The following is a 57,671-nucleotide window of genomic DNA, read 5'->3' as shown; positions in this document are numbered from 1 at the left end:
CGTTACGCTGTATAATGGCCGACCATTAGATATTAGTGAGCTAGATGGAGCGGCTGCCATTGTAGAAGCGTGGTTCCCTGGGACAGAAGGTGGAAATGCGCTAAGTGACATTTTATATGGAGATGTAAACCCAAGTGGGCGTTTAAGCATGAGTTTTCCTGAAAATGTGGGGCAAGTGCCAGTTTACTACAATGGAGATAATACAGGTCGTCCTTATGAAGAGAATCCGGACGAAAAATATGTTTCTAAATACTTGGATGTTTCAAATTATGCACGTTATCCATTTGGCTATGGATTAAGCTACAGCGAGGTTGTTTACAGTAATTTGCAATTAGATAAAGAGACCATATCGGAGAATGAAGCAGTGACAATTACGGTGGAAGTGGAGAATAGAGGAGTTTATCCTGTCACAGAAACGGTCCAGCTTTATATACGTGATCTAGTTGGAGAGGTTGTGCGTCCTGTTAAGGAATTAAAGGACTTTAAGCAAGTTCAGTTAAAAAATGGAGAAAAGCAAGTGGTTACCTTTAAAATTTCCGAAGAGCAGCTTCGATATACTCATAGAAATATGCAATTTTTAAGTGATGACGGCGATTTTGAAGTAATGGTTGGTCCAAATAGCATAGAACTTCAATCAAAAAGTTTTGAATTAAAAAAGATAAGAGGATAGGTATGAAGATATGAATACGCAAACAGTTACATTGAATGGGAATAATACGACATTTTCATTTCTTCCTAGCGGGGATATATATGAGATTCGTCATAAAGATATAATGGTTAACCAACTCATAGGGAATTTATTAGATGGCAGTGCAAACCAAATCTATTTGCGTGTGTTTAAAAAGGGGACAATTCTTTCGACACCATTACTTGGTATTCAATCGGATAGTAAGCTGGCAGTAGGTGAGCGTGCATTAATTTGGAGTGGCACCTTTGAAGGAGTATCCTATGAAGTTAAATTTATAGTAACCTCGCATGACGTATGGTTCTGGGAAGTTTCTTTACAAGGGAATCAAACAGTAGATTTATTATATGGACAGGATATTGGCATCGCGGCAAAAGGAGCCGTTCAATCGAATGAGGCTTATGTATCTCAATATATCGATCATTACATCGATACACAGCATGGATATACAATCTGCTCTAGGCAAAATCAGCCGCAAGACGGTAAATTCCCGTATTTACAACAAGGATGTTTGCAAAAAACAATTGGATTTAGTACAGATGGATATCAATTCTTTGGAATGTCTTATAAAGAAACAAATATTCCTGAGGCATTACAGAGGGAAAGCCTGTCAACAGAGGTTTATCAGTATGAAATGGCTTATGCGGCCCTACAAACAGATAAACGAAATGTACAAGAGAAGCAATCGGTTGTTTTTTATGGTTCTATTTTGGAAAATCATCCAACAGCTGTAGAGAAACCCTTTTTCACTACTCAACAAATAGAAGAAATTTGGGTAGAAGCAAACAAATTGGAACAGGTTACAAAACCAGTAAATAAAATGACGCGTATTGTTAATCAAGTTATCAAAACAGAAAGCCTGACTCCTGAGGAAATAGATGAGTTATTTGGGATTCAACTAGAAAAAGAGATAGTAGATCAAAAGCTTTTGTCCTTTTTCACAGATAATCAACATCATGTTGTATTAAAGGAAAAGGAAGTTCAAATGGAAAGGCCGCATGGTCATATCCTTTTAAGCGGAACTGACTTAGTAGTAGATAAACCGGTAATGGCTACAACGGTCTATATGTATGGGATTTTTAATTCCCAAATTGTTTTAGGGAACACTTCCATGAACAAAATGATGAGCAATAATAGAAATTCACTTAATATAATGAAGAAATCTGGTCAGCGGATTTATATGAAAATAAATAATCAGTGGCAGTTATTAGCTATGCCATCTGCATTTGAAATGGGCTTTAATGTTGCTAAATGGTATTACAAGCTTGCGGATGACTTGATTATAGTGACAAATTATACCTCTGTTGAAGACCATGAGATTAAGCTGAGCATCGAAAGTAAAAGAGGGAAAAAATATGATTTTGTCATTAGTAATCATATTTTAATGAATGATGGAGAGGATTCGGTACCATTTAAATGGGAACAATCAAATCAAGTCATCACATTTAATGGCACACCAAGTTCAACTGTCGATCAAGGCTATCCAGAGCTAACTTATCATATCCATGTTGAACAACCCTTTACGTTGAAGGATGAAACGGTTTTTGTTTCCCTTAAGGAAGGATCTGACTTCCCGCTAGTTATGTTAGAATTGCTGCAAGAACATACCGTAAACCTTACTATTCAGGGGAATTTGCATAGAGGAAATTATCAGCATCATCAAAAGAGCGAAGGTATAGAGACGGAAAGCTATGAACGCTATCTGGATGGATTATTAAATGGTTTTCAGATGAAGCATGAGAATCCACTCATTCAAGAAGAAGTAGAGAGAATGAATCTGCTTAGTAGATGGTATTCTCATAATATGCTAGTCCATTATCTGTCTCCACACGGGTTAGAGCAATATGGCGGTGCTGCATGGGGAACAAGGGACGTTTCGCAGGGACCAGTGGAATATTTCTTTGCCGTTAATCGCCCTGAAATTGTTCGTGAGATATTGAAAAAAGTATATGCAAACCAATTCGAAAATGATGGGAATTGGCCGCAGTGGTTTATGTTTGATCGATTTGAAAAGATTAAGGCAGATGAAAGTCATGGTGATGTTATTGTATGGCCGTTAAAGGTAGTTGGAGATTATTTAACATTTACAGGAGATACGAGCATATTAGCGGAGTCTATTCCATTTACAAATCGAGATACATTTGCAAAAACGGAAGAGTTTTATCCGTTAATGGAGCATGTTAAGAAGCAAATCCACTATATAGAGACAAATTTTCTGCCGAATACGTTTTTGTCTTGTTATGGAGATGGAGATTGGGACGATACATTACAGCCATATGATAGCAGGTTAAAGAAGAATATGGCTAGCAGCTGGACTGTAGCACTTACCTACCAGACAATTCGTAACTTAGCGAGAGCGTTAGAGAGCTATGATAATCTGTATGCAGCATACCTTTTTGATTTGGCTAAAAATATCAAAGCGGACTTTAACCGCTTTATATTAAGTACAGATACTATTCCAGGATTTGTCTATATGGAGGATTCGGATCATGTGGAATTAATGATACATCCAGATGATGAAAAAACAAATATTCAATACCGATTATTACCCATGACGAGAAGTATGATTGCAGAATTAATCACACCGGAGATAGCCGAGCATCATTATCAAATTATAAAAGAAAATTTATATTTTCCGGATGGAGTGCGATTAATGAATCGGCCTGCATCTTATAAAGGCGGCGTAAGCACTAACTTTAAACGTGCGGAACAGGCGGCTAACTTTGGAAGAGAAATTGGTTTGCAATATGTACACGCTCATATTCGTTTTACGGAAGCAATGGCGAAGTTAGGGAAAGCGGAAGAAACGTGGAAAGGGTTAAATACGATTAATCCAATTGGTCTCAAAGATCGTGTGGAAAATGCAGCTATTCGTCAGAGTAATGTTTATTTCAGCAGTTCTGATGGCGATTTCAAAACGAGGTATGAAGCACAAGAGAATTTTGGTAAACTTAAAAATGGCGGTGTTCCTGTAAAAGGCGGCTGGCGTATATACTCTAGCGGGCCAGGAATTTATATTAATCAGTTAATAAGCAACGTATTAGGGATTCGCCAAACAGCTGCAGAGGTTATTATTGATCCAGTTCTGCCACAAAGCTTAAATGGCTTAACTGTAACATTTCAATTATTAGATAAGCCTGTAGAGATTAAGTATACACTTGGGTCTAAAGATAAGAAGGCGATCTTTAATGGAAATGTTCTAGAGAACAGACTTGAAGATAATCTTTATCGGCAGGGTGGAATATGCTTAAATAAGGAAGCAATGAAGAAAGTATTACAACAAGAAAATATATTAGAAGTGTACTGCTAATAGGAAGGGGTGAAGGCAATGGTAGGGATTAAAGATATAGCTAAGGCAGCTGGTGTTTCTATTTCTACCGTATCCTATGCACTAAATGGCAGTCCAAAGGTAACGGAAGCCACTCGTGCAAGAATAACTGCTATTGCAAATGAGCTCAATTATATTCCTAATATGGCAGCGAGAACATTGAAAAAGCAGGAAACAAAAATTATAGCTGTCTATCTTGCAGATTATGGCGGGAGTTTCTATGGAGAGCTATTAGAAGGAATTAAACGGGGTCTTGCCTATTACAACTATGACATGATTGTTTGTAGTGGGCAGAAGTCCCATTTATTTCTTCCAGAAAGAATGGTGGATGGGGGAATTATCCTAGACTGGAGCTTTAGCACAGAAGAAATTATTCAATTTGCCAATCGAGGGCACTCTTTAGTTGTGCTGGATCGAGAAATCAGTTGTCCTAATGTTAGAAAAGTGCTATTGGATAATAAAGGCGGAGCAACGCTTGCGGTGGAAAAAATAATTTCAAGTAATCTGGGAAAAGTTTATTTGGTAACAGGTCCAGAAGAAGCGTTTGACAGCCGGCAAAGGCTGGAGGCTAGTGAACGCGAATTAGCTCGCTATGGCGTCGAGTATGAGGTTATTCCCTCTGCATTTACGGAGGAATCGGGTTATGCAGCAGCAGAAATTATCCATTCGAAGATGACATGCTCACCTATTACCATTTTTTCTTTTAATGATGAAATGGCTGTAGGAATTTATAAATATTTTAAAGATAAAGATAGAAAGATAGGCACAGATATTTCTCTTATTGGCTTTGATAATATAGAAATTGGCTCTTTTCTTAATCCGTCATTAGCGACAATTTCTTATTCCAAACATCGTTGGGGAATGGTTGCCGCGGAAAAAGTGGTTCAGTTGATAAATAATGAAGAAGTCGAGGATGAATGGATAATTACCAGTTTTGTAGAAGGGAAATCATTTATTTCTAATAAAAAGTAGGGGTGGAAAAATGGCTGTCTCTAAAGTGAATTTTCGTTCTGAAGTTTTAGGAAAAGCAACTTCTATGAATATTTATCTTCCTGATAAAGGGAATAGCGCCCTTATTCCTGTTATCTATCTGTTACATGGCTGGTCTGATGATGACGAAGCTTGGTTAACAGCTACATCACTTGAAAGGTATGCTTCAGAGTATGAATTTGCGATTGTGATGCCTCAAGTAGATTTAAGTTACTATGCAGATATGGTGAATGGAAATCGCTATTGGACGTTTTTATCGGAAGAATTGCCTGCATTAGTTAGAAAGTGGTTTCGTATTTCCGATCAGAAAGAGGCTAGCTTTGTTGCTGGACTATCCATGGGCGGCTATGGCGCAACAAAATTGGCTCTAACTTTTCCTGATCGCTTCAACAGCTTTGCCTCCTTATCCGGAGCGATGGATGTCGTAGAATTGTGGAAGAGGGATAGAGATAGAGACAAAGCATTTGCAGATATTTTTGGATCTATTCAGCAGCTGGCTGGCAGTGAAAATGACTTATTCCATCTTTTGGAGAAGCTAAAAGAAGATAGCCATGTGAAAATGCTGCAAATCTGTGGTACAGAAGACTTCCTTTATCAGGACAACTTAAAGTTTAGAGAGAAAGCACAAAAGAAAATAAGAGATTATCATTATATTGAAATGCCGGGAGACCATAACTGGGCATTTTGGGATAAAACAATCCAGATTGTATTAAAATGGTTTGACGAGAACTATAAAGAAGCGAATAATTAATAGAAGGGACTGTCCATTTAGGGATAGTCCCTTTGCTGTTTGCATGAAAGAAGGATGACCCCTGAGGACACAAATTATAAATCTCCCAAAATTCTTGTCCCATGCGCTTCTTTCATTCCTAACTCTGAAGAAAGCAACGGAAGGTTAGCAGATGTTATTCCGCCGCCAGGAATAATAATAATTTTTTCAGAAGCATATTCTATATAACTTTTTAGTGCGGGAAGATTGTTCTCTATTCTTGTTGATAGAGGGCCACCATGTGTTAAAATACGGTGCACGCCATGGGATGCGAGCCAATCAATTGCTTGCCATTTTAGCTGTGGAGCAATTTCGTCAAAGGCCATATGAAAGGTAATCTCCATCCCAGCAGCAGCGTCTAAGCATTTCTCCAGCGCTTCTTCATCAATCCAGTTAGCTTTATCCAAGCAGCCGATTACTGCACCGTTTATACCAAGCTCTTTAAAAAGGCGGATATCTTGGCACATAATATCTATCTCATGCTCGTTATACATAAAGTTTCCGCCTCTTGGGCGAATGATAGCCATCACCTTTGTATCGGTATTTCTACAATAGGAAATCGTTTTTGCGGCAACGCCATAGCTTACTGTTGTTCCTCCAACAGAAAGGTTATCGCATAACTCAATTCGATCGGCCCCTTTTTGGATGGCGCTCGGAACAAGTGTAAAGTTTTCTACACAGACTTCTTTTATCATTATCATCACCTACCAATCTAATTAAGATAGTATCATATATGGACATGAAAGAAAGTTATAATAAATGGCTATTGTTTTCTCTTTACTAATATGTTAAAGTATTTGGAAAATACGAGGTGATGGAAATGGTTAAACGCATACTTAGTATCTTTCTTTCACAATTACATCATCATAAACAGTAGTCTTGCTATTTCGATTTAAAAATCGTACATAGGAAGGCTATTTCTCATGAAACCGCATTTGATTAAGTTTTACTACTTAAATCAAGGGCGGTTTTTTATTTTTAAACAGGAGGCTAAAAAAATGAAGAAGATGAATTATCAAAATGTAAAGGGAACACTCGATTATTTGCCAGAAGAGGAGGGAATCAGAAGAGCGATCCGCAGAACGATGGAAGATGTATTTATTCAGTATGGCTGTAAGCCGATAGAGACACCGATCTTAAATTATCAAAGCTTGCTTGCTTCTAAATATGCTGGCGGGGCAGAAATATTAGAAGAAATGTATACACTTTCTGATCGGGGAAAAAGAGAGCTGGCGCTGCGCTATGATTTAACGATCCCCTTTGCGAAGGTTGTTGCGATGAACCCAACATTAAAAATGCCTTTTAAACGCTACGAGATTGGCAAAGTTTTTCGAGATGGACCGATAAAGACAGGCCGATACCGAGAGTTCACACAATGTGATGTGGATATTGTAGGTGTTCAATCGCAAGTGGCCGAAGCAGAGCTCATGATGATGGCATTGGATGTTTTCAAAAAATTAAAGATGGATGTGACGATTCAATATAATAATCGCAAATTATTAGTTGGATTTCTCCGTCAGTTGAATATTACTGGTCAAATGGTAAACCGCGTAATTTTGATATTAGACAAAATCGAGAAAATTAGTAAGGATAAAATTAAGGAAGAGCTGAGAGAAGTTGGATTAGAACAAGGTGCGATAGACGCTATCGAAGCATTTTTACAAAAGGACTTGGACGGTATTGTGGAGCAGTATCGACAGTTGGCAGAAAAAGAGGAGATTATCAAACAGGGACTGGAAGAATGGAATGAATTACAAGTATATTTAAAACGGCTAGAACTTGAGCCATATTGCGTATTCAATCCATTTCTTGCGAGAGGCCTTGAAATTTATACAGGAACGATATATGAAATTTTTTTAACAGATAAAAGCGTAAAGTCAAGCATTGGTAGTGGCGGAAGATATGATAATGCGATAGGAGGGCTAGTTGGTTCTGAAGAAACTTATGCAACAGTGGGCATTTCTTTTGGGCTGGATGTCATTTTAGCCGCTCTTTCATTAGAAAATCACTTTTCAGAAGCGGAAAGGCTAGACTACTACATTATTCCCGTTGGTCGCCCGATAGAAGCTATATTAACAGCAAAAGCGCTTCGAGACCAAGGTTTTAAAGTGGAATTAGAATTAGGAAAGAAAAAACTGGCAAAAGCTTTAGAGAAAGCAAATAAAGAAGGGGTCAAAAAGGTCATTATGATAGGAGAAAAGGAGGTAGATGGAAATACGTATAAAGTGAGAGATATGGAAACGGGAGAGGAATGGCTAGAGATTTTTCAATATTAAGTAGGATGGGCAGTAGATGGGAGACATTTACTGCCTTTGTCTATGTTTGTCAGGATTGGAAGCAGTGTCAAAGCCCATTTCAAGAAAAGGGAAAGTGAAAAGGTAACAGAGAAGTAGCGTCAGAGCCCATTTCAAGAAAAGGGAAGGTGAAAAGGTAACAGAGAAGCAGAGTCAGAGCCCATTTCAAGAAAAGGGAAAGTGAAAAGGTAACAGAGAAGCAGAGTCAGAGCCCATTTCAAGAAAAGGGAAAGTGAAAAGGTAACAGAGAAGCAGAGTCAGAGCCCATTTCAAGAAAAGGGAAAGTGAAAAGGTAACAGAGAAGTAGCGTCAGAGCCCGTTTCAAGAAAAGGGAAAGTGAAAAGGTAACAGAGAAGCAGAGTCAGAGCCCGTTTCAAGAAAAGGGAAAGTGAAAAGGTAACAGAGAAGTAGCGTCAGAGCCCGTTTCAAGAAAAGGGAAAGTGAAAAGGTAACAGAGAAGTAGCGTCAGAGCCCGTTTCAAGAAAAGTGAAGGTGAAAAGGTAACAGAGAAGCAGTGTCAAAGCCCATTTCAAGAAAATCTAAGACAAAAGGTAACAAAAAAACCTATTCATATTCTTTTTCATATAAGTTAAAAAAATCCTTTTCCGGTAGCATAGAAAAGCAAATTCTCTAGAAAACTTCATAACAGATTATTTACACACAAGAGAAGCATACTACAAAAGAAATAACATTTATATAGTAGATATTCATTGTAATGTTACTTAAATGATGATAACATAAAGTTATGTAACATTATTGGGAGGCAAACCGATGGAATATGTCGATCCTATAAAAGAAATTGAGAGTATTAATGCGATTAAAGAAGTATTAAGAAAACAATCTCAAAGAGACTTGCTCCTTTTTGTATTAGGTATTAATACAGGAATAAGAGTTAGTGATTTACTCGCATTAAAAGTTCGGGATGTAAGAGATGCGTCGGGAATTAAGGAGTTTTTGTATCTTCGTGATTCAGATGAAGTGAAGGCATACTATTTAAATAGTAAAGTGCATATTGAATTGGAGAAATATTTGCAAGAACATGAATTTGAAGAGGATGAATTTCTTTTTAAGTCTCAGAAGAATAATCAACCGATTACTCGTCAACAGGCCTATCGGATTATAAACAAAGCGGCAAAATTAGTTGGAATTTCTGGGAAGATTGGAATGCATACCTTGAGAAAAACATTCGGCTACCATGCCTACCGAAAGGGGATAGCTATTTCTTTATTGATGCATGTATACAATCACACTTCCCGTTCGGAAACTTTAAAATATATAGGCATTGAAAAGCACGAAAAGAGATTAGTTAAAGTGGATGTTAATCTTTAATAAAAAACTCCACCAAGTTTGGTGGAGTATAAATGGCCTATAGATAATCATCATCGTTACTAGCGTTCGTATCGATGTCAACATTCGTTAATTCGTTAACGATGTCCTCATGTACTTGCACTTGCAATGTTTCTTGATCTTTCATAAATTTGAAAACACCATTATTAAAATCCGTACCGTGTTCTTTAAAGAAAATCCCTTCATACATTACCTGCTTTGTATGATTGAAAATTAGACGATATCCATTTTGTTCTTTTACTAAATATGCACGTACACCTTTTTCATATTGACCTTCAGGATTTTTCAAAAAACGGGCGACCGAAATGATATGAAGATCAACAAATGGGATTTCACGTAATAACGAATTAATAATCGAACCTTTTGCGATCTGCTCCCAACGACTTTGCGCTGTTTGACCGAGAACAATTTGGGTGATGTTTTTTTCTCTAGCTACTTCTGCGATTACCTTAGAGATTGGTCTTGATTCCTTGTCTTTAATGATAAACGCATCCGCACTATGACGTTCAGCTAACTCTTTCCATCTAGTAATATAGTTTGACTTTTCTGCATCCAGCTCATCAAACGGTTTGGAATCCACCGTAAGAATATAGAGTGGACAATCAAGCATATTAGCTAATTTACAGCCTCGTTGTATAAGACGTTCACCGTTAGGACCGTAATAAACGCAGACGAGAATACTTTCATCCATGCGTTCTTTTCCATTTATCATGATTTTTTTCACCTCAGGTATAGATGTGAATGATTTACACCATTAATAATAAACTATGTATGACTATAACGTATGCTACTATATGAGTCAATGCATTTCCTTAAATTATCCAAATGAACAAATACATTTATATTCTTTTACTAATAGTAAGGTTAGACATCGTTTTCATTATAAATACCTTTTTGACTTAAGTTCATCAAAATAGAACCAATTTAAAGGAGGGAAATAAAAATGACTTGGGTACATTTTATGATATTGTTTCCATTTATGTTTGCCTTAATTGTGCCTTTTATTTATAAAAGGCTGACGCCACGAATCCATACTGGCTGGTTTGTACTGTTTGTGCCATTTCTTATTTTTATCTATCTGTTGACGTACATTCCAAAAGTAGCAAAAGGAGAGGTGTTTACTTCTACAGTTAAATGGATACCAGCCTATGGCATTAACTTTATAACCTACTTAGATGGGCTTAGCTTAGTTTTTGGATTGCTGATTGCTGGGATAGGAAGTTTAGTCATTTTATATTCTATTTTCTATTTATCAAAGCATCGCGAAGCATTGCATAACTTCTATGTATATTTATTGTTATTTATGGGAGCGATGCTTGGGCTAGTATTGTCTGATAATTATTATGTTTTGTATGTTTTCTGGGAAATTACGAGTGTGTCGTCCTTTCTGTTAATTGCTTATTGGTATGAAAGGGACCGTTCTAGATATGGCGCGCAGAAGGCAATGTTGATTACTGTTTTTGGCGGACTTGCGATGCTGGCGGGTTTGATTATGCTTTCTATTATGGCAGATACAACCAGCATAAGAGAAACGCTGCTTCAACTTGATTTAATTCAAGGTCATGCTTTATTTATACCAGCAATGATTCTCATTTTACTAGGGGCATTTACGAAGTCTGCCCAATTTCCGTTTAGTATTTGGCTTCCAGATGCCATGGAAGCACCGACTCCAATCAGTGCTTATTTACATTCGGCAACGATGGTTAAAGCAGGAATTTATTTAGTTGCTCGTCTAACTCCTATTTTTGGCGGGACGATGGAGTGGTTCTGGATTGTTGTAGGAATAGGCATTTTTACTTTATTATATGGCTCCTTTAATGCCGTGAAGCAGACAGATTTAAAAGCATTATTAGCGTATTCAACCATTAGTCAATTAGGATTAATTATGAGTCTGCTTGGCTTGGGTTCTGCTGCAATGTATAAAGGGGTAGCTGTAGAAGAAGCAGGGCTGTATGCAACAGCGATTTTTGCAGCGATTTTTCACTTAGTAAATCATTCCACCTTTAAGGGCTCTTTATTTATGGTCGTAGGAATAATTGACCATGAAACCGGTACTCGGGATTTGCGGAGACTTGGCGGGCTTATTCACTTAATGCCAGTTTCCTTTACCCTTACAGTAATTGGTGGTTTTTCGATGGCTGGTCTTCCACCATTTAATGGTTTCCTAAGTAAAGAAATGTTCTTTACCGCTGTTGTGCAAGCGTCGGAAATGGAAATATTTAATCTTCAGCATATTGGAATTTTTATTCCTATTATAGCTTGGATTGCTAGTGTATTAACGTTTGTTTATTGCATGGTATTAATTTTTAAAACATTTAGAGGGAAAAATAAAGCACCAAAACTGGATAAAGTGGTGCATGAGGCGCCAATTGGCTTGTTGCTCTCACCTATCATTCTAGGTGCGCTTGTTATTCTTTTCTTCTTTATTCCAAATGTTGTCTCGAAATTTTTGTTAAAACCAGCATTTACAGCTGTGCTGCCAACACTTGCGTATACAGTTGAGTCCAAAAAATTAGCGCTTTCCATGGATTTAATACAGAGCTTTGGATGACGATTGGTGTGGTGGTATTAGGTACGGTACTATATTTGTTTTTACGAAAATGGTATAAGATTTATCGTCTGTATCCACAAGCCATTACATTAAGTAATTTATATAATCTAGGCTTGGAATATCTAGAAATATTATCTAAGTCTATTACTAATTTTTATATGACTGGCTTTTTACGTGATTATCTAGTCTATATATTTGGCTTTATCATTTTAATCATCGGGGATCCTTGTTCCTTTTTAATGGTTTTACATTTGATATGTCACATGATTCACCAATTACTATTTTTGATATGGGAATAGTCATTGCAATGATTGTAAGTTCTGTCACCGTGCTGTTATCCAAATCGAGAATTACCTCTATTGTGGCGGTTGGAGCGTTAGGATTTCTTGTTTCGTTTTTCTTTGTTCTTTTTAGAGCTCCAGATCTAGCACTTACGCAATTAGTAGTTGAAACGGTAACGACTGTATTATTCTTGCTATGCTTCTATCATTTGCCGCAATTAAAGAAAGAAATAAGCAGGGTACCTTTTAAAGTGGTTAATGCCATTATTTCGATTGGCGTAGGGTTAGTTGTTACACTGATTGCTTTATCAGCAAATGGAACCCATCTGTTTGCTTCTATTTCAAGCTATTATGAAAACTCCTATAAACTAGCCGGAGCAAAAAATATCGTTAATGCCATTTTGGTAGATTTCCGAGGTATTGACACGATGTTAGAGATTCTTGTGCTTACAGTAGCAGGTTTGGGCGTTTATACATTAATAAAGGTACGACTAGTGGGAGGGGATAAGAATGAAGGAACCAAATGATATTATCATCCGAAGTGTTGCAAAGGTTGCTGTCGTCATTATCCTCACCTTTGCAATCAACCTTTTTGTCTCTGGACACCATTTTCCAGGAGGTGGATTTATTGGCGGTCTTACCTTTGCGGCTGCGATTATATTGCTTTTTCTTACCTTTGATATTGAATCCGTCCGAAAGAACCTTCCTGTTGACTTTAAAGTATTAGCGGGAGTGGGCGTGTTAATCGCTGTTTTGACAGGGGTAGGGGGAATGGTGTTTGGGGAAGCATTTTTAACCCAAGCCTTTGGATACTTTGATCTGCCGATTTTTGGAAAAACGGAGTTGGCGACTGCAGTCATTTTCGATGTGGGTGTGGCTCTTGCCGTTATCGGTACCGCCATAACAATTATTATGACAATAGGGGATGATCGATAATGGAGACGCTAATGTCTATTCTTGTAGGTATCTTATTCTCTATCGGAATCTACCTTATTTTAACAAAGACATTATTACGAATTATTTTAGGGACATCAATTCTTGGTCACGGTGTAAACTTGCTTATTATTACAATGGGTGGATTGAATAAAGGAGGTCCTCCGCTCTTAGGGATAACCGATCATACTTTTGCAGATTCTTTGCCGCAGGCATTGCTGCTTACAGCCATTGTCATAAACTTTGCAACAACAGCTTTATTTTTAGTACTAAGCTACAGAGCATATAAAGTATTAGGCACCGATGATACAGATTTATTAAGGGGTAATGAGGATGAATAATATTGTCATTTTGCCGATCATCCTTCCTATCGTATTTGCGATGATCATGGTTATTTTTCGAGATAAAGTTATCCTTCATCGGATATTAAGCTTAGTAGCAGTTATTTCTGTTTTTATTGTGGCTTACGTTTTAATCGGTCAAATTAAAACAGATGGGATCCAGTCCATTCAATTAGGAGGATGGGACGCACCATTTGGTGTAAGTATGGTAGCTGATATGTTTGCGGCAATTCTTGTTCTCGTTACGAGTATTATTGGGTTTTGCTGTTTGTTATACGCATTTCATTCGATTGGGGAACAATTGGAGAAGTATTATTTTTATCCATTATTCTTGGTTTTGATAACAGGTGTAAACGGTTCTTTCCTTACAGGGGATATATTTAACCTATTTGTTTGTTTTGAAGTAATGCTTGTTGCTTCATATGTACTCATTTCATTAGGAGGAACAAGGGTTCAGTTAAGAGAATCAATTAAATATATACTGATAAATATTATTTCATCCTTTCTGTTTCTCGTTGCGATTGCTTATTTATACGCTATTACTGGAACGTTAAATTTTGCCCATTTATCTGTCCGTATTGCAGAAGTTGGTCAAGGCGGGCTCATGACAACGGTAGCGATTTTATTCCTAATTGTATTTAGCTTAAAAGCTGGATTGTTTTTATTCTTCTGGCTTCCAGGTTCATATAGTGCACCACCAACAGCGATTTCTGCTATCTTTGCTGCACTTTTAACAAAAGTAGGAATGTATGCGATTATTCGAGTATTTACCTTGATTTTTTATCATGAAGTTCACATTACCCATTTATTAATCGGAATTCTCGCAGCTATTACGATGACTCTTGGAGCAATTGGAGCCGTAGCCTATAGAGATATCTATAAAGTGATGACCTATAATGTGGTCATTGGTGTTGGGTTTATTTTGGCGGGTGTTGCTACGTACTCAACAGTGGGGATGACTGGTTCCATCTACTATTTCATGCATGATATGGTGATCAAAGCACTTATCTTTTTGCTGGGAGGTACAATTATTCATCTGACTGGAACAAGTAAATTAGATGAGATGAGTGGATTGATTCGTTTACACCCGCAGTTAGGCTGGATGTTCTTTGTAGCAGCTTTATCCTTATCAGGAATTCCTCCGTTAAGTGGATTTTTAGGGAAAATATTTATTACAGAAGGTACCTTTAATGCAGGATATTACTGGTTAGGTGCATTTGGACTAATCAGCAGCTTGTTTGTCCTTTATTCTATTATGAAAGTATTTATGGCTGTGTTTTGGGGCTATACCGATTTAACATTAGAACAAGAAAAAGGAACCACGAAAGGATTAATGCTGCCGATGGCTTTCCTTACTTTCTTAACCATTGCATTAGGAATAGGGACAGAAGGGATTCATGAATATGTAGATTTGGCAGTTGAAGGCTTGATGGACCCCAATTATTATGTCAAAGCTGTTTTAAGCAATAATTAAGGGAATTTAAGTAGTAAATAGACAAAAAAGGGGTGGTATCCATGCCTATGCAAATATTGATCAACTTATTAATCGGTATCATCTGGATGTTTTTACAGGACACATGGAATGTCTTAACGTTTTTTACTGGTTACTTGTTCGGTATACTTGTTTTATTTATCTTGCGTCGCTATTTGTCAACTAAATTTTATTTAGAAACATTTTTTGCGGTCGTAAAGCTATTTTTTGTTTTTATTGAGCAGCTGTTTACCTCAAGTGTTGTTGTGATTAGGCAAATAACAAGGCCAAGATTAAATATTTCCCCAGGAATATTTTCGTTAGAAACGGAATTAGAAGGGGAATTGGAAGTCTCCTTACTAGCTCTATTAATGAATTTAACTCCTGGTTCTGTTGTAGTAGAGGTTACTTCCGATAATAAAAAGTTCTTTATTCATGCGATGGATATCCCTGCACAAAAGGAATCCATCTTTCGTTCAAAGGAAAAATTCGAAAAGGCAATAAAGAGGGTGACTCGCTATGATTGATCAATTATTAGTTGGATCGTTAATTTTACTGATCATATCTATTCTTGCAACAATATATCGTCTTATTAAAGGACCGTCAGCTCCTGACAGAATACAAGCATTAGACAGTTTAGGAATCAATCTAATTGCAGGAGTAGCGATTTTTTCCGTTCTGCTTCGGAATACAGGTTTTTTTGAGGTGATTTTATTAATTGGGATTTTGTCGTTTATTGGAACGATTGCTTTTGCCCGATATATGGAAAGAGGTGTAGTCATTGAGCGAAAACAATCTGATTGAACTCATATCTGTTCTACTTATATTCTGTGGCGCCATTTTTTGTTTTCTGAGTTCCCTTGGATTAATAAGACTGCCAGATGTATACACAAGATCTCATGCTGCATCCAAAGGCTCTACTATGGGAGTACTTTTTACCCTTGTTGGCACATTTGTCTTTTTTATTATAGAAGGTGTTTTTAGCATTCGCCTGTTCTTGGGAATTTTCTTTGTTTTTTTAACTTCTCCTGTCGCATCCCATGTTATCGTTCGCTCCGCTTATCGCTCAAAAGTTAAGCTTGCGGATATAACGGTACAAGATGATCTGAATGCTGAAATGGATAAAGAAGGGATAGAAACAGTGGAAGTACTTCATAAATAAAGGGAAGAAAAAGATATAGAAGGCCAGCGATTTTTAATTGACGAATTTTTGTGGATTCTATATAGTAAGAAAAGATATACCCGTACTGAAACGGGAGAGGTTCATAGCAAATACCCTCTATAAAAAACTATGGATACATGCAATTCACGCCATGTCCATAAAGGATATGGCTTTTTTGTTTGATTCAGCTAGTTTTTCTGCGTAAGGTAAATGCCTCTCTTTTTAGCAGGGTTGGGAAACACCAAACAAGGAGGACTTTTTCATGTCAGGAAGAAAGAACGAAGAAGGATTAACAGATTTAACTTTGTTAGGAAATCAAAATACTCAATATAAAAGTGATTATGCACCAGAGGTATTAGAATCAGTAGATAATCTTCATTCTGATAGAGATTATTTTGTGAAATTTAATTGTCCCGAATTTACGAGTCTTTGCCCAATAACAGGGCAGCCTGACTTTGCGACAATGTATATTTCTTATATACCCAATAAGAAAATAGTGGAAAGCAAGTCTTTAAAGTTGTATTTATTTAGTTTTCGCAATCATGGGGATTTTCACGAAGATTGTGTCAATATTATTATGAATGATTTAATAAAACTGTTAGATCCAAGATATATAGAAGTATGGGGGAAATTCACTCCACGAGGCGGGATTTCCATCGACCCATGGTGTAATTATGGAAAACCGGGCACCAAATTTGAAGAGATGGCAGCACATCGATTAATGAACCATGATATGTACCCAGAAAAGGTAGATAATCGATAAGAAAAAACCAGTCAGCGACTCGTTATGTAGAGTAGTTGACTGGTTTTTCTTTTGATTAATAAAATTATGGCAATATATTTCCAGCGGCACGATAAATGCTGTACCATTCTTCTCTTGTTAAATAAACGTCACTTGCTTTTATGCAATCAATTAAACGTTCCACATTCATTGTACCGATTACTGGCTGCATATTGGCAGGGTGACGCAATAACCAGGCAATCGCAATGGTTGTGTTACTTACTTGATACTTGCCTGCAATTTCATCAATTTGTTGATTTAATTCAGGGAATTTATCGTTGCCAAGAAAAACGCCTTCAAAGAAACCAAATTGGAATGGAGACCAAGGCTGAATCGTTATATCATGTAGTCGACAGAAGTCTAAAATGCTGCCATCACGGTTAATGGCTGAGTCATTTTCCATATTGACATTAATCCCATTAGAAATCATATTCGCATTCGTAATACTTAATTGCAATTGGTTAGCCACAATTGGCTGTTTCACATACTTTTGTAATAATTGAATCTGCATCGGATTTTGGTTCGAAACACCAAAGTGGCGAACTTTACCTGTTTGTTCCAGAATGTCGAATGCTTCTGCGACTTCTTCTGGCTCCACTAAGGCGTCTGGGCGATGGAGGAGAAGGGAGTCTAAATATTCAGTGTTCAATCTTTGTAAAATACCGTCTACTGATTGCAAAATATGTTCTTTAGAGAAATCGAACATTCCTGTTCTGATCCCGCATTTAGATTGTAAGATTATATTTTCACGAACACTTGGCGACATATTTATCGCTTCAGCAAAAATTTCTTCACAAGCTCCTTTTCCATAAATATCTGCGTGATCAAAGAAGTTAGCACCGTGTTCTAACGCAGTTTGAACAAATCGTTCTGCTTCCTTCTTTTCTAATGAATTAATACGCATACAACCAACTGCAACTACTGGTACTTCTAAGTTACTGCTACCTAGTTTGATTGTTCTCATGTTCTTCTTCCTCCTCCTATAAGAAAACGCTTTAAAAATATGTTGCTATCAGATCTAAACAAGCATTACTATTGTGCCATAGAAAGGAGATAAACGCCAAATGTAACGCTTTCAAATAAAAGAAGGAAATAAATATCTTCTTTTTGCGAAAAAGAGGATTGCTTATTTCCTTCTCTATATTCGGGCTCTTAACTTTTAATCTTCCATTGTGGAGAGATCTCCAGTAGGGAGGCCAAGTTCCCATGCTTTTAAGACACGTCTCATAATTTTTCCGCTGCGAGTTTTAGGAAGTTTTTCACAGAATTCGATTTCTCTTGGAGCAGCATGAGCAGCCAAGCCGGTTTTTACAAATAATCGTATTTGTTCTTTTAATTCATCTGTTTGCTCATAGCCATCAACCAATGCAATAAAGGCTTTGATAATTTCCCCTCGAATTGGATCTGGTTTACCGATGACACCAGCTTCTGCCACTGCTGGAAATTCGATTAATTTACTTTCCACTTCAAATGGTCCAACTCTCTCTCCAGCAGTCATAATAACATCATCGACTCGCCCTTGGAACCAGAAATATCCCTCTTCATCCATATAAGCAGAGTCTCCTGAAACATACCATTCATCATGTTGGAAATAGCTATTAAATTTTTCTTGGTTGTTCCATATTGTATGCATCATCGAAGGCCAGCCTTTTTTTATGGCTAAATTCCCCATTTGGTTTGGCGGCAGAATGTTGCCATTGTCATCTAAAATTACTGCTTCAATTCCCGGTAATGGTTTCCCCATTGAACCTAATTTAATATCCATACATGGTAAATTGCATATTAGCTGAGCACCAGTTTCCGTCATCCACCAAGTGTCATGGATACGATGTCCAAATACATCGTATCCCCATCGAATTACCTCGGGATTCAGTGGTTCGCCAACACTTAATATATGACGCAAAGAAGAGAGTGTATATTTTTCTGTTACCTCCTCTCCTGCTGCCATTAGCATTCTAAAGGAGGTAGGAGCACTATACCAAACAGTCACTCCAAAGGTTTCAATCGTTTTATACCAAATATCAGGACTAAATCGGCCTCCTGCCACAACATTTGTCGAGCCAGTAAGCCATGGTCCAAAGATTCCGTAGGAGGTACCTGTAACCCAGCCTGGATCAGCTGTGCACCAATATACATCCTCCTCTTGTAAATCTAATACCCACTTTGCCGTTTGATAATGTTGAATCATGGCATTGTGAACATGAAGCACACCTTTTGGTTTCCCCGTTGAACCAGAGGTGTAGTGAAGGATTAAACCATCCTTGCGATCGACCCATTCTATGTCTAATTCTGTAGATGCTGTTTGAAAGTAATGAAGGAAATCCTTTGTTTTATCGTTTTCTTGGATGTCTTCACCGACAATAAAAATAGTTTCGAGAGCAGGTAATTCTGTATGTGGAATTCTATTTACTAGTTCAGGTGTGGTAATAATTACTTTTGCTTCACTATCATAGAGACGGTCTTTCACCGCATCTTCCATAAAGGCTTCGAATAATGGGCCGACAATAGCACCTAGTTTGATTGCACCAAGTAAAGCAAAATATAATTCTGGGGAGCGAGGCATAAAAATAAACACTCGATCTCCTTTGTTTACATTTCCGATCTCCTTTAATACATTTCCAGCTTTATTGGAGAATTTTTTTAAATCTTTAAATGTGTATGTTTCTTTTCTAGATGGATGAAAATAATGGAGGGCTACTTTATTGGCGCGGTAGTTTTCAGCGTGACGGTCAATTGCTTCATAGGCCAAATTAATTTTTCCAGTTTGATGCCATGAAAAATCCTTTTCTGCTTGGTCCCATTTGAAATGTTGGTACTGTTCCTCGTAGTTTTCAAGGTTATGTTTGCCTTTTACAGGTGGAAACGCTTCCAATTTCATTAATACATCCCCCTCATTTCAATATTTTTACAACACCATTATAATGGGTAAACACTATATATACAATTTTAATGTTGTAATTAAATAAATATTCCTACGTTTTAGAAAAATAGGGAGAATGTACGGGATAAAAGATTACTATAAAACTCCATCTTATTAGATATAGTAAATTATCAATAAAATTAGTAAATAAACAAATAAGGATATAACTTGGAACTTAAGAACAGAGTAAAACCTTTTATTAAATTTTTGAGAAGGAAGAGGCTTCTCCTTCCATTCTTCTAAATAATCATTCCTTTTTAGAATAACATGATGAAACCGTCTGAAACTGAATGTTACTCCGTCGAAAAAACCACCCTTAGCAATATACATAAATAGAAAAATAACAATATAAAGGAAGGTTAAATAAAAGACGGAATTAATATAATGAACAAGAGAATATTCCGATGAAGAGATAAAAAAAAGTATAAATGTAAGAAAGAGATTTATAAGAAATATAAACCATTTTTTATTTTGCATAAAGTTTCACCTTTTTTAATTAAGTTTGTAATCACGAATAAACGTATTTTACCTTAACTCTAATAGAAAGTACATTGTTAGAAAAAAGGATAGAAATTCAATACTTCAGAACAGTAGTATTTTGTTTACCTTTTACACTAAAAATTAAAATAATCCACTGGTATGTGAAACAGCACTCACTAAAAAATTCTAGCATAATAAAATAATCTGCTAATATATGGAGAAAAAGTATATTGGCATATGGATATATTTTACAATATCGGGGCCTTTTGAAGTATTTTTCCCCATCTTTTTTATAATAATTTTTAGAATTTTACCAAAAAAGGAAGCGTTATCTTTATTGTTTTAATGCAGAATAGTGCCGTTTCGTCATAGTAATATTTGAAATTATCTCTATATTTAGTCTTTACAACTCTACTAGAATAATAGTATACTCACTTTAGCTTCTTTTTTAGATGTAATTTACAGAATAATATAACAATGGGGGGTCTTTTTTTAATGAAGCGCAAATTTACTTGGCTGCTTTCACTGACATTAGTGTTAAGTGTATTTTTAGCAGCATGTTCTGGCGACGACAAAGGGTCTAAAGGTTCAGATAAGTCTGCAGAAAATAAAGATGTGAAACAAGAATTAAACTTAATTAATGGAGATGCGATTCCATCTATGGATCCATCAAAAGCAACAGATGAATACGGTTTCCAATTCTTGGGGGCTACTATGGAAGGTCTTTATCGTTTAGGTAAAGATGCTAAGGTAGAAAATGGTATTGCAGAATCTCACAAAGTATCTGATGATGGTTTAACTTGGACATTCAAGTTACGTCAAGATGCTAAATGGTCAAATGGAGATCCTGTAACAGCTAACGATTTCGTTTATGCTTGGCAGCGCGCAGTAAATCCTGAGACAGGTTCTGAATACGGCCCGTATATGATGGGTGGCGTAATCAAAAACGCTACAGAAATCAATAAAGGCGAAAAGAAAGTAGAAGAACTAGGGGTTAAAGCTGAAGACGACCATACTTTAGTTGTTGAACTTGCTAACCCAATTGCATATTTTGAATCATTAACAACTTTCGGTACATTCTTGCCATTAAATCAAAAATTTGTGGAAGAAAAAGGCGATAAATTCGCAACTAGCTCTGATACTCTCTTATCAAACGGTCCGTTCGTATTAGAAAACTGGAAAAGTGCTTCTCAAAAGTGGAATCTTGCTAAGAATGATACTTACTGGGATGCAGATACTGTTAAGCTAGAAAAAATTAATTTTGTAGTAGTTAAAGATAACCAAACAATGGTTGACCTATATGAAAAAGGTGAAGTAGATCGAGCTGGATTATCTTCTGACTATGTTGATCAATACTCTTCTAATCCTGATTTTGTTACGCAACCAGATAACTCTGTTTTCTATTTTAAGATAAATCAAACAAGAAACGAAGTACTTAAAAATAAAAATCTTCGTTTAGCAATTAGTCGTGCATTTGATAAGGAAGCATTAGTTAATACTATCCTAAACAATGGTTCTTCTGTGGCTAATGGTTTAGTGCCAGCAGACTTTACTCCAATGCCAGATGGCAGTGGTGATTTCCGTAAAGTAAGTGGAGATCTTGTAACTTATGATGTAAAAGCTGCTCAAGAGTATTTTGAGAAAGCGAAAAAAGAATTAGGTAAAGATACTATTGAAGTGGAATTATTAGGTGATGATTCTGAAAGTTCTACAACAATGAATGAATATTTAGCAAATCAATTACAAACAAACCTTCCTGGTTTAAAAGTTAACTTTAAAAAGGTTCCGTTTAAACAACGTTTAGCTCTTGATACAGCAATGGATTACGATCTTCAAGTTGCTGGTTGGGGTCCTGATTATCTAGATCCATATACATTCTTAAGCCTATGGATTACTGATGGCGGAAACAACCAAATGGGATACTCTAATAAAGAGTATGATAAGCTATTGGCAGATACAGCAACTACCCTTGCAACAGATAATGATGCACGTTACAAAAACTTCTTAGAAGCTGAAAAGTTATTATTTGAAGATGGTGCAATTGCTCCAATCTTCCAACGTGGTAGAGCATTCCTTTCATCTCCAAAAATCCAAAACATGATTGTTAATCCATTTGGACCTACTTATGAATGGAAATGGACTAGTGTTGGATCAGGTAAGTAATTGATTTTTACGAAAATTCTTGCTATGAAATAACAAGAGAGTGTATGCTTTTATAGCATATACTCTCTTATATTTTGCTGCAGGAAAATTCTGATAATATAAAAAATAAATTATTATGCTATAATATACAAAGAATAATAGGAGGTGCACAGATGACGCGATATTTACTTCGCCGTTTATGGTATATGTTCTTAACGCTCTTCATAATAGCAACAGTATCTTTCTTCCTTATGAAGTTTTTACCGGGAAGTCCACTTAAAGCAGAAGATAAGTTAAGTGAAGAGCAAAAAGCGATTGTCTTAGAAAAATACGGATTAGACGATCCAATCCCAGTTCAATATGTTCGTTATCTAGGAAATCTGGTACAAGGAGATTTAGGTGTGTCATTTGCTTTTGATAATACACCTGTAATGGATATTTTAATGAGTAAAATAGGGCCATCTGCTTTACTAGGTGCACAGGCATTAGTACTTGGCACAATAGTAGGAATTCTTCTTGGATTGATCTCATCTATTTTCCGAAATGGACCAATCGATTTTATATCAACGATTATAGCGGTATTGGGTACATCTATACCATCGTTTGTATTTGCTGGTTTATTGCAGTACTATTTTGCTGTCCAGTGGGACTTGTTACCGGTAGCATTATGGGATGGATACGAATATACAATTCTACCAACTATTGCTTTAGCAATAACTCCTCTAGCAATTTCTGCTAGATTTATTAGAACAGAAATGATTGAAGTTTTACATTCTCAGTATATTACAACCGCTCGTGCTAAAGGGGTTGCAGAGTCTGGTATCATCTTTAAGCATGGTTTAAGAAATGCTTTAATTCCCTTAATAACTGTTATAGGTCCAATGGCTGTTAACTTGATGACAGGATCGTTAGTAATTGAAAAAATATTCGCAATTCCTGGAATTGGTGAGCAGTTCGTTTCATCAGTTACTGTAAATGATTATCAGACTATCATGGGAACAACACTATTATATGCATTTGCATTTGTTGTCATCATCTTAATCATTGACCTCCTTTATGGATTGATAGATCCGAGAATTAGAATTGCAGGAGGAAAGAAATAGGATGGATAAAAATAATCTAAAAAATATAGATAAAAATTTATTTAAACCTCTTAAGCAAGAAGAGAGTATTAGTGAGAGAATCACTGCTCCAAGTAGAACTTTTGGACAAGATGCGAGAAGAACTTTATTTAAAAATAAACCTGCAATTATTAGTATCTTTGTAATCCTGTTGATTATAGTCTTGAGTATATTTGGACCTTATTTCACTGGATATGATAGTAATGGTCAGGATTTGTCTCGTGCTAAATTACCTCCTAGAGTACCGGTATTGGAGAAGGTTTCTTGGCTTGGGCTGGATGGTACATTATCAGGGACTTATAAAGGTGTCTCAGTGGAGGATGCAACGAATAAGGCCTATGCTCGTTATAAGAGTGATAAAGAGTTTATTGATATTAAAGTATTAGATGAAGGTAATGGGGAAAGAAATTCAGCTTCTGTAAAAGCGACTTTCCATATTTACGAGCAGAGGAAGTTAGATGATACGTATTTCTGGTTTGGTACAGATACACTTGGACGTGATCAATGGACAAGACTTTGGGAAGGAACTCGAGTTTCTCTCATTATTGCGTTTGTTGCAGCTGCGCTTGATTTATTAATAGGTGTTGCATATGGTGGTATCTCTGGCTTCTATGGTGGAAGAGTAGATAATGTTTTACAACGTATAGCAGAAGTGCTAGTGGGTATACCTAACTTAGTAATCATTTTATTAATGATGTTAATTCTAAAACCAGGTATTATTTCTATTGTTGTAGCATTAACAATTACAGGTTGGATTGGCATGTCACGTGTCGTTCGCGGTGAAGTAATGAAACTTACTAACCAGGAATTTGTTCTGGCAGCAAAAACATTAGGAACCTCAAACGGTACGATAATTAGAAAGCACTTAATTCCTAATATCAGTGGTATCATAATTGTTAACACCATGTTCTCTATTCCTGGAGCTATTTTCTTCGAAGCATTTTTAAGTTTCATCGGTTTAGGTATTGTACCACCAGACGCTTCTTTAGGTGCTTTAATTGAACTAGGATTTGCAAACTTAAGATTATACCCATATTTATTAGTATTCCCAGCAGTTGTATTATCAGTACTAATGATTGCATTTAACATTTTAGGTGATGGTTTAAGAGATGCATTTGATCCTAAGATGCATAAATAGAAAGTAGGTGTTTAATAAATGAGTAAATTATTAGAAGTCAAAGATTTAAGAGTATCATTTAACACCTACAATGGTGAGGTACAAGCTGTTCGTGGTGTTAGTTTTGATCTGAATAAAGGGGAAACATTAGCAATAGTAGGAGAATCCGGTTCTGGTAAATCGGTTACTTCTAATGCCATTATGAGACTTCTTCCTGAGCCGCAAAGTGTGATTAAAACAGGTGAAATTCTTTTTGAAGGAGAAGATCTAGTTAAGAAATCCAAAAAAGAGATGCAAAAAATTCGCGGAAAAGATATTTCAATGGTGTTCCAGGATCCGATGTCCTCTTTGAATCCAACGATGAAAATTGGAAATCAAATCATGGAAGGCTTAATTAAGCACCAAAACATGAACAAGTCTGATGCAAAAAAACGTGCCTTAGAATTACTTGAATTAGTTGGTATTCCACAGCCGGAAGTACGAATTAATCAGTTTCCGCATCAATTCTCAGGTGGAATGCGCCAACGGGTGGTTGTAGCGATTGCTCTTGCGTGTAACCCAAAGATTTTAATTGCTGATGAACCAACAACAGCACTTGATGTTACAATTCAGGCACAAATTCTAGAGTTGATGAAAGATATTCAAAAGAAAACAGATAGTGCAATTATCTTTATTACTCATGATCTTGGTGTTGTGGCAAATGTGGCAGATCGTGTTGCTGTAATGTATGCTGGTAAAATTGTTGAAATTGGTACGGTAGATGATATATTCTATAATCCAAAACATCCATATACTTGGGGACTAATCGGATCTATGCCGACACTTGATAGTGACGATGAAGAGTTGTTTGCTATACCTGGTAGCCCGCCAAATATGTTAAAGCCGCCAGTCGGAGATGCGTTTGCATCTAGAAATAAATATGCACTAGAAATTGATAAAGTAATGGAGCCGCCTATGTTTAAGGTTTCAGATACTCATTATGCAGCTACGTGGTTATTGCATGAAGATGCTCCACATATGGAACCGCCAGAATCAGTTAAGCAAAGAATGTTAGGTTTCTCGCAAACTGGTAAAAAGGATGGTGGAAAACGTTGACTAGAGAAAAATTACTAGAGGTTAAGAATTTACAAAAACATTTCTCAGCTGGAAGAGATCGGGTAATAAAAGCCGTAGATGGTGTATCCTTTGATATTTTTAAAGGAGAAACCTTTGGTCTGGTTGGAGAATCTGGTTGTGGAAAGTCAACAACAGGTAGAACAATCATCCGTCTTTACGATGCAACAGGTGGAGAAGTGAAATTTGAAGGCGAAGATGTGCATGGGAAAAAATCAAAGGCAGAGCTTCGCAAATTTAACCAAAAAATGCAAATGATTTTCCAAGATCCACATTCTTCTCTAAATCCGCGTATGACAGTACTGGATATTATTGCAGAAGGAATTGATAATCATAATCTTGCAAAAACACCAGAAGAGCGTCGTCAAAGAGTTGAAGAACTCCTTGAAGTAGTAGGGTTGAATAAAGAGCATGCTACACGCTTTCCGCATGAATTCAGCGGCGGTCAAAGGCAGAGAATTGGAATTGCTCGCGCCCTAGCTGTTGAGCCAGATTTCATTATCTGTGATGAGCCTATTTCTGCATTAGACGTTTCTATTCAAGCACAGGTAGTAAATCTTTTGAAAAAGCTCCAAAAAGAGCGTGGATTGACTTATTTATTTATTGCTCATGATCTTTCCATGGTTAAATATATTAGTGATCGTATTGGTGTTATGTATATGGGTAATATGGTAGAGCTTGCAGAAGCAGATGAATTGTATGAAAACCCAATTCACCCATACACAAAATCATTACTATCCGCAATTCCACTTCCAGATCCGCGTTATGAACGTGAGCGCAAGAGAATTGCATATGATCCATCTGTACATGATACTAATGAGACAGCTGAGTTAAGAGAAGTAACTCCAGGTCACTATGTACGCTGCACAGAGAAAGAACTAGAGAAATATAAAAGAGAATTAAGCCTTAAGAAAAACTAAGCAACAAATTTTACTCTATTAAAGAAGACCCTCCCAAATAATCCTTGCCAACGTGCAAGGATTTTTTATTTCCCGAGAAATCATCCTTTATGTTTTCCCTAATTTTTAAGAAATAATCTTCCAAAACAAAAAAATCGTAGTAAATCAACGATAAAAATCGGCATTGAATAAAATAAACGAATATAACAACATTTTACTTTAGTATCCATGTTATGATCGTTAATAAAGTCCATATGAAAAATGGTAGACAGTCTAAAAAATTTTAAAAAACCTACATGTCTAAGATAAAATAAAGGAAAATAAGAATGGTATAACATTTCTATAGGAGTTCATCATGATAAATCCAATATTAAAACCGCAATACGATAAAGCGATTCAACAAACAAAAAGCCATATTATGAATGATGTAAATAAGTATTTAGAGAAACAAGATCGTCTGCCTACTTTTGAACAATATATGGATGACCGAAAAGTATTTATAGAGCAAATTTGGCTAAATACTTGGCTAAATACTGCAACTAGTCATATCAAGTATGCTGAAAAGAAACAATATCTCACCAATAAAGGATTGGACATTAATGATCTTAATAAAAAGGTTATTAACCGATTATTTAGAAGTGAAATTCGTGAGGTTGAAGTATTCCGTTATGAAGAATGGTTAAGAAAAAACCTCGGGGATAAAAAAGAAGAATGGGAAAAAAGGTATAAAGAAAGACGAGAAAACTATTTGCAAACCGTAGAAGAACAGAAAAATCTAGAAGCAAAACGTAAATATAAAATGAAATTCTCTTATTATATTGAGCAATTGATGGAAAAGCATTATGAGGAATTGTTTCTCTATGTTCGCTATTTAACAGGAAGTAATATTGCGCTAGAGATAGAACGGAATGGCATTGTTTTATCTTCGATGGAGTTAACCTTTGAAGAATATTTATCAAATGAAATGAATATGCCCTATAACCAATTTTACTTTTTAGAAGACCGGACAGAAGCATATGAAAATTTAATCTTTCAGCATTTAATTGACTTTTTTCCGACATGGCTGAAAGATAAATTGCCTAATCGAATAAAAGAAGAATATGAAGACATATTTGACCATTCCTTAAGCAATTCTTTTTTACTAGAAGTAAGCACGCCTTTACTGGAAGAAATAACAGAAGAGTTTCTTGAAGATTTGTTTTCTGAGTATGTAATCGATTTGGAAAAATTATTAGATATTCCTTTTGATGTAGAGATTCATAAAGAGATTATGGAAAAAGACCGTCAAAGGAAGGAACAGAAGGAAGCAGAAGATCGCGAGGAGCAAAGACGACGTAAAGAAGAAGAAGCAAGAATGATTGAGGATATATTTGGAAGAGAATATTACCCTCCAACCAATATAGATGTTAAATATATCCTTCATACTGGAGAAACAAATACTGGTAAAACATTTCAAGCAATTAAACGAATGATGGAAGCTTCCAGCGGTTTATATTTAGCTCCATTAAGATTATTAGCATTGGAAATTTATGAGAAGCTGAATCAGCAAGGAATTCCATGTTCGCTAAAAACAGGGGAAGAAGAAAAGCTTGTTCTGGAAGCTCAACATCAATCGAGTACAGTAGAAATGTTTCATGAAAAGGATTTTTACGAAGTTGTTGTCATTGATGAGGCACAAATGATTGCGGACAGAGAACGAGGATTCTCATGGTATCGTGCTATCACCAAGACAAATGCACAAGAGGTCCATATTATCGCAAGTCTGCATGCCAAAAACATGATTCTACAGTTATTAGGTGATATAGATGTAGAGGTTCATGAATATCGACGGGAGACACCGTTACAGGTAGAAAATGAGTTATTTCAATTAAGTCATACAAGAAAGGGAGACGCATTAGTGTGTTTCTCTAGAAGAAGAGTCTTAGAAACAGCCTCTGAGTTACAAAGAAAAGGATGGCAAGTCAGTATCATCTACGGAAGTATGCCACCAGAAGCAAGAAAAAAACAAATGGAGCGCTTTATTAAGGGAGAAACGAAAGTTATTGTTTCAACAGATGCAATTGGGATGGGGCTTAATTTACCAATAAGGAGAATTGTCTTCTTAGAGAATGACAAATTTGATGGGATAAGAAGAAGGATGTTAACCTCACAGGAAGTGAAGCAGATTGCAGGTAGAGCAGGAAGAAAGGGGATATATGATATTGGGCGAGTTGCTTTCACCAGTGACCGTAAAAGGATGAAGTATTTATTAGAAAAAAGAGACGAAGACTTGTATGGATTCACAATAGCACCAACAAGTGCTGTTTTAGAAAGATTTCAAAAGTATTCCAATAATTTGGGGCTGTTCTTTTATTTATGGGGACATTTTAAAAGCCCAGAAGGAACAAGAAAGGCTTCACTAGCAGAGGAAATGCAGCTATATGAAATGATTATGGATACGATGGTCGAAGCGAGAATGTCCCTGCATGATTTATTTAGTTTTCTGAAACTACCATTCGCCACAAGTGAAGCCTCATTACGAGCGCAATGGAAAGCAAATATGGAGGCAATTGTGGAAAACAGGGATTTACCAGAACCAAAAATTAAACAAGATAGTTTGGAGGAACTGGAGCTCGGTTATAAAGCGATTGGTCTGCACTTATTATTCCTATATAGATTAGAAAGAAGGACAGAAGCCTATTATTGGGAAAAGGTAAGACAGGAATTGAGTGACCAAATAAACGATCAGTTAAAGACTGGGTTTAAAGGTAAGAAACGGACGAAGCAATGCAAGAAATGCGGGAAAGAACTATCGGCTAAGTTTAAATTTGCTGTTTGTAATGAATGTTTTTATTAGACATAAATTGATACGCATAAAGGCTTTGAATGTAAGAGAAGGGTGAGAAGTAGCAAATGCAGTCATTCCCACCCTTTGTTTTCCAGGTTGTAAAGTAATTGAAAAGCAAAGGGTTATTCAAGCACCGTTTTACTTACAAAATTATTAGTAGCAAATACAAAGCATAGGCTTGTAAAGTTAAAGCGATGAAAAAAGTAATATAAACTAGATGAAAAAGAAGAAAATAGAACAAATTCCCTTTTCATTTTTATTGTAAATACTATACTATTAAAATAGAAAATAAGTTAAGGAAGGTAATCAAATGGATTCTAAATTTAAGTTTGGCATTCGCTCCAAAATTATCCTTGGTTACATTGTTATCATTCTTTGCTTACTTGTGTCAGTAATTTTACTAAATAATCAAATACGCTCCCTTCAACAGGAACGTAATTCGATTATCAATTATGATTCTCGCATACATGAACTTACATCTTCTATTGAGAAAAGTGTATTAGATATGGAGACAGGTCAGCGTGGATACATAATCACAGGTAACCAAAGTTACTTAATTCCGTATAATGATGGGAAGGAAAATTGGAAAGAGCAATTTGAGGAATTGTATCAATTAATGAGTAATAAACCTGCACAACAGCGGAATTTACTCGAAATAAAGGAAAATATTTTGAATTGGATTAATACGGCTGGTGAGCCAACCATCCAATATAAAGCACAAAATAATACAGAAGCTCTTGAAGAATTTTTCAAAGAGGATAATGGACGAGATTATATAAACGAGATTACAGAAAAATTTACGAATCTTAGAGATACAGAGAAGGATGCATCGGCCAAGCAGGCAACAAAGCTGGACAAACAAAATAATGGTTTAACAGTAGGACTATTCGGCGTATTAGTCTTGATTTCACTTGTTGCTATTAGTCTGGCTGGACAAACTTCTAAATCGATTGTTAGAACAATAAAGGAAGTAACAGGATCTATTAAAACAATCGCTGCCTCTAAAGGAAATGTCAGTACTCGTATTCATGTCCGGACAAACGATGAAATAAGAGAGCTTGCAGAAGCGACAAATAGCCTCCTTGATACAGTTGAACAGAGAGAATGGTTACAGTCGAACGTTGCTGATATTGTGATGAAATTTCAAGGAATTCCTTCTATTGAAGCGTTAACTAGTGTGTTTATAACAGAAATAGCGCTAAAAACAAATGCAAGCTTTGGAGCCTTTTATGTAAAAGACGCCCAACAGAAAAAAGAAACCTACATAAAAATGGCAACATTTGCTGAATCTGGAGATACGATTGGACGAGAGACCTTCCAAATAGGAGAAGGCCTAATTGGTCAAAGTGCTAAAGAACAGCGTGTTCTTCATTATCAAGAAATCCCAAGTGATTATCGCTTAATTGCAACAGGGTTAGGGGATGTTTCTCCACGTAGTATTATCATTGTACCTGTTATGTTTGAGGGGGAGGCTATTGCTGTACTTGAACTTGCTACAATGACAGAATTTACAACCCTTCAACAAAATCTCATTACTGGGATAGTGGAGACATTTGGATTAACGATTAATAGTATTATGGGTAGAATGGAAATCGTTCGCTTATTAAATGAATCTAGAGCAATGACAGAAGAGTTACAAGTTCAATCAGAAGAGCTACAAACACAGTCAGAAGAATTACAGTCACAATCAGAAGAGCTGCAAATGCAAAAAGAAGAGCTGATGGCTACTAATGAACAGCTTGAAGATCGAACAAGGGAAGCAGAAGCCAAGACGAGGGATTTAGAAAAAGCAAAAGAGGAATTAGAAGAGAAAACAGAGTTGGTTATTCAAAATTCTAATTATAAATCAGAGTTTTTAGCTAATATGTCCCACGAATTAAGAACACCGCTAAATAGTATTCTAATTCTTTCAGAAATGTTAGCGGAGAATGATTCGAATCATCTATCGGAAGAAGAAATGGAGTTTGCGAATGTTATTCATTCCTCTGGTAAAGATCTTCTTTCGCTTATAAATGATATTCTTGATCTTTCCAAGGTAGAAGCAGGCAAGCTTGATGTTCATTTTGGAGAAGTAAGCATTCATGATATTACTTCACAATTGGAGCGAAGCTTCGCGCCTATCGCTAACCAGAAGGAAGTAGAATTTTTAGTAAACAAACAGGAAGGTCTCCAAGACATCGTATTTACAGATGAAAAGAGATTCCAACAAATTATTAAAAATCTATTATCCAATGCCTTTAAATTTACGGAAAACGGAACAGTTTCCTTAAATATTAAGAAGAGAAATCAGATTAGCCGCAGTATGAGAGAATTAAGTAGTGAGTGGCTGGAAATTTCCGTAACGGACACTGGGATTGGCATCCCGAAAGATAAACATAAATTAATCTTTGAAACATTCCAGCAAGCAGATGGCGCCACTGTGCGTAAATATGGAGGTACTGGTTTAGGTCTTTCCATTTGTAGAGAGTTTGCTAGATTGCTAGGTGGTTGGATTTCCTTGAAGAGTGAGGAAGGTAAGGGCAGTACTTTTACCCTCATTATTCCAAGTCTTCCGAATGGAATAGCAGACACCCAACTTAATATTAGTGAGATGAATGTAGCTGCTACTATGGAAGTGAAAAAGCAAGAAGCTCGACAAGAAATAGATAAGGAAGAACAGAAACAGGAAGAAGAAAGAAAAACAGAAATTGTGATTTCTAAGGACGAGAACGAGGATGTGTTTAAAGGGAAAAAGGTATTGATTGTAGACGATGATAATCGAAATATCTTTGCTCTTAAAACGACTCTTGAAAAAAGAGGGATGGATGTTCTTGTTGCCTATAACGGGAAGGAATGTTTAGACATTCTGGATAGAACTATAGATTTGGATGTTATCCTAATGGATATTATGATGCCGAATATGAATGGATATGAAACCATGACAATTATCCGTCAAACGTTGAATCTGACAGAGATACCAATTATCGCATTAACGGCAAAAGCGATGAAGAATGACCGTGAAAAATGTTTAGAGGCGGGGGCATCTGATTATATCAGTAAGCCGTTAGATTTGGATCAATTATACTCCGTCTTAAGAGTATGGTTAGCTTAGCTAAGTAAGGAGGAACGGAGATGGATCATCTATTCCTGAATAATGATCAAGAGGTAGAGAATCAAGATCATGCAGACATCGAAGTAGATCTGCTGCTTGAAGGGATTTTTCGATTATCAGGTTTTGATTTTCGTCAATATAACCGATCTTCTATTACACGCAGAATCTACTATAGAATGAAAATGGATAATATTCCTACGATTACGAGATTGCTGGAAAGAGTGATTCATGAAGAGGCATTCCTTGAACAACTTCTTAATGATTTTTCTATCAATGTAACAGAAATGTTTAGGAATCCAAGCTTTTTTCGTTCTTTTAGAGCGCAAATCATCCCGTATTTACGAAAGCTTGAAGAAATTCGGATATGGCATGCTGGTTGTGCTACTGGCGAAGAAGTCTTTTCTATGGCCATTTTATTAGAAGAAGAGGGTTTAAAGGATAAGGCGGTTATTTATGCAACAGACATGAATGAAACCGTGCTGGAAAAGGCAAGCAAAGGTGCATTTCCTCTCCACAAAATGCAAGCATATACGAAAAATTATATGCTTGCTGGTGGGACAAATGCCTTCTCAGAATATTATAAAACTGATCATCAATATGCTTATTTTCATTCTGATTTGTTGAAAAATATTATTTTTGCGCAGCATAATCTAGTAACAGATCAATCCTTTAATGAATTTCATGTTATTATTTGTAGAAATGTACTGATTTACTTTAATCCAATGCTTCAGAACCAAGTTCATCACCTATTTTATGAGAGTTTAAGTAAAGAAGGATTTCTAGGTTTAGGGGATAAAGAGACATTGAGTTTTGTTGAAGTAATGCCAAAATATAGAGAGCTTAATGGTGGAGAAAGACTTTATCAAAAGCTTTATTAAGGTTCATCGACCAGTTCTACTTCTTTGTTATAATGAAAGGGGATTTCTTCATAGAAGAAACCCCCTTTTTTATTTATTTATGTAAATAATCAACAATACTATGTCAGTTACTTGCTTTTGCCTGGATCATTAAGACACACATATCATCTGGTTGATTAGACTGCTGTTCTTTTGTAAGTAAATAATCCATTACAGAACTAGTATGTTCCCATCTTTTGGAGGAAATAGAGCGGATTTGTTTTTCTGCCTCGAATTCACAAGGGCCTATCGCTTCCAATACTCCATCTGTATAAAGAATGATTTGGACATCTTTCTCAAAGGAAATCTCCTTTGTATTAATTTCCATTTCGTCAAAAAATCCTACTGCACAAGTACTTTGTTCTAAGGCAACAACATCATTTTCATCAACTAGCATATAGCCATAAGGGTGCCCAGCATTAACATACTTAACTGTCTTCTCCTTTGTGTCAATTACTAGATAAATAGCTGTAAAGTAAAAAGGCAGCCCTTCTTTATCATTTTTTAGTAAAGTCATATAGCGATTTAATTCTTTTATAACAAGGTCAGGCTCTACTAATTGTTTAACGGATTCTCTTAGGACAGAGGAGATAAACATGCATACTAAAGAGGCAGAAATGCCGTGCCCCATCATATCTAAAAGGATAATGGCATATTTATCTTCATCTATTTTATGCCAATAATACATATCACCTGCAAGGTTAAAAGAAGGCAGGTAAGAAACTTCAATATGCATATGCTCGTCTTGTAAAGGTGAGCTTAATAGGCTTCTTTGTACATGAGTGGCTAAGTCTAATTCATATTGAATCTTTTTTTCATGTTGGGTATGCCAATCCAGTTCGGCTTTTAATCGCAATGCAACGCGTATTCTTGCGAGGAGTTCAATTTTATTTAGAGGTTTTGTGATATAATCTACGCCGCCAATATCTAACGCTTCTGCGAGTTTATTTTTATCTTCTAATGCTGTGACAAAGATAATCTGAATATCTTTGAGATTTTCCACTTTTTTAATGCGTTTACAAGCTTCAATGCCATCAATCTCTGGCATCATAATATCAAGTAATATTAAGTCCACACTATTCCCTGTGGAGTTAGGAGCATCAAGTTGTAGATAATGAAATAATTCATTAGCTGAGGTTAGCGAGACGCAATCATCGTAACCAGCATTTTTAAGTATTTTTTCCATTACAAATAGATTGACAGTATTGTCATCTACTAAAAGAATAGTCATAATTCTTATAACTCCTTGTCTATTATGATGATAAGAAAACTTATGTATATCTTATTAATTAACAACCATCAATTATGTATAATAATAATTATAACGTTATTTATTAGATAATAATAATTATACGTCCTATATAAAGAGAAGAAATAATGGAGAAAAAATAAAAACATCGGAGCATATGTATTTTCTTTGCCTCGATGTTTTTATTTTTTAATTTTCTCTTAAAGTTAAATATCTCTTGGCTCGCATTGGATACACCCCTGCTGTAAGAAGCAGTGACCATGATGAATGTCCTTCTAAACGACCGATGGAACCATGAAGAATCAGCCCCAGAAATTTCTCTTCAATCGGAAAATTATTTACCTGAAATTGTTTCTTTGTGTGGAGATTAGAAAAATAAACGGTATCTCTTCCATCTATAGTGTTTATTTGAAAGAAATTATCCTCCACCTCTGTACATTTCTCTAGGAGCTGGCTAACTCTTGATAAATCTTTTTGATAATCCCAATCTGAAGCAAAAAATCGAGGATACATTTGTAGATATAATCTATTTAACAATTCCTCACATAACTTTAGCTCATGAAATGTCTGTTCATAAGAAGCTAACATTTTTGTCCACATCGTTTTTTCCTTGTGATCCAGCCATATGGAAAAGTTTTTAAATTCAGATATAAAGTGCTGCATGCTATTACGTTCTTTGGAAATTTTTAAGGCATTGGGTAGGTGAATAAGGAGGAGTAACTCGATAAAAGATTTCTTACATTTATGCCAAGATGCAGGCATGTTATCTTCAAGATAGTCAGTGAGATAACTGGAGAATGTTCGCAGAAATTCATTGCGGAAATAATCAGTAGGATTTTCCTTTTTATATGCTATTAAATCATCTCCGTAATATTCATACAGTCCTCGATAACGCATATTAAATTGGGAGCTGATTTCTATTTTCTTTAGTATTTCACTTCTGCTTTGGGTGCCGGTAAGAGGAATCAGTTTAATTCTTGTTTCTGGAGATTTTTCTCGTTTGCGATGGTTTGTGTGGAAGGAAAAGCTCTTCATAAAAATACAATCAACCTTTCTTTTTCTATTTTATTTTTGGGGATACAGGAGGATTAATCTAGAGGTTAGTTATATTATACTTGGGATTTTAACCTATGTCACTCTCTTAATTGGCTGTTTTTGTAAAATCAGAGAGAGTGGGACAAATGAAAGTATAGAATGGATAAAGACGAACAGTCTTTAAGTTATTAGTGAAAAAGTGGAATGTCCTTCGCTCCTTTCCACTCCGTGTTTAATCAAAAAGCCCAAACACTTATACGAAAAATTTTACTAGCATCTCCGTAGAAGGTTTGGGGTTATTTATATGCTAATTTTAATACACTTTATCTCCATTAAAAATAGAGTTTTTTACGATAACATAATCTACATTGCGAATGGCATCTAATTTGTTTCCACCAGCATAAGAGATAGAGGATTGAAGATCTTGTTCCATTTCTGTTAACGTATCTTGCAAGTGACCTTTATGCTCTACATACATTTTTTTGCCTTCCACGTTTTTCTTTTCTCCCTTTTGAAACTCAGAAGCAGAACCGAAATACTCCTTATAAAGCTTTCCATCTTTTTCAATTGTTTCTCCTGGAGATTCTTCATGTCCAGCGAAAAGAGAGCCAATCATAACCATTGTTGCCCCAAAGCGAACGGATTTTGCAATATCCCCATGTGTGCGGATACCACCGTCTGCAATAATAGGTTTGCTTGCAGCTTTTGCACACCAACGCAATGCAGCTAACTGCCAGCCGCCTGTTCCAAAACCTGTTTTAATTTTGGTAATGCAAACTTTACCAGGGCCGATACCTACTTTCGTTGCATCTGCACCAGCATGTTCAAGCTCTCTTACTGCTTCAGGAGTTCCCACATTACCAGCAATAACGAAGCACTTTGGTAAGTGCTTTTTGATGTGTTTAATCATGGCAATGACTGCATTAGAATGACCATGAGCAATATCGATTGTAATAAATTCAGGAACCAAGTTTTCTTCTGCTAATTGTAATATAAAGTCGTACTCTTCCGTTTTTACCCCAACGCTGATAGAAGCAATTAATTCACGAGATTGCATATCACGGATAAAAGCCTTGCGCGTTTCTGGCTGGAAACGGTGCATAATATAGAAATAGCCATTTTCAGCTAAGTATACAGCGATTTTTTCGTCGATGATAGTTTGCATATTGGCAGGAACGACGGGAAGTTTAAATGTGTGACCGCCTAGTGTAACGGTTGTATCACATTCTGAACGACTATCCACAATACATTTAGCGGGAATTAATTGTATATCTTCGTAATCAAACACGTTATCCATTAAATACACTCCTAAATACGAATATTAAGGTCGGTTTATTTAATAAACGTTCGACCATTAGGTACTTTACATTATTTTGATCAGGATGTCAAAGATTTTTCATATAATGGGGAAATTTTTATTGAAACGTTATCATTTTGAAGAGGATATATTACATAAAGGAATGGGACGAAAAAATGCCTTTTATCAGAAGATAGAAGGCATTTTCAAGTGTAAGGATCTGATTTATAACGGGAAATACAGCTCATAGCTAGGTGGGAGGGAGAGAAATGTGTTTAGTAAGAAAATTTGACCTCAACCGTAGCATCAATGGTTAGCTGTCCTGGTTCTAGATTAGTAGAAACTCCTCCAATCTCCGCAAATGACATTTTTGCTAATGGCATAGGAATACTAGAACCAGATGGGATTTCTATAACCTTTACAGGGATAGGATCGATGGTTATACGCAGAGTTTCAGCAATGGCTCTTGCCTTTGACAAAGCATCTTTAATTGCTCCTTGAAGCGCTCGTTCGTAATGTTCGGAACGATTGCTGACATCAAAGTGAATACTCATGACTTGATTAGCGCCATTTTGTACGGCTGTATCAATAACCGTACCTGCAAGCTGAATGGTTTCGACAAGAATAGCTAGCAGATGGGTTACTCTATAATTTTTGAATACTTGTTGATTTTCCGCAAAGTCATATTGCGGAAAAATAGTATAGTCTATTGTTTGGATATTGGAGGAAGGAACGCCTAAACCTAAAATAGCTGTAATAACCTGTTGATGGAGACGGGCATTTTCTTGCTGTGCAGTTGTTACATTTTTCGATTCTGTATTAATACCAAGCGTTATTTTACAAATATTTGGTTCCAGCGACAATTTACTATTTCCATATACCGTTAAGCTTCTTTTAGGTGGTAAAAAGGAGGAGGGCTGGTACATGATTATTCACCTCTGTATATTTATTAAAAAAACACTTTGCCTTGTAATAATGCCATCGCAGTATTTATTTCCTCTAATTCTTCAGCAGAAAGGTGGTCTATTCGTTTCTTTAACTTATTTTCAATTTCAACAAAAACGTGATTCATTACCTTTTTTCCTTCATCTGAAAGCGACATATATTGTTTTCTGCGATCCCTTTCATTTGTAAATTTCCTAATTAGATTTTTTTCTGTTAATTTCTTTAATTCTCGGCTTGTATTTGGTAGTGATATTTGCAGACAGTTGCTGATTTCACTTAGGATAACGGGCTGATTAATGGAAACATATTCAAGAATACTATACTGAATGGGAGTTAAATCATTTGGTCTTAAATCATTGGTTAACGCATGCTTTAGTTGGTAAACAGAAGCAGTAAATGTTATAACTTTTTGAAAAAATTGCTCTTCGTTCAAAAAAATCACCTCAAAGGTAAGATAGCATAAAAAGTTATCAAATAACAATTATCAATTGATAACTAGTTTGTTAGATGGTAGTATAGTTATCAAATGACAACTATGTGGGAGGGGTTTTATGAACGTATTAATTGTCTTTACTCATCCAAACAAGGAAAGCTTAAATGGCGCCTTTTTGAAAAATGTAGTAAAAGGATGCAAGGAAAACGGCTTAATAAAAGATATACAGCTTTTAGATTTATATGAAGAAAATTTTAATCCTATCTTATATTTTGATGAAAAGAATAAAAGACGCCATATGCATAAAAATCCTGTTTTTGCTAAATATAGAGAGCTGTTATTATGGGCGGATAAAGTGGTCTTTATTTATCCAATTTGGTGGGGGAGGCCGCCAGCTATGTTACTTGGATACTTTGATCAAGTTTTCTCAGCTCATTTTGCCTATAAGAATACAGGTAAATATACAGCGAAGGGGTTATTAAAAGGAAAGTCGGTCATTTGTATCTCCACGATGAAAGGACCGAGAATGTATCCATTCTTCCTTTTACATAATGTTCATAAAAATCTCATGAAAAAAGCCGTATTTCAATTTGTAGGAATGAAGAAAGTAAAGTTTTTTGAATTTGGAAACATGGAAGCATCCGGACAAGCGAAAAAGCTAGAAAGGATTTATCGATACTTTAGAAAGATGAATAGTTGAACGGTGGAATTGATTCTATTTTATAAAAATAAGACAGCCTTTTTCTTCTAAAAGTTAGATAATCTATGGACTTGTCTACGGGATAAAAGGATGGTTTGCAACATGGAGAGCTTATAAATATAAAGATGGAGGGAAATAAAAAAGAGGGAGAGACATAAGTGCTTCAATCAAATATAACCACGAACAATTATACATACACACTAATAAATATTGGTATAATTGTTCGCGGTTTAATTAACTTTAAGAAAGAAGGTTTGGGGTGATCACCCGCAGTCTGAATACACTTCGCTTTCCATGGGGCGAGCGCCAAGCCTCCTCGTTCCTGCGGGTGTTTGGACTTTCTCGAGTCTATGTGTATTCAGTCTGCTCCGTTTTTTTCCTAGTAATTTTAGTTTGCTTAAAAATTAAATAATCTTTAAAAACGGAGTGAAATGGAATGAATTGGTTTCACCACTAAAGTAGAGATTGTTCATCTTTATCTATTAAAAATTTTGTTTTGTCCCAGTCGCTTTTTATTATATAGTTCTATTCCAGAATCGAGCTTCCGCTATACCTGTAATAAAGTCATTAATCGTATTTTTAGCAAGATCGAATATACCTGGTTCATGTATTGTTATGCGGCTCTTTTCTAATACCGCATAATTATTAAGGGAAATACCTAAAGGTTTATAATGATTAAAAGTCATTTCGATAAATTCAATAGCTTTCGTTTCCAGCTTCGTACTGGTGCTAATAAGTAGTGCAGCATCAAATAGGCTCGCATCAGCAGTATCGTATGTGTCCGTTACTTTTAATTCTCCGTCTATCGTACGCAGATTTTTATCCACGATGCTGAAATTCACTTTATTCGCTGCTAATGTTTGAACCCATTGAAGTAATTGGGCGTTGTCCGGCTCGCCGTTTAAAAGAATTGCTACACAACGAGTGTCAGGTTTCTTTATGGTATTCGCCATGCTTAAGGCTGGAGATTTCTTAGCTGACTTTACTTCTAGGTTTTCTTGAGGTAATGCTGCTCCAATGTTTTTGGCCACTTCTTCCGCAATACTGCGATCAATTCGATTAAGGAGAGCGACTGCATTGTTTTTCACCGCTTCTGATTTACACTTTCCAAGTTCAAAGCTAAAAGCATCTTTTAGATGTTGTTGTTCAAATGGTGCTAAGCTATTATAAAAAAGTTTAGCTTGTGAATAGAAATCAAGGAAACTTTCACTACGGCCTCTAACTTTTCTACCATCTACTTTTTCTTGGTAGTGTTCATAACCGCCTTGCTCAACAGATACTGGTTCTGGCTGATTATTATTCAAGGCATTCTTATGATAGCTTGTTTGTCCATGGTGGATGGTCATTTGATGCATACCATCCCGTTGGTTATTGTGAAAAGGACAAACTGGTTGGTTAATCGGAATTTGGTGGAAATTAGGTCCGCCAAGTCTAGACAATTGCGTATCTGTGTAAGAGAATAGACGTCCTTGTAATAATGGATCATTAGAAAAATCGATTCCTGGAACAACATGCCCAGGATGGAAAGCAACTTGTTCTGTTTCCGCAAAGAAATTATCGACATTTCGATTTAAGGTTAGCTTTCCAACGATTTTAACAGGAACCTCCTCTTCTGGCCATATTTTTGTAGGATCTAATATATCGAAATCAAAGGCAAATTCGTCTTCTTCAGGAATGAGTTGCAAACCGAGCTCCCATTCAGGATAGTCGCCCTTATCGATCGCCTCGTATAAGTCTTGGCGGTGGAAATCGGGATTTTTTCCAGCAGCCTTTTGTGCTTCATCCCAAACCTGTGAATGAATGCCGAGCTTTGGTTTCCAATGAAATTTAACAAAATGAGCTTGCCCCTCTTTATTTATAAGGCGGAAGGTATGTACTCCGAAACCTTCCATCATGCGGAGGCTACGCGGGATAGCACGATCGCTCATTGCCCACATCACCATATGGGCTGATTCATGATTTTGACCAATGAAGTCCCAAAATGTGTCATGTGCACTTGCTCCTTGTGGAATTTCATTATGTGGTTCAGGTTTTACAGCATGCACAAAATCAGGAAATTTAATGGCGTCTTGAATGAAGAAGACGGGAATGTTATTGCCAACTAAATCATAATTCCCTTCATCTGTATAGAATTTAATAGCAAATCCTCGTACGTCTCGAACGGTATCATTAGAACCTCTAGATCCTTGGACAGTAGAAAAACGAACAAATACAGGTGTAGTTTTATTTGTATCATTTAAGAAGTCAGCTTTCGTGTAGGCTTCAAGGGATTCATATAATTGAAATACGCCGTGTGCCCCAACTCCTCGGGCGTGAACAATGCGCTCAGGAATTCGTTCATGGTCAAAGTGAGTCATTTTTTCTCGAAAGTGAAAGTCCTCCATTAAAGTGGGACCTCTTAATCCTGCCTTTAAAGAGAATTCATCTTCTGCCATTTTTAAGCCTTGATTGGTTGTTAACCCTGCATTTTGTTCATTATCAATGGTGTATTTTTTTAACTGGTCTATTTTTTTATTTTCCATTTCAATACCCCCTAAATGATAGTATGTATCAGTTATAATCGTTATTTTTAATTAATACCCAGCATCCTGTATTTAAAACACGGCAAAATAAACAAGCTAAGACTGCATAAAAGAGTCTTAGCTTGTTATTAAATAACTTTAGAGGGATCCTTTTGGTTCACAGGCCATTCTCCAGTGAATTCTTCTGTATCGTATTCAAAAAAATCTTTTAAATTCATGTCTCTATCATCGAGAAATAGTTCATCCGTAACGGCTTTAACAATACGGGGAATGCCATATCTCATGCCAGATAATGCAGAAGCAGATAAACCACAGCTAATAAGGGCAGCATAATTAAACGAGTATATACCGTGAAGCAATGCTTCTCCTTCTGTGTCACGGCTAATGAAAGAAAAGCCATAGCTTAAATAAGGATGTGCATCAAGCATAGGAGATGCTATTGCCTCCGGGGCTTTATAGCGATCTTTCCAACGGGCTATATGCTTTTCGATTAAACGTAGTTCTGGCCGCAGTTTGGGATCTGTTAATAAACCTGTGCTAATGATTAAGTAATCAAATAAAAACCTTCCCTTTGGTGTAGTTACTTCTGCTTGCTCTCCTTTTTGGGCTACTTTCAGCCAGGGAGAACCGAGATGCAAATGGAAACCAGGCCAGGAAGACGCTCGATTAAAAGTATCATTTGTTGGTGGTTGGTTATGCTGGAAAAAATGGGCCATGCCAGCATATTTTTCGTCATCTGCTAAGGCAGGAAAATGTTCAATCATTCCAGATGCTTCCATTTGCCTAATCGGATTAATGCGTTGCATTTTATGACGGCGAACATATACATGTGCTTGGGCTACCCCCTGTGATAAAGCGAAGTTGGCATTGTCAAATGCAGATGCACCTCCACCTAAAATGGCAATCTTTTTTCCTTTTAAGGAAGAGAAGTCGATGGATGAAGAAGTATGAGTATATAAAGAAGAAGGTAGATTGTCGGATATCATGGCTGGGACATGCCATTCCCCTCCACCTTGGATGCCGGTTGCTAGAATTATCTTTCGAGCGAGTAAGGAAGATGAAATAGTCCCCTTTCTTTTAATATGGAGTCGGTGTATCCCTTTTTCTAATGGTTCAATTAAAGTCAATTTAACTTCATTTTGAACAGGTAATTGCAGAATGTTACGATACCATCTCAGGTAATTCATCCATTCCCGACGGGGGATTTTGTCGATTTTTTCCCATCCTTCTCTACCAAATTGTGCCTCCCACCAGGATCGAAAGGTTAGTGAAGGGATACCAAGATCGATGGAAGTTAAATGTTTAGGAGTACGTAAGGTGACCATACGAGCATAAGTTTCCCATGGTCCTTCCCATCCTTCTTTATTCTCATCGATAACAAGAATGTTCGATACTCTTTCGCGTAAAAGACCAAATGCAATCCCTAGGCCAGATTGTCCACCCCCAACGATGACTACATCGAAAACATGTCCCTCTGCGTGAATTTTTGGACGAACCCAGTTTTCTCCTCCGTAATTAAGATAAGCTAGATCTGTTTGTACACGTTTATTTAAGTCATCTAAGCTCATTTTACATTCCTTCCCCCTTTCACAATTGTTGTAAGGATTCCTTACATCAACATACCATGCCAATATATTAACATGTTCTTTTGCATTTTGTATGGATAAAATATCTAAATTTTCTAAAATATTTTGGTCAATTCGTTTAAAAAAGATGTTCACCAAAAAAACGAATAGCAACAAAAGCTGAAAACCTTACTAATTAGATTTTTGGCTTTTGTTATTATTCGTTTCTTTTTATAATCTTTTTCTCATTCCAACGCTTAGTGCTTTATGTTTCCATAAAATCTCCTTAATTAATGGAGCAACTTCTTTTGTGCTTTGAATAAGCACAATGATTTCAGGCAAGCTTTGAGACAGCTTGTTCTTTTTCTTCCGATGGAAAAGATAATACAGAGAATAACCACAAAAAAAACCGATAATAGCAGCGAGAAGACCACTAAAAATAGGTCCTAAAATTAATTTAAAGCCAATACTAGCACCAATGACAGCCATACCTGTAGCAAAAGCAATACCAATTTCAAAAGAAGAAACATGGATATCGGCAGAAGCCTTTTTTTTCCTACTAATAGGAGGGAACTCATTCATATATAGGACCATCATTTCTTCTGGTGGAACACCTAGTGCTTCCATTTCAGAAAGTGCACGTTCAATTTCAATAGATGGCTGGAAAGTTCCGACAATAATCATCCCTTTACACCTCTTATGCTAAATTTGGAACCGACATATCTGTCTGTTAAGCGTTTTTGCTGTGATTCTTTTGCAAGAATATTATGTTGGACGCAGGTTATATAGGAATGATAAACGGCTCCACCTAATACGGAAGGCATAAAAAGTAGCCAATGTGGGTGTAATATAGCAGTAGAATAAGCAAAATCACCAGTAATGGTCAGAATTATAGCTTTATGTGCATGTGATAATAAAATATATATCCACCACCAGAATATTGCATAAAATCCTAAAAATATTCGGTGATTGTACAATTGGCCCAATCCAGGAAAGAAAAGTGAGTAGAAGACACCTAAAAGAGGGCTCTTATTTTGTAAATATTGTATTTCAAATGGGAATATCTCTACGCTGGCTAAATCAGGTGTGGATAATTCAATATACTTATTTAACTGTACAGCAGAGCGGTAACTATCGCCTATTGTTATTAAATAGATCACAATATATCCAATCATCCAATCTAAATGAATAACGGATCTTGCTAATTCTATTTCTCCACAAAAAGAGTAAACCATCGCTTCATTAATATTAGCACCTGTATTAATAATTACTTCTAAAACAGTCAGCAATGTTGCACGGGCATACTGATTAAGAAGATAATGTCCAAATCCAGGGAAAACAGCAGACCACCAAGCAACAATACTTGGCTTTTGATACATTAAATAGGTGATACCTGCTGTGCTATACTTTGCTTTTGGAAAGGTTAATGTTGCGCTCATTTACATACCTACTTACTAATTTTGGAATTATATATATAGGGTGTGAAAATAAGTTAATCCTATACATTGATTTACAAAAAATAGGAGGTTTAATTTTTAGTAGTTAGCGGAATCTCAGGAAACATGGGTGAAGAGGCTTACACCATATAAGTTGACTAGACAAGTTGTTTATATTAAAATGTATATATATTTAAAAATTGTATACTCCAAAGGGGAGTAGCTTACAGTTACGTCGTCAATACGCGATTAAATCGCCGGCTTAACTGGCAACGAGATGTTGTTTGCGAGACCTTTGCCGTTCTTGGTAAAGGGATAAATAGATAGAAATTTAGAAGCCTTTACCAAATCAATGGAAGGGCTTTTTATTTTTCTTGCAAATACTAAGGAAGCAAGGAGAATGATAAAGTCTATAAATTAGTATGTCAATTTCAAAACAATTTTTTAGGAGGAATAGAAAAACATGAAGAAAATTTTGTCAGCAATTCTCACGTTAGGTTTAGTTTTATCTCCAGTAAGTATAGTATTTCAAGACTCTGTAACAACAGTAGAAGCAAAGTCTTATAAATCTGGGAAACGAAGCTTCAATAACAACAATAATAGTAATACAAATTCATTTTTCCAAAAGAAAAATAATACAAATGATACGTCAAAATCTAATCAATCAACGACAGCGAAAAAATCTGGTGGCTTCTTCTCAGGTGGAGGCTTAATGAGAGGGTTAATGGTTGGAGGACTTGCCGGTCTGTTGTTTGGCAGCCTTTTCGCTAATATGGGAGCATTTGGGTCTATATTAGGGCTTTTCATTAATGTTCTTGCGATTGTATTAGTATTCAATTTAATTAAAAGGATATTTACTTTCTATCGAAACAAAAAAAGAGAGGAAGCAAATAATTGGAGAAATTAATCATTCCAGAACAGGATATTATCAATGCAATCTGCGTCTATGTAGCACGAAAAAAACAAGTGCGACCAGAGGAAGTAGAAGTAGAGCTAATGTATGATGATGATTATGGCTTTTCAGCAGAAGCATATGTACATGATCGAAAACAAGTCCTTATCACTCAAAATATGATTGAAGCACTCAGATTGTGGTTAGATGAATATTTAAATATGGACCCATATATGGGGTTGAAATTAGTGTTAGATGATGAAGAGGGCATTATCGCTATAGCAAAGTAGAGAAAAAAAGTAGAGGATACCAGGCTTTAAAGACTGGTATCCTCTACTTTTTCTGACTAAAATTTAATCAAAGTTTAATTTATAATCGTCTGATTTAATCATTTTTAATTTTTTTGAAAAAATATACAGTAGGAATACATTTAAAAGAAATGGAATAATTAAAAAGGTAGAAACCATAATCGTAATGTTTTTACTAGTCCAACCGCCATCAGCTAAGCGCATAAAATTCATAGGTCCGACTAATCCCGATAATCCAAAACCAGCACTATAAGGAGTTCCCTGTATATTTAAATAGCCAGCCAATCCACCCAACACAGCAGCGGTAATAATCATTGGAATAACAATCTTAGGTTTCATAAAGAAATTACCCATTTGTATTTTAGGGGATCCCAAAACATGTGCTAACGCAGTACCTAAAGAGTTTGCTTTATAGCTTGCAATAGCCAGCCCAATACCTGCTGCCACAATGCCAAGGTTTGCTGCTCCTGAGCCAACTCCTGACAGAGATATAACGGTTGCTACACCTACTGTTGAGATAGGCGAAAGAATAATTAAACAGAACAAGACAGCGATAATGATACCCATGAGAATTGGCTGTAAGTTTGTAACATTTTCGATTGCGATGCCAATTAATCCAGTACTAGATTTCATATATGGTAATAATAAGTACCCAGCCATTCCTGGGATTAATATACATAATGTTGGTAATAGAAGAATAGAATAGGCCTTCAAGCGGTCACCGATAAAACGGACAAATAATACCGCAAGCGCTGCGGTTATACCTGTGTTCAAAACAACTCCTATACCATTTAACGTAAATAACCCTTCCGCTGTTTTTTGCACAACACCACTACCAACCATTGCAGCAATACCGATACTAGCTGTCTGTATAGAGGATAGCTTAAAGGATATTCCTACCATTACACCAATAAGCACGGGCAATAAACTCATAATAAATGCAGTAATATCTAATACGTGCTGAAGCGGAGGAAAGAAAGGAATAAAGAGCTTTAAGATTTCACCAAGCAATGCATTTGGGATTAACGAGACAACAATTCCGATACTCATACCATTTAATAATTTACTGAAAAACTCTTTCACCTTAAACTCCCCATTTTCCTTGAATTTGGAGTTTATTATATGTAATAACTAGATAATCGTCAATGATTATTTTTAACGCTTCAACGCGAAAAAGTGCAAAAGTGAAAAAATGATTAGTGTTTTTTAATAAACTATATAAAATGAAATAAAATTATCTATTTTTTTATACAAATGTAAAATAAAATGTTTGAAAAAATGCAAAGTGTAAAAATAAGAAAGAGCTCCTCCTTTTTTAAGGGGAACTCTTTCATGAAATAATTGTATATTTCAATTCGTTTTTTTAAGAATGGAGTTGTTTTTCTCCAATAGTGGTTTTCTGAACACCACGGGAATTCTTATCAAAGTTTCGGAAATACTGTTCGAGCTGTTCTAATGTTTTTCCTTTTGTTTCTGGTAAGAATTTGCTAACAAATGTTATGGCAAATACTCCAAGTACGGCGAAAAGGAAGAATGAATTAGATAAGCCAATCTTATCGAGAAGAATCGGGAAAACTAAACCAATTATAAAGTTTGTTATCCATAAGCAAAATACGGAAACACCCATTCCTAATCCTCGAAGTTTTAATGGGAATATTTCTGCTAACATAAGCCAAGTTACTGGGGAGATGGCCCCTTGTTGAAATGCTAAGAAAGTAACCGTCATACTAAGTACAGCAATCGGTAGAATAGTTGTTCCGTTTAAAGTGAAGGAGAAAATCCCTATTAGTAGTAAGGTAGTTGTAGTACCGATTAGTCCGATAATTAACATTGGTTTTCTTCCTACACGTCCCAACAGCCAAATTCCGAGGAAAGTAGCCAATACAGAAATTACTCCATTGGCGATATTGGCAATGAGAGCGACCTCGGTAGAGAATCCAGTGCTTTCTAGTATTTGTGTTCCATAAAACATGATGGTATTTACCCCCGTGATTTGTTGAACGATGGCAATCCCAATACCAAGAAAGACAATTCTTCTAACCCAAGGAACAGCTAAATCTTTAAAGCCAACTTGTTCCACATGTGCTTCTGTTTCCACTGCTTTTTTTATTTGCTGTAGCTCTGCTTTTGCTCGTTTTTCTTTTCTAATATGCAATAATACACGAAAAGCATCTTTGAATCTGCCCTTTGATGCATACCATCTTGGGCTTTCAGGTACAACAAGCATTCCTATCCATAAGACAATAGCAGGTAAGGTGGCAATGACAAGCATATATCTCCAAGAGTTTCCTGCCCCATCCATTGTATTTCCAATAATAGCATTTGTAATGTAAGCAAGTAATTGACCACTAACGATCATTAGTTCATTTTGGGTTACCATTTGACCACGTTGTTCGGCAGGAGACATTTCTGCTAAGAAGGTAGGGACAGCAACTGATGCTCCTCCGACAGCGATACCGAGTAAGAAGCGGAAAGTAATCATGATGGGGACATTCGGTGCGAAAGTACATCCTAGTGTTGTAATCAGAAAAATAGCAGCTAAATATAAAATAACTTTTCTTCGTCCATAGCTATCCGCGAGTTTCCCACTGAACATCGCTCCGAATGCCGCTCCAAATAAGAGCGAGCTAGTAACAAGACCTTCAGTTACTGCATTGAGGTTTAGCTGATCTGGACGAGCCATATAGGGTAAGGCCCCATTAATAACACCAGTATCAAATCCAAAAAGAAGACCACCAAATGTAGAGATAATGGCAATGATTTTTAAATTATTTTTCTTATTTGTGTTGGTGTTCCTACTGTCAGGGTTTAATTGGTCACTCATAGTATTTACTTTCTCCTCCTCTTATAATAATGCTTTTTTATAGTGTTCATTATTATCGTTGTATTTGAAAGGTAAATCGAAGTTCATCTCCTTTGCTAGCTGGTCGTTCTATCCCTATTAAAATTAGAAATCTTGTACGGCGAAAGGCAATTATTTTACTTGCATAGTAAGAGGGATAAAAATTTTTCATTATTCTTTTATAAAACGTATATTGTTTTGGCTATGTAAGGGATAGGCTTACCAATACATTACCCCGATAAAAATTTTTGAAAACATCTTTACGTACAGGTGAATTTTTTTTCACTAGAGTTATTATCTTGCATTTTTATATAGTGCCGATGCTCAAATAAAAGAATAACAATAATGTGTGAGGGCCGCTCTTTTTAGGGAGGGCATTTATTTTAAGCCTATTTCTATAAGAAAGTAGTGAAATTTGGAAAGATTTTCGGTGGGAGGAATAGATTAGTTAGAAACTAGTGAAAGGGAGGTAATATCTTTACAAATTAGAAGAGAAATCAGCCAAAGCGGAGAGGGAATCAGCCAAAGCGGGGAGGGAATCAGCCAAAGCGGAGGGGGAATCAGCCAAAGCGGAGGGGGAATCAGCCAAAGTGAGGAGGAAATCAGCCAAAGCGGAGAGGAAATCAGCCAAAGCGGAGGGGGAATCAGCCAAAGCGAAGGGGGAATCAGCCAAAGCGGAGAGGGAATCAGCCAAAGCGGAGGGGGAATCAGCCAAAGCGGAGGGGGAATCAGCCAAAGCGGAGAGGGAATCAGCCAAAGCGGAGGGGAATCAGCCAAAGCGGAGGGGGAATCAGCCAAAGTGAAGGGGGAATCAGCCAAAGCGAAGGGAGAATCAGCCAAAGCAAAGGGGGAATCAGCCAAAGCGAAGGGGGAATCAGCCAAAGCGGAGAGGGAATCAGCCAAAGCGGAGGGGGAATCAGCCAAAGCGGAGAGGAAACAGCCAAAGTGAGGAGGAAATCAGCCAAAGCGAAGGGAGAATCAGCCAAAGCGGAGGGGGAATCAGCCAAAGTGAGGAGGAAATCAGCCAAAGCGGAGAGGAAATCAGCCAAAGCGGAGAGGAAATCAGCCAAAGTGGGGAGGGAATCAGCCAAAGCGAAGGGAGAATCAGCCAAAGCGGAGAGGGAATCAGCCAAAGAGGAGGGGGAATCAGCCAAAGTGAAGGGGGAATCAGCCAAAGCGAAGGGAGAATCACCCAAAGCGGAGAGGAAATCAGCCAAAGCGAAGGGAGAATCAGCCAAAGCGGAGAGGAAATCAGCCAAAGTGAGGAGGAAATCAGCCAAAGCGAAGGGAGAATCAGCCAAAGCGGAGGGGGAATCAGCCAAAGCGGAGAGGAAATCAGCCAAAGCGAAAGGGGAATCAGCCAAAACGGAGGAGGAAATCAGTTAAAGCAAGCAGGATCCCCGTTTAGATAGGGATCATCTGCTTTTTATTTAATGGTGTTAACATGAGGTTCCCTCTTGAACTAGTATTTTAAGAATCTTTTTAAAGGTAGGTCACTTTCTTTTATTGCATTACATATCAGCTTGGCGACCGCTTCAGCACCTTGATTATTGAAATGAGTATCATCTTTTACTCCAATTGGATAATTGCTAGATTCATAGGCTTCAAGATGGAGAAAAAAGTTCCTGGATAAGTCTGGGCCTAGGGATTGAAAAAAGTCTATTGATTTTTTATGAATATCTAGAAGTGCTACTTTGGAGGTTTTGGCGAGTTCCCTCATAGCTTGTGGGTATTCACCAAGAGACATATGATCAATAAGCTGATTTCTAAAATGCCTTCGAGAAACGGAAGTAAGTAATACTGGGTGTGCATTATGCTTATTGGCGGTATGAATAAATGTATGCAAGTTTGTTTGATAGTCTTCGTATGGATCTGTACCGCGAGCTGGGTCATCTTTTTGGTCGTTGTGTCCAAATTGAATAAAGAGATAATCCCCAGGATGAATTGCCTCCTCAATGGCAGATAGTCGTCCTTCGTTTATAAAAGATTTTGTGCTTCTACCATTGACGGCTCTATTATCAATAACAATTTGGTCTGTGAAAAAGGTGGAAAGTTTTTCTCCCCAACCAGTTTCTGGACGCTTATCTGGTGTTTTTTCTGCGGCAGTAGAATCACCTGCTATAAATATAGTTATCTTGTCTGGCATTATTCTCCCTCCCATATGCAGTTTAATGAAATGATTATTATGACAAAGTAGTTTTTAACCAAGCTTCTGCTAAGCTCAACCAGCGATGGACATAGGGAGATTCCTCTGCTAATGCCAGCCCATGTTTTCCAGAAGGAAAAATATGATATTCAAAAGGAATGTTAAATTTGGCTAAGCTTTCCGCTAACATGATGGTATTTTGAACAGGGACTGATTGATCATCAGCAGTGTGCCATATAAAGGTGGGCGGCATATTTTCATCGACCAAATGTTCAATCGAATAAGCTTCTACTAAATGGTTAGGCGGATTTTTTCCTAAAAAATGCTCTCGGCTTCCAGAATGCCCATAAGTCTCCGTGAAGGTAATAACTGGATAGCATAAGACTAGCGCATTCGCACGATTGTTTATTTTGGTGCAAGCAAGACTGGCTAGATGTCCACCAGCAGAAAAGCCAAGCACACCTATTTTATTTTCTAATAAATTCCAATCCTTGGCATTGTTTCGTAGTTGGCTAAATACTTCTTCTAGTTCCTTTATAATGCTTGCATGATTGATTGTTCCAACAGGATAATGGAGAATTCCAGCATGATAACCAATCGAATGAAGCCATTTTACAATTGGCTGCGCCTCTTTTTCTGATAAATGGTGGTACCCTCCACCTGGACAAACGAGAATGAAGGGTCTCTTTTTATTATCTAAAAGGGAGAGATGTAATGTCATATGCTGATTTTCTTTGGAAATTTGGTTATAGTTATCATTGATGATTTTCAACATATGAACGCTCAAATCCGAAATATTGTTTAGCATTATGGTAGCTAATGTCCTTAACTAAGCTTCCAAGCAAGTCCTCGTCCTCCGGTGCTTCGCCTCGTTCGACAATTTCCCCGATAAATTCACAGAGCACTCGGCGGAAATATTCATGCCTTGTGTACGAGAGAAAGCTTCGTGAGTCTGTTAGCATTCCGACAAAGGTGGAAAGGAGACCAGTGTCACTAAGAACTGTTAATTGATGGCGCATCCCAGCTCTTGTATCGTTATACCACCATCCTGAACCTAGCTGAAGCTTTCCAGGCGTGTGTTTTTGAAAAGACCCCATTAAAGTAGCTAAAACAAAGAAGTCATTAGGGTTAAGGGAATAAAGAATGGTTTTCGGTAATTTCCCCTCTTTTTCTGCACGATCTAACAGACGCTGCAAAGGTATGGTAAGAGGGAGATCATTCATCCCATCATATCCAGTATCAGGGCCTAATTGGTCAAACATTGCTGAATTTGTATTGCGATATGCATGGATATGAAGCTGCATTGTCCAATTATGCTCATGATAAAAACAGATTAAGCGAGTTAAGGTTTCTGTACGATATGCACTGATTTCATATGGGGATAATGCTTCATTTTTAAATCTTTTTTGAAAAATCGATTCCAGTGTTTTCTCATCTGCTTCTTCATAGGTTAAGATATCCAGTGCATGATCCGATAATTTTCCACCCATTTGGTGGAAATAATCTACACGTGCTTTAAGTGCCTCTATTAATCCTTGATAGGAATTGATCGTAACATGTGATTGTATACTTAGCTTTTCTACCCATTCGATAAATCCATCTTGGTCAATATTTAATGCTTTATCGGGACGGAAAGAGGGAAGTACTTGAAAATGTCGTTCTTCATTCTTTAAGCGTTCATGGTAATGCAAATCATCAGTCGGGTCATCGGTCGTACAAACTACTTTAACATTTGAATGGATAATTATATTGCGACGCTTAAAGTCAGCGGTAGCCAATTTCTCATTGGCTAAATCCCAAATAAGAGGGGCATTCTCCTCATTCAGTAATAAATCTATACCAAAGAAACGTTTTAGCTCTAAATGGGTCCATGTATATAAGGGATTACCAATTGTTTTAGGGACTGTACGCGCCCATGCTAAAAATTTGTCATAATCAGAGGCATCGCCAGTAATATGAGTCTCTGGAATTCCGTTTGCGCGCATTAATCGCCATTTATAGTGATCACCAGCTAACCAGGCTTCCGTAAGGTTTTTAAAATTTTTATTCTCATAAATTTCTTTCGGATCTAAGTGACAATGATAGTCGATAATAGGCATCTGCTTTGCATGGTCGTGAAATAGTTTTTGCGCGATATCATTTTTTAATAGAAATTGGTCATTTAGAAACATTAGAATCCCTCTTTCGTTATTTTTATAATTTTTGTTTAATATTGCTTTTATTGTCTCAGTGCTCGAAAACTCAACATAAGATCAAAAAAAGGTAACAGAGAGAGCGTTAGCATCACTGCTTTCAATGAATGCACTACAGGTTAACACTATGTTTCTATCAATCTTCTCCACCTTAGCCAAACGCTTTTCATAAACCAATCAATCTGTTATAAAGTAACTCCTGTTTTAAAAATAGCGATTTCGCGAACGCCATTTGCTTCGTTGCGTGTTTTTTCTCCACTTGCGACCGCTATTACTTTTCCAATAAATTCCTCTAATACTTCATTCATTGGTCGCTCTAGTAAAGGACCGGCATTAAAGTCCATCCAATGCTTTTTATGTTCATAAATAGTAGAATTGGTTGCTACTTTTACAGTTGGAACAAAACTGCCAAAAGGCGTTCCTCGGCCAGTTGTAAATAAAACTAAATGACAATCAGCAGCGGCAAGCGCAGAAGAAGCTACTAGATCATTGCCTGGTGCTTGCAATAGGCTTAGCCCTTTTTTGGAGATTTTCTCTCCATACTGCAGTACATCCACAACCGGTGCTGTTCCAGCCTTTTGTGTACAGCCTAATGATTTATCTTCTAGAGTGGTAATCCCTCCCGCCTTATTTCCTGGGGAAGGATTTTCATAAACAGGCTCCCCATAAGAATGAAAGTAGTGTTTAAAATCATTGATTAAATGGACGATATCTTCGAAAACCTTTTCATCTTCTGCTCTAGCCATGAGCATTTGTTCTGCTCCAAACATTTCGGGGACTTCTGTTAGAATAGTGCTGCCGCCCTGGGAAATTAAGAAGTCTGAAAATGCTCCTAATAGCGGATTAGCCGTAATTCCAGAGAAACCGTCGGAACCGCCACATTTTAGACCAACATTTAGCTCAGCAATCGGAATAGGTTCCCTATGATCATTTCTAGCAGCTTCATATATTTCTTCTAATAGTTCTAAGCCTGCTTCTATTTCGTTGCCTACCTCCTGTGCAACTAAGAATTTAACTCTATTTCCATCATAATCTCCTAGTAACTCTCTAAATTCAGCAACAACGTTATTTTCACATCCCAATCCAAAAACAAGTACTCCGCCAGCATTCGGATGATTCACAGCATCTATTAATATACTGCGAGTATTTTCATGGTCTTCTCCTAATTGGGAGCAGCCGTAGGGATGCTTCAAAATGGTAATATTATCGAATGTACCTAAGCCAGGATGGAGAGCTTCAAATTCTTTCAGCATATATTCTGCTGTTCCGTTTACACAACCCACGGTCGGAACAATATATAAGTCATTGCGAATTCCTACTTTTCCATTTGCCCGTCTGTATCCTTGGAAGGTAAGCTCCTTTTTAGGGTATTTTACTTGATGGATATCTTGCTCATACGTATATTCAAGTTCTCCATCTAAATTTGTTTTTACATTATGCGTATGAAGCCAATCCCCCCGCGTAATCTCCGTCAGCGTATGTCCGATAGGATAGCCATATTTGATCACATTGCTAGATTTTTGAATATCAGTTAAGGCTATTTTATGGCCTTGGGGAATATCAGCTTTAGCTGTGATCGAGATGCCATCAAGATAGACTGTTTCCGCTGCGTTAATTGGTCTTAGGGCAACCGCGACATTGTCTCGCTCATTTAATTTTAATAGGGAAGGAGGCTGCTTTTCATTATTTAGCTTTTGTAATACAGCTCGAGCACCGTCTTTTCTAAGCATATGGATATATGCAGTTACTTCTTCCACAAGGTTAGGAATAGAGGTTAAGTCAGTATCCCATAAATTTTTGTCATTCAAAATAGTAAAAGCGATAGTTTCGGGATTTTCCCATGCGTTTGAAAAGGCTTCAAGGACTTCATCGCTATCTTTTGGTTTATATTGTGTTCCCCTGTAGGTTAGAAATAAAGCAGCAAGAGAAGCAGTCATGTATGGAGGCAATTGCTGCTGTTTTTCTTGGTATTTAATTAGCAGCGGTAATAAGCGTGCTTTATATTTAGAAACACTGTTTAAAGCAATGGATGATAATTCATGGCGGATAAAGGGATTTTTAAAGCGTTCGATTATAGAGTTTGCATATGCCTTTAAGTCATCTAAAGGGAGAGGTAATAATGGTATAATTTCTTGCTGCATTAATTGATTAATAAAGACCGCAAAATCTGCATCTTTCATCACATCTTCCACAGTTTCAAGACCAGCAAGTAATCCAAGTGGGACCATCGCTGTATGTGGACCATTTAATAAGTGAACCTTTCGTTCTCGATATGGTGTCATATCATCGGTTACCAGTACATTCAATCCCGCCCTTTCGAGTGGAAATGATTCTTTTAATTCTTGTGGACCTTCAATGACCCATAATAAATAAGGCTCTGCTTTAACCATTAAGTTATCAATATAGCCATGTTCCTCATTAAGCAGATTTGCTGTATCACGTGGATAACCTGGAACAATGCGATCTACTAAGCTGCAGCAGAATATATTTTCAGCATGAATCCAGCTAATAAATTCCTCTTCTAAATTCCATAGACTTGCATATTGTAAGACAATTTCTTTAAGTTGATCACCGTTACGATCGATTAACTCACAAGGAATAATCGTAAATCCTGGTTTTTTTAGTTGAAAGCGCTTGAATAGTAGGGCAGTAAGTTTTCCAGGAAAACTAGTTGAAGGTTGATCGATAGAACAATCCCTTTCATCAAATTGTATTCCAGCTTCTGTAGTATTAGAAATAATAAAGGTCAATTCTTCTTGTTCTGCCAATTGTAAATAATTTTCCCAGTCTTCATAAGGATTAATTAATCGATTAGCAGTTGTAATAATTTCACTCGTCTGAACCATTTGACCTTGATAGAACCCCTCAAGCACGACTGTATAAAGATAATCTTGTTCTTCTAAGGTTGGTTTAGAAACATGCTTGGTCGGCTTCACTAACACAGCACTACCGTTGAATAAATGCTGGTTATTCATTTGCTGTAGTTGCCAATTAAGAAATCCTCTCATGAAATTGCCTGAGCCAAATTGAATGACTTTTTCTGGAAAAATAGACAAATTAGGTTTTAATTGCTTTGAAAGCTTTTCCACTATAGTTCCTCCTTTTTTGCACACGTTAACATTTTATGATAAAACAAAACAGTTATGACTGTTTTGTTGGATAACTAAGCGATTCTCTTTTAACTAAAAATGTGTCTACTAAGATTTGTGTCTCCTCTAAAGTGTCGCTATTCATTAACGCAATAAGCATTTGCATGCCAATTTCGCTGATTTTATCAATAGGCTTATGAATAGTGGTTAGGGCTGGGGTAGAGTATTGCGCAAAAGCTGTATCATCAAATCCAATGATTGAGATATCATGGGGCACTTTCCTCTCTTTCAAAAAACAAGCCTTTAATGCACCGATTGCCATATCATCGTTTGCGCAAAATACAAGACTAGGCGGCGTCGGCAGGTCTAGCAATTGCTTCATTTTTTCAAAGCCGCTTTCCATACTATAATCCCCATTGACCATAAATTCAGGCTGTATGGGAAGCTGATGCTTCGACAAGCTATTGATAAATCCTTGTTTTCTTTCAGCAGAGGAACGGAAAGAGCTTTTTCCATTGATGTACGCTAAGTCCTTATGACCAAGGCTAATTGCTTCATCGATGGCTTGTTCTACACCCTGTTGATCGTTTGCTGAAACATTTGGAATAGAAGGATCATCTAGTCTGCGATTTAGCACGACCAACGGTATGCCAGTTTGTTGTATATAGTAAATAAATGCATTGTCTGTGTCACTTTGACTTAGGACGATAATTCCGTCAAATCGTTTGGAAATGATTTTGTCAAAATGGACTAGAGTATCAATTCCATTTACTGCGATACTGTAGTTTTCATCTAGCACAGAATTTACACCTTTTATGACATCGACAAGAAAACTTGAACTGGTACCATGGCTGATACTAGAGAAAAAAACGCCAATTGTGTAAGATTTCTGGTTTACGAGACTTTTAGCATTAAAGTTTGGTACATAATGTAATTCTGTTGCGATTTTCTTAATTTTGTCTTTTGTCGCAGGTTTAATAAGGGGACTATCATTCAGCGCTCTTGACACAGTGGTGTGCGAAACGCCTGCAAGCTTTGCGATATCCTTAATGGTAACCATAGTTCCTCCTGATAATAATGTTAACGTTCACATTTTATAATTCTTCAGGCTTTTTGTCAATCGGACATTTGCTGCACACGTGAAAAAATCCACTCGCAAAAGATAGACTAGATATGCTATTATATGTATAATCTAATCCAGAATATAGAAAATAATCATTTGATACTAGATAAGAAAATGATTATTTTCCGTATTAAATGATTGAATAATATGATAACGCTTACAATAATGGTGAGGTAAGAGGAAATAAGGAGTGAGTGGATTTGAAGAAATTAAGGTTGTTTTACAAGTTATTTTTTCCCTTTTTCCTTTTAGGGATTAGTATTGTAGTTGGCTTTAGTGTATTTATCTATAACTCTACCTATCACTCCGTTGAAGAGGAATTTCTGAAAGATAAACAAAATTATACAAAACAAATTCT

48 protein-coding genes, 3 pseudogenes and 1 riboswitch (2 of these 52 cut by a window edge) are annotated in these 57,671 nt (G+C 36.6%); of the genes and pseudogenes, 29 read left to right on the top strand and 22 right to left on the bottom strand.

All coding sequences use genetic code 11. From position 1 onward, the window contains the following. The 4 genes in view from bglX to C2I06_RS17860 are tightly spaced (at most 18 nt apart) and all read left to right on the top strand, a layout consistent with a single transcriptional unit that may run on beyond the window. A protein-coding gene (bglX, locus tag C2I06_RS17875; protein ID WP_123258568.1) for a beta-glucosidase BglX crosses the window boundary here: on the top strand, window positions 1-670 show its 3' portion. 1,490 nt of this gene lie to the left of the window's left edge; the window shows 670 of its 2,160 coding nt (coding positions 1,491-2,160); the start codon falls outside the window, past its left edge; it ends in the stop codon at window positions 668-670. A gap of 10 nt (window positions 671-680) precedes the next feature. Then, the gene (locus tag C2I06_RS17870) at window positions 681-3,995 is read left to right on the top strand and encodes a GH36-type glycosyl hydrolase domain-containing protein (RefSeq protein WP_123258567.1); all 3,315 of its coding nucleotides are present in this window, start codon (window positions 681-683) and stop codon (window positions 3,993-3,995) included. Window positions 3,996-4,013: 18 nt separating this feature from the next. Next, window positions 4,014-4,985 carry a LacI family DNA-binding transcriptional regulator gene (locus C2I06_RS17865; protein ID WP_095329391.1) on the top strand — a complete coding sequence of 324 codons (972 nt, stop codon included), beginning with the start codon at window positions 4,014-4,016 and terminating at the stop codon, window positions 4,983-4,985. A 10-nt stretch (window positions 4,986-4,995) separates the two neighbouring features. Continuing rightward, window positions 4,996-5,754: an alpha/beta hydrolase gene (locus tag C2I06_RS17860; RefSeq protein ID WP_095329392.1), complete on the top strand. Its 759-nt coding sequence runs from the start codon at window positions 4,996-4,998 to the stop codon at window positions 5,752-5,754. A 74-nt stretch (window positions 5,755-5,828) separates the two neighbouring features. On the opposite strand, the gene C2I06_RS17855 is transcribed toward C2I06_RS17860, so the two are convergent. Further along, a complete protein-coding gene (locus tag C2I06_RS17855; RefSeq protein WP_171510214.1) occupies window positions 5,829-6,467 on the bottom strand; it encodes a copper homeostasis protein CutC in 639 nt (212 codons plus the stop codon). A 303-nt stretch (window positions 6,468-6,770) separates the two neighbouring features. Here C2I06_RS17855 and C2I06_RS17850 point away from each other — a divergent pair, with 303 nt between their 5' ends. Both C2I06_RS17850 and C2I06_RS17845 read left to right on the top strand, forming a co-directional pair. After that, the gene (locus C2I06_RS17850) at window positions 6,771-8,048 is read left to right on the top strand and encodes a histidine--tRNA ligase (RefSeq protein ID WP_095329394.1); all 1,278 of its coding nucleotides are present in this window, start codon (window positions 6,771-6,773) and stop codon (window positions 8,046-8,048) included. A gap of 789 nt (window positions 8,049-8,837) precedes the next feature. Further along, complete coding sequence (locus C2I06_RS17845) at window positions 8,838-9,395, top strand: tyrosine-type recombinase/integrase (protein ID WP_123258566.1); 558 nt, start codon at window positions 8,838-8,840, stop codon at window positions 9,393-9,395. Between the two features lie 37 nt (window positions 9,396-9,432). Here C2I06_RS17845 and C2I06_RS17840 read toward each other — a convergent pair whose 3' ends face one another. Further along, complete coding sequence (locus C2I06_RS17840; RefSeq protein WP_123258565.1) at window positions 9,433-10,125, bottom strand: universal stress protein; 693 nt, start codon at window positions 10,123-10,125, stop codon at window positions 9,433-9,435. 231 nt (window positions 10,126-10,356) lie between these two features. Between C2I06_RS17840 and C2I06_RS17835 the strand changes: the two are divergent. The 8 genes and pseudogenes from C2I06_RS17835 to queF all read left to right on the top strand — a co-directional run bounded on the left by C2I06_RS17835 (window position 10,357) and on the right by queF (window position 16,915). After that, window positions 10,357-12,772 (top strand): annotated as a pseudogene (locus C2I06_RS17835) (Na+/H+ antiporter subunit A). Continuing rightward, window positions 12,756-13,181, top strand: coding sequence for a Na(+)/H(+) antiporter subunit B (locus C2I06_RS17830; RefSeq protein WP_095329398.1), 426 nt, complete (start codon window positions 12,756-12,758; stop codon window positions 13,179-13,181). Before C2I06_RS17835 ends, C2I06_RS17830 begins: the two are co-directional and overlap by 17 nt. Further along, window positions 13,181-13,519: a Na(+)/H(+) antiporter subunit C gene (locus C2I06_RS17825; protein ID WP_016201601.1), complete on the top strand. Its 339-nt coding sequence runs from the start codon at window positions 13,181-13,183 to the stop codon at window positions 13,517-13,519. The genes C2I06_RS17830 and C2I06_RS17825 overlap by 1 nt, the downstream gene beginning before the upstream one ends. Beyond that, window positions 13,512-14,993: a Na+/H+ antiporter subunit D gene (locus C2I06_RS17820; RefSeq protein WP_123258564.1), complete on the top strand. Its 1,482-nt coding sequence runs from the start codon at window positions 13,512-13,514 to the stop codon at window positions 14,991-14,993. Before C2I06_RS17825 ends, C2I06_RS17820 begins: the two co-directional genes overlap by 8 nt. A 41-nt stretch (window positions 14,994-15,034) precedes the next feature. Further along, on the top strand, window positions 15,035-15,517 hold the full coding sequence (locus C2I06_RS17815; RefSeq protein ID WP_095329400.1) for a Na+/H+ antiporter subunit E: 483 nt from the start codon (window positions 15,035-15,037) through the stop codon (window positions 15,515-15,517). Next, entirely contained in the window at window positions 15,510-15,794 is a 285-nt protein-coding gene (locus tag C2I06_RS17810; protein ID WP_047940922.1) for a Na(+)/H(+) antiporter subunit F1, read from the top strand. The genes C2I06_RS17815 and C2I06_RS17810 overlap by 8 nt, the downstream gene beginning before the upstream one ends. After that, window positions 15,772-16,152, top strand: a complete 381-nt coding sequence (mnhG, locus tag C2I06_RS17805) for a monovalent cation/H(+) antiporter subunit G (protein ID WP_095329401.1) — start codon at window positions 15,772-15,774, stop codon at window positions 16,150-16,152. The genes C2I06_RS17810 and mnhG overlap by 23 nt, the downstream gene beginning before the upstream one ends. 90 nt (window positions 16,153-16,242) lie before the next feature. Continuing rightward, a riboswitch (PreQ1 riboswitch) is annotated at window positions 16,243-16,289 on the top strand. A gap of 125 nt (window positions 16,290-16,414) precedes the next feature. Then, the gene (gene queF, locus C2I06_RS17800) at window positions 16,415-16,915 is read left to right on the top strand and encodes a preQ(1) synthase (RefSeq protein WP_047940920.1); all 501 of its coding nucleotides are present in this window, start codon (window positions 16,415-16,417) and stop codon (window positions 16,913-16,915) included. A gap of 64 nt (window positions 16,916-16,979) precedes the next feature. Here the strand turns inward: queF and C2I06_RS17795 are convergent, their stop codons facing one another. The 3 genes from C2I06_RS17795 to C2I06_RS25850 form a co-directional block, all read right to left on the bottom strand. After that, window positions 16,980-17,897, bottom strand: coding sequence for an aldo/keto reductase (locus C2I06_RS17795; protein ID WP_123258563.1), 918 nt, complete (start codon window positions 17,895-17,897; stop codon window positions 16,980-16,982). A gap of 195 nt (window positions 17,898-18,092) precedes the next feature. After that, window positions 18,093-19,811: an acetate--CoA ligase gene (gene acsA / locus C2I06_RS17790; protein WP_123258562.1), complete on the bottom strand. Its 1,719-nt coding sequence runs from the start codon at window positions 19,809-19,811 to the stop codon at window positions 18,093-18,095. Window positions 19,812-19,967: 156 nt separating this feature from the next. Then, window positions 19,968-20,330 carry a DUF3899 domain-containing protein gene (locus C2I06_RS25850; protein ID WP_095329404.1) on the bottom strand — a complete coding sequence of 121 codons (363 nt, stop codon included), beginning with the start codon at window positions 20,328-20,330 and terminating at the stop codon, window positions 19,968-19,970. A gap of 498 nt (window positions 20,331-20,828) precedes the next feature. Here C2I06_RS25850 and C2I06_RS17780 point away from each other — a divergent pair, with 498 nt between their 5' ends. From C2I06_RS17780 to C2I06_RS17745, 8 genes are all read left to right on the top strand, one after another. Beyond that, complete coding sequence (locus C2I06_RS17780; protein WP_095329405.1) at window positions 20,829-22,496, top strand: peptide ABC transporter substrate-binding protein; 1,668 nt, start codon at window positions 20,829-20,831, stop codon at window positions 22,494-22,496. Window positions 22,497-22,648: 152 nt separating this feature from the next. Then, complete coding sequence (opp3b, locus tag C2I06_RS17775; RefSeq protein ID WP_095329406.1) at window positions 22,649-23,578, top strand: oligopeptide ABC transporter permease; 930 nt, start codon at window positions 22,649-22,651, stop codon at window positions 23,576-23,578. Window position 23,579: 1 nt separating this feature from the next. Next, complete coding sequence (gene opp3C, locus C2I06_RS17770) at window positions 23,580-24,734, top strand: oligopeptide ABC transporter permease (protein ID WP_095329407.1); 1,155 nt, start codon at window positions 23,580-23,582, stop codon at window positions 24,732-24,734. 18 nt (window positions 24,735-24,752) lie between these two features. Continuing rightward, a complete protein-coding gene (locus C2I06_RS17765) occupies window positions 24,753-25,808 on the top strand; it encodes an ABC transporter ATP-binding protein (protein WP_095329408.1) in 1,056 nt (351 codons plus the stop codon). Continuing rightward, window positions 25,805-26,746, top strand: coding sequence for an ABC transporter ATP-binding protein (locus tag C2I06_RS17760; protein WP_123258561.1), 942 nt, complete (start codon window positions 25,805-25,807; stop codon window positions 26,744-26,746). Before C2I06_RS17765 ends, C2I06_RS17760 begins: the two co-directional genes overlap by 4 nt. 334 nt (window positions 26,747-27,080) lie before the next feature. Beyond that, window positions 27,081-29,561, top strand: a complete 2,481-nt coding sequence (locus tag C2I06_RS17755) for a DEAD/DEAH box helicase (RefSeq protein ID WP_206427977.1) — start codon at window positions 27,081-27,083, stop codon at window positions 29,559-29,561. Window positions 29,562-29,862: 301 nt separating this feature from the next. Continuing rightward, window positions 29,863-32,643, top strand: coding sequence for an ATP-binding protein (locus C2I06_RS17750; RefSeq protein WP_095329410.1), 2,781 nt, complete (start codon window positions 29,863-29,865; stop codon window positions 32,641-32,643). Between the two features lie 20 nt (window positions 32,644-32,663). After that, complete coding sequence (locus tag C2I06_RS17745) at window positions 32,664-33,521, top strand: CheR family methyltransferase (RefSeq protein WP_123258560.1); 858 nt, start codon at window positions 32,664-32,666, stop codon at window positions 33,519-33,521. Between the two features lie 103 nt (window positions 33,522-33,624). On the opposite strand, the gene C2I06_RS17740 is transcribed toward C2I06_RS17745, so the two are convergent. From C2I06_RS17740 to C2I06_RS17720, 5 genes are all read right to left on the bottom strand, one after another. Further along, window positions 33,625-34,770, bottom strand: coding sequence for a fused response regulator/phosphatase (locus C2I06_RS17740; RefSeq protein WP_095329412.1), 1,146 nt, complete (start codon window positions 34,768-34,770; stop codon window positions 33,625-33,627). A 207-nt stretch (window positions 34,771-34,977) separates the two neighbouring features. Then, entirely contained in the window at window positions 34,978-35,823 is an 846-nt protein-coding gene (locus C2I06_RS17735) for a hypothetical protein (protein WP_123258559.1), read from the bottom strand. A 313-nt stretch (window positions 35,824-36,136) separates the two neighbouring features. Continuing rightward, window positions 36,137-37,120: a GMP reductase gene (gene guaC, locus C2I06_RS17730; RefSeq protein WP_095329414.1), complete on the bottom strand. Its 984-nt coding sequence runs from the start codon at window positions 37,118-37,120 to the stop codon at window positions 36,137-36,139. A 275-nt stretch (window positions 37,121-37,395) separates the two neighbouring features. Further along, window positions 37,396-38,046 (bottom strand): SIMPL domain-containing protein, encoded by a 651-nt coding sequence (locus tag C2I06_RS17725; protein WP_123258558.1) that lies wholly within the window; start codon window positions 38,044-38,046, stop codon window positions 37,396-37,398. Between the two features lie 23 nt (window positions 38,047-38,069). Next, complete coding sequence (locus C2I06_RS17720; RefSeq protein ID WP_249928324.1) at window positions 38,070-38,507, bottom strand: MarR family winged helix-turn-helix transcriptional regulator; 438 nt, start codon at window positions 38,505-38,507, stop codon at window positions 38,070-38,072. 109 nt (window positions 38,508-38,616) lie between these two features. Between C2I06_RS17720 and C2I06_RS17715 the strand changes: the two genes are divergently transcribed. Continuing rightward, window positions 38,617-39,198 (top strand): NAD(P)H-dependent oxidoreductase, encoded by a 582-nt coding sequence (locus C2I06_RS17715; RefSeq protein WP_095329417.1) that lies wholly within the window; start codon window positions 38,617-38,619, stop codon window positions 39,196-39,198. Window positions 39,199-39,713: 515 nt separating this feature from the next. On the opposite strand, the gene C2I06_RS17710 is transcribed toward C2I06_RS17715, so the two are convergent. The 4 genes from C2I06_RS17710 to C2I06_RS17695 form a co-directional block, all read right to left on the bottom strand. Beyond that, window positions 39,714-41,720, bottom strand: a complete 2,007-nt coding sequence (locus C2I06_RS17710; RefSeq protein WP_123258556.1) for a catalase — start codon at window positions 41,718-41,720, stop codon at window positions 39,714-39,716. A gap of 128 nt (window positions 41,721-41,848) precedes the next feature. Next, window positions 41,849-43,288: an NAD(P)-binding domain-containing protein gene (locus C2I06_RS17705; RefSeq protein ID WP_123258555.1), complete on the bottom strand. Its 1,440-nt coding sequence runs from the start codon at window positions 43,286-43,288 to the stop codon at window positions 41,849-41,851. A 228-nt stretch (window positions 43,289-43,516) separates the two neighbouring features. Beyond that, window positions 43,517-43,969 carry a hypothetical protein gene (locus tag C2I06_RS17700; protein WP_095329419.1) on the bottom strand — a complete coding sequence of 151 codons (453 nt, stop codon included), beginning with the start codon at window positions 43,967-43,969 and terminating at the stop codon, window positions 43,517-43,519. Further along, window positions 43,966-44,724, bottom strand: a complete 759-nt coding sequence (locus C2I06_RS17695) for a hypothetical protein (RefSeq protein ID WP_095329420.1) — start codon at window positions 44,722-44,724, stop codon at window positions 43,966-43,968. The genes C2I06_RS17700 and C2I06_RS17695 overlap by 4 nt, the downstream gene beginning before the upstream one ends. 460 nt (window positions 44,725-45,184) lie before the next feature. Here C2I06_RS17695 and C2I06_RS17690 point away from each other — a divergent pair, with 460 nt between their 5' ends. Together C2I06_RS17690 and C2I06_RS17685 are read left to right on the top strand one after the other, a co-directional pair. Further along, window positions 45,185-45,628 carry a hypothetical protein gene (locus C2I06_RS17690; RefSeq protein ID WP_095329421.1) on the top strand — a complete coding sequence of 148 codons (444 nt, stop codon included), beginning with the start codon at window positions 45,185-45,187 and terminating at the stop codon, window positions 45,626-45,628. Further along, a complete protein-coding gene (locus C2I06_RS17685) occupies window positions 45,616-45,903 on the top strand; it encodes a YxcD family protein (protein WP_047940899.1) in 288 nt (95 codons plus the stop codon). Before C2I06_RS17690 ends, C2I06_RS17685 begins: the two co-directional genes overlap by 13 nt. Window positions 45,904-45,966: 63 nt before the next feature. Here C2I06_RS17685 and C2I06_RS17680 read toward each other — a convergent pair whose 3' ends face one another. Then, a complete protein-coding gene (locus tag C2I06_RS17680) occupies window positions 45,967-47,004 on the bottom strand; it encodes a PTS sugar transporter subunit IIC (protein ID WP_095329422.1) in 1,038 nt (345 codons plus the stop codon). 280 nt (window positions 47,005-47,284) lie between these two features. Continuing rightward, window positions 47,285-48,745: a sugar porter family MFS transporter gene (locus C2I06_RS17675; protein WP_095329423.1), complete on the bottom strand. Its 1,461-nt coding sequence runs from the start codon at window positions 48,743-48,745 to the stop codon at window positions 47,285-47,287. A 608-nt stretch (window positions 48,746-49,353) separates the two neighbouring features. On the opposite strand from C2I06_RS17675, the gene C2I06_RS17670 reads away from it, so the two are divergent. Genes C2I06_RS17670 through C2I06_RS17665 form a run of 3 tightly spaced genes read left to right on the top strand, consistent with a single transcriptional unit; the run spans window position 49,354 to window position 50,149 of the window. Further along, entirely contained in the window at window positions 49,354-49,566 is a 213-nt protein-coding gene (locus C2I06_RS17670) for a hypothetical protein (RefSeq protein WP_123258554.1), read from the top strand. After that, window positions 49,563-49,712: a hypothetical protein gene (locus tag C2I06_RS25150; RefSeq protein WP_164463735.1), complete on the top strand. Its 150-nt coding sequence runs from the start codon at window positions 49,563-49,565 to the stop codon at window positions 49,710-49,712. Before C2I06_RS17670 ends, C2I06_RS25150 begins: the two co-directional genes overlap by 4 nt. After that, window positions 49,709-50,149, top strand: coding sequence for a hypothetical protein (locus C2I06_RS17665; protein ID WP_123258553.1), 441 nt, complete (start codon window positions 49,709-49,711; stop codon window positions 50,147-50,149). Before C2I06_RS25150 ends, C2I06_RS17665 begins: the two co-directional genes overlap by 4 nt. Window positions 50,150-50,225: 76 nt before the next feature. On the opposite strand, the gene C2I06_RS17660 is transcribed toward C2I06_RS17665, so the two are convergent. The 6 genes and pseudogenes from C2I06_RS17660 to C2I06_RS17640 form a co-directional block, all read right to left on the bottom strand. Continuing rightward, window positions 50,226-50,909 carry a rhamnogalacturonan acetylesterase gene (locus tag C2I06_RS17660; protein WP_123258552.1) on the bottom strand — a complete coding sequence of 228 codons (684 nt, stop codon included), beginning with the start codon at window positions 50,907-50,909 and terminating at the stop codon, window positions 50,226-50,228. A gap of 37 nt (window positions 50,910-50,946) precedes the next feature. Then, window positions 50,947-51,684: an alpha/beta hydrolase gene (locus C2I06_RS17655; RefSeq protein ID WP_164463734.1), complete on the bottom strand. Its 738-nt coding sequence runs from the start codon at window positions 51,682-51,684 to the stop codon at window positions 50,947-50,949. Beyond that, complete coding sequence (gene uxaC / locus C2I06_RS17650; protein WP_095329426.1) at window positions 51,665-53,080, bottom strand: glucuronate isomerase; 1,416 nt, start codon at window positions 53,078-53,080, stop codon at window positions 51,665-51,667. Before uxaC ends, C2I06_RS17655 begins: the two co-directional genes overlap by 20 nt. A 206-nt stretch (window positions 53,081-53,286) precedes the next feature. Beyond that, window positions 53,287-54,765: pseudogene (locus C2I06_RS25585) on the bottom strand (UxaA family hydrolase); the annotation flags it as partial. A gap of 36 nt (window positions 54,766-54,801) precedes the next feature. Next, window positions 54,802-56,190 (bottom strand): annotated as a pseudogene (locus C2I06_RS25580) (tagaturonate reductase); the annotation flags it as partial. Window positions 56,191-56,242: 52 nt separating this feature from the next. Beyond that, on the bottom strand, window positions 56,243-57,250 hold the full coding sequence (locus tag C2I06_RS17640; RefSeq protein ID WP_095329428.1) for a LacI family DNA-binding transcriptional regulator: 1,008 nt from the start codon (window positions 57,248-57,250) through the stop codon (window positions 56,243-56,245). A gap of 263 nt (window positions 57,251-57,513) precedes the next feature. Here C2I06_RS17640 and C2I06_RS17635 point away from each other — a divergent pair, with 263 nt between their 5' ends. Then, window positions 57,514-57,671 carry the 5' end (the start) of a helix-turn-helix transcriptional regulator gene (locus tag C2I06_RS17635; RefSeq protein WP_123258550.1) on the top strand. The gene runs 2,056 nt beyond the window's last position, so 158 of the gene's 2,214 nt are visible here — the first part of the coding sequence; it begins with the start codon at window positions 57,514-57,516; the stop codon falls past the right edge of the window.

The sequence above is a fragment of the Niallia circulans genome (genome assembly GCF_003726095.1).
Classification (GTDB): domain Bacteria; phylum Bacillota; class Bacilli; order Bacillales; family Cytobacillaceae; genus Niallia; species Niallia circulans_A.
Note: the sequence above shows the minus strand (reverse complement) of the source record. Positions and strands in the feature narration are given on the sequence as shown.

Coding starts and splice junctions, on each gene's coding strand:
- C2I06_RS17870 (WP_123258567.1), top strand. CDS start 681: ATGAATACGCAAACAGTTACATTGAATGGGAATAATACGACATTTTCA.
- C2I06_RS17865 (WP_095329391.1), top strand. CDS start 4,014: ATGGTAGGGATTAAAGATATAGCTAAGGCAGCTGGTGTTTCTATTTCT.
- C2I06_RS17860 (WP_095329392.1), top strand. CDS start 4,996: ATGGCTGTCTCTAAAGTGAATTTTCGTTCTGAAGTTTTAGGAAAAGCA.
- C2I06_RS17855 (WP_171510214.1), bottom strand. CDS start 6,467: ATGATAAAAGAAGTCTGTGTAGAAAACTTTACACTTGTTCCGAGCGCC.
- C2I06_RS17850 (WP_095329394.1), top strand. CDS start 6,771: ATGAAGAAGATGAATTATCAAAATGTAAAGGGAACACTCGATTATTTG.
- C2I06_RS17845 (WP_123258566.1), top strand. CDS start 8,838: ATGGAATATGTCGATCCTATAAAAGAAATTGAGAGTATTAATGCGATT.
- C2I06_RS17840 (WP_123258565.1), bottom strand. CDS start 10,125: ATGATAAATGGAAAAGAACGCATGGATGAAAGTATTCTCGTCTGCGTT.
- C2I06_RS17830 (WP_095329398.1), top strand. CDS start 12,756: ATGAAGGAACCAAATGATATTATCATCCGAAGTGTTGCAAAGGTTGCT.
- C2I06_RS17825 (WP_016201601.1), top strand. CDS start 13,181: ATGGAGACGCTAATGTCTATTCTTGTAGGTATCTTATTCTCTATCGGA.
- C2I06_RS17820 (WP_123258564.1), top strand. CDS start 13,512: ATGAATAATATTGTCATTTTGCCGATCATCCTTCCTATCGTATTTGCG.
- C2I06_RS17815 (WP_095329400.1), top strand. CDS start 15,035: ATGCCTATGCAAATATTGATCAACTTATTAATCGGTATCATCTGGATG.
- C2I06_RS17810 (WP_047940922.1), top strand. CDS start 15,510: ATGATTGATCAATTATTAGTTGGATCGTTAATTTTACTGATCATATCT.
- queF (WP_047940920.1), top strand. CDS start 16,415: ATGTCAGGAAGAAAGAACGAAGAAGGATTAACAGATTTAACTTTGTTA.
- C2I06_RS17795 (WP_123258563.1), bottom strand. CDS start 17,897: ATGAGAACAATCAAACTAGGTAGCAGTAACTTAGAAGTACCAGTAGTT.
- acsA (WP_123258562.1), bottom strand. CDS start 19,811: ATGAAATTGGAAGCGTTTCCACCTGTAAAAGGCAAACATAACCTTGAA.
- C2I06_RS25850 (WP_095329404.1), bottom strand. CDS start 20,330: ATGCAAAATAAAAAATGGTTTATATTTCTTATAAATCTCTTTCTTACA.
- C2I06_RS17780 (WP_095329405.1), top strand. CDS start 20,829: ATGAAGCGCAAATTTACTTGGCTGCTTTCACTGACATTAGTGTTAAGT.
- opp3b (WP_095329406.1), top strand. CDS start 22,649: ATGACGCGATATTTACTTCGCCGTTTATGGTATATGTTCTTAACGCTC.
- opp3C (WP_095329407.1), top strand. CDS start 23,580: ATGGATAAAAATAATCTAAAAAATATAGATAAAAATTTATTTAAACCT.
- C2I06_RS17765 (WP_095329408.1), top strand. CDS start 24,753: ATGAGTAAATTATTAGAAGTCAAAGATTTAAGAGTATCATTTAACACC.
- C2I06_RS17755 (WP_206427977.1), top strand. CDS start 27,081: ATGATAAATCCAATATTAAAACCGCAATACGATAAAGCGATTCAACAA.
- C2I06_RS17750 (WP_095329410.1), top strand. CDS start 29,863: ATGGATTCTAAATTTAAGTTTGGCATTCGCTCCAAAATTATCCTTGGT.
- C2I06_RS17745 (WP_123258560.1), top strand. CDS start 32,664: ATGGATCATCTATTCCTGAATAATGATCAAGAGGTAGAGAATCAAGAT.
- C2I06_RS17740 (WP_095329412.1), bottom strand. CDS start 34,770: ATGACTATTCTTTTAGTAGATGACAATACTGTCAATCTATTTGTAATG.
- C2I06_RS17735 (WP_123258559.1), bottom strand. CDS start 35,823: ATGAAGAGCTTTTCCTTCCACACAAACCATCGCAAACGAGAAAAATCT.
- guaC (WP_095329414.1), bottom strand. CDS start 37,120: ATGGATAACGTGTTTGATTACGAAGATATACAATTAATTCCCGCTAAA.
- C2I06_RS17725 (WP_123258558.1), bottom strand. CDS start 38,046: ATGTACCAGCCCTCCTCCTTTTTACCACCTAAAAGAAGCTTAACGGTA.
- C2I06_RS17715 (WP_095329417.1), top strand. CDS start 38,617: ATGAACGTATTAATTGTCTTTACTCATCCAAACAAGGAAAGCTTAAAT.
- C2I06_RS17710 (WP_123258556.1), bottom strand. CDS start 41,720: ATGGAAAATAAAAAAATAGACCAGTTAAAAAAATACACCATTGATAAT.
- C2I06_RS17705 (WP_123258555.1), bottom strand. CDS start 43,288: ATGAGCTTAGATGACTTAAATAAACGTGTACAAACAGATCTAGCTTAT.
- C2I06_RS17700 (WP_095329419.1), bottom strand. CDS start 43,969: ATGATTATTGTCGGAACTTTCCAGCCATCTATTGAAATTGAACGTGCA.
- C2I06_RS17695 (WP_095329420.1), bottom strand. CDS start 44,724: ATGAGCGCAACATTAACCTTTCCAAAAGCAAAGTATAGCACAGCAGGT.
- C2I06_RS17690 (WP_095329421.1), top strand. CDS start 45,185: ATGAAGAAAATTTTGTCAGCAATTCTCACGTTAGGTTTAGTTTTATCT.
- C2I06_RS17675 (WP_095329423.1), bottom strand. CDS start 48,745: ATGAGTGACCAATTAAACCCTGACAGTAGGAACACCAACACAAATAAG.
- C2I06_RS17660 (WP_123258552.1), bottom strand. CDS start 50,909: ATGCCAGACAAGATAACTATATTTATAGCAGGTGATTCTACTGCCGCA.
- C2I06_RS17655 (WP_164463734.1), bottom strand. CDS start 51,684: ATGTTGAAAATCATCAATGATAACTATAACCAAATTTCCAAAGAAAAT.
- uxaC (WP_095329426.1), bottom strand. CDS start 53,080: ATGTTTCTAAATGACCAATTTCTATTAAAAAATGATATCGCGCAAAAA.
- C2I06_RS17640 (WP_095329428.1), bottom strand. CDS start 57,250: ATGGTTACCATTAAGGATATCGCAAAGCTTGCAGGCGTTTCGCACACC.